Origin of the sequence: Psychrobacter sp., from assembly GCF_030454045.1 — a bacterium.
Taxonomy (GTDB): Bacteria; Pseudomonadota; Gammaproteobacteria; order Pseudomonadales; family Moraxellaceae; genus Psychrobacter.
Map to the genome: position 1 here is coordinate 1 of NZ_JAKDJE010000009.1, position 55,683 is coordinate 55,683.

69 protein-coding genes (1 of these 69 only partly in view) are annotated in these 55,683 nt (G+C 44.0%); 10 read left to right on the plus strand and 59 right to left on the minus strand.

From position 1 onward, the window contains the following. Positions 1–177 precede the first annotated feature (177 nt). The 30 genes from L0G63_RS02945 to L0G63_RS03090 form a co-directional block, all read right to left on the minus strand. Positions 178–723, minus strand: a complete 546-nt coding sequence (locus L0G63_RS02945) for an N-acetylmuramoyl-L-alanine amidase (RefSeq protein WP_301449320.1) — start codon at positions 721–723, stop codon at positions 178–180. Positions 724–784: 61 nt separating this feature from the next. After that, positions 785–946, minus strand: coding sequence for a hypothetical protein (locus tag L0G63_RS02950; protein ID WP_301449321.1), 162 nt, complete (start codon positions 944–946; stop codon positions 785–787). A 12-nt stretch (positions 947–958) separates the two neighbouring features. Continuing rightward, a complete protein-coding gene (locus tag L0G63_RS02955; RefSeq protein ID WP_240215394.1) occupies positions 959–1,351 on the minus strand; it encodes a hypothetical protein in 393 nt (130 codons plus the stop codon). Positions 1,352–1,398: 47 nt separating this feature from the next. Next, positions 1,399–2,271, minus strand: a complete 873-nt coding sequence (locus tag L0G63_RS02960; protein ID WP_301449322.1) for a hypothetical protein — start codon at positions 2,269–2,271, stop codon at positions 1,399–1,401. An 8-nt stretch (positions 2,272–2,279) separates the two neighbouring features. Beyond that, on the minus strand, positions 2,280–3,911 hold the full coding sequence (locus tag L0G63_RS02965) for a hypothetical protein (protein WP_301449323.1): 1,632 nt from the start codon (positions 3,909–3,911) through the stop codon (positions 2,280–2,282). Between the two features lie 50 nt (positions 3,912–3,961). After that, on the minus strand, positions 3,962–6,694 hold the full coding sequence (locus L0G63_RS02970; protein ID WP_301449324.1) for a host specificity factor TipJ family phage tail protein: 2,733 nt from the start codon (positions 6,692–6,694) through the stop codon (positions 3,962–3,964). Next, positions 6,684–7,034 carry a hypothetical protein gene (locus L0G63_RS02975; protein WP_301449325.1) on the minus strand — a complete coding sequence of 117 codons (351 nt, stop codon included), beginning with the start codon at positions 7,032–7,034 and terminating at the stop codon, positions 6,684–6,686. Before L0G63_RS02975 ends, L0G63_RS02970 begins: the two co-directional genes overlap by 11 nt. Further along, positions 7,034–7,540: a DUF1833 family protein gene (locus L0G63_RS02980; RefSeq protein WP_301449326.1), complete on the minus strand. Its 507-nt coding sequence runs from the start codon at positions 7,538–7,540 to the stop codon at positions 7,034–7,036. The genes L0G63_RS02975 and L0G63_RS02980 overlap by 1 nt, the downstream gene beginning before the upstream one ends. Then, entirely contained in the window at positions 7,540–8,022 is a 483-nt protein-coding gene (locus L0G63_RS02985; protein WP_301449327.1) for a hypothetical protein, read from the minus strand. Before L0G63_RS02985 ends, L0G63_RS02980 begins: the two co-directional genes overlap by 1 nt. A 3-nt stretch (positions 8,023–8,025) precedes the next feature. Further along, on the minus strand, positions 8,026–11,265 hold the full coding sequence (locus L0G63_RS02990; RefSeq protein WP_301449328.1) for a phage tail tape measure protein: 3,240 nt from the start codon (positions 11,263–11,265) through the stop codon (positions 8,026–8,028). Between the two features lie 9 nt (positions 11,266–11,274). Further along, on the minus strand, positions 11,275–11,565 hold the full coding sequence (locus L0G63_RS02995) for a hypothetical protein (protein WP_301449329.1): 291 nt from the start codon (positions 11,563–11,565) through the stop codon (positions 11,275–11,277). Positions 11,566–11,642: 77 nt separating this feature from the next. Then, positions 11,643–11,996 carry a hypothetical protein gene (locus tag L0G63_RS03000; RefSeq protein WP_192518887.1) on the minus strand — a complete coding sequence of 118 codons (354 nt, stop codon included), beginning with the start codon at positions 11,994–11,996 and terminating at the stop codon, positions 11,643–11,645. A 96-nt stretch (positions 11,997–12,092) separates the two neighbouring features. Further along, entirely contained in the window at positions 12,093–12,527 is a 435-nt protein-coding gene (locus tag L0G63_RS03005; RefSeq protein WP_192518888.1) for a hypothetical protein, read from the minus strand. A 37-nt stretch (positions 12,528–12,564) separates the two neighbouring features. Then, positions 12,565–12,915 (minus strand): hypothetical protein, encoded by a 351-nt coding sequence (locus L0G63_RS03010; RefSeq protein WP_192518889.1) that lies wholly within the window; start codon positions 12,913–12,915, stop codon positions 12,565–12,567. Positions 12,916–12,928: 13 nt separating this feature from the next. Beyond that, the gene (locus L0G63_RS03015; RefSeq protein WP_192518890.1) at positions 12,929–13,315 is read right to left on the minus strand and encodes an HK97-gp10 family putative phage morphogenesis protein; all 387 of its coding nucleotides are present in this window, start codon (positions 13,313–13,315) and stop codon (positions 12,929–12,931) included. A gap of 140 nt (positions 13,316–13,455) precedes the next feature. Beyond that, the gene (locus L0G63_RS03020) at positions 13,456–13,611 is read right to left on the minus strand and encodes a hypothetical protein (RefSeq protein WP_301449330.1); all 156 of its coding nucleotides are present in this window, start codon (positions 13,609–13,611) and stop codon (positions 13,456–13,458) included. A gap of 5 nt (positions 13,612–13,616) precedes the next feature. Continuing rightward, positions 13,617–13,979: a hypothetical protein gene (locus tag L0G63_RS03025; RefSeq protein WP_301449331.1), complete on the minus strand. Its 363-nt coding sequence runs from the start codon at positions 13,977–13,979 to the stop codon at positions 13,617–13,619. A 90-nt stretch (positions 13,980–14,069) separates the two neighbouring features. Then, positions 14,070–14,408, minus strand: coding sequence for a head-tail adaptor protein (locus tag L0G63_RS03030; protein ID WP_301449332.1), 339 nt, complete (start codon positions 14,406–14,408; stop codon positions 14,070–14,072). Between the two features lies 1 nt (position 14,409). Then, a complete protein-coding gene (locus tag L0G63_RS03035) occupies positions 14,410–14,718 on the minus strand; it encodes a head-tail connector protein (protein ID WP_301449333.1) in 309 nt (102 codons plus the stop codon). Positions 14,719–14,813: 95 nt separating this feature from the next. Next, a complete protein-coding gene (locus L0G63_RS03040; protein ID WP_192518894.1) occupies positions 14,814–16,058 on the minus strand; it encodes a phage major capsid protein in 1,245 nt (414 codons plus the stop codon). A 64-nt stretch (positions 16,059–16,122) separates the two neighbouring features. Further along, positions 16,123–16,869: an HK97 family phage prohead protease gene (locus L0G63_RS03045; protein WP_301449334.1), complete on the minus strand. Its 747-nt coding sequence runs from the start codon at positions 16,867–16,869 to the stop codon at positions 16,123–16,125. Continuing rightward, positions 16,862–18,097 carry a phage portal protein gene (locus tag L0G63_RS03050; protein ID WP_301449335.1) on the minus strand — a complete coding sequence of 412 codons (1,236 nt, stop codon included), beginning with the start codon at positions 18,095–18,097 and terminating at the stop codon, positions 16,862–16,864. Before L0G63_RS03050 ends, L0G63_RS03045 begins: the two co-directional genes overlap by 8 nt. A 1-nt stretch (position 18,098) precedes the next feature. Next, positions 18,099–19,844 carry a terminase large subunit gene (locus L0G63_RS03055; RefSeq protein WP_301449336.1) on the minus strand — a complete coding sequence of 582 codons (1,746 nt, stop codon included), beginning with the start codon at positions 19,842–19,844 and terminating at the stop codon, positions 18,099–18,101. Between the two features lie 6 nt (positions 19,845–19,850). Beyond that, on the minus strand, positions 19,851–20,324 hold the full coding sequence (locus tag L0G63_RS03060) for a phage terminase small subunit P27 family (RefSeq protein WP_301449337.1): 474 nt from the start codon (positions 20,322–20,324) through the stop codon (positions 19,851–19,853). Positions 20,325–20,428: 104 nt separating this feature from the next. Then, entirely contained in the window at positions 20,429–20,872 is a 444-nt protein-coding gene (locus tag L0G63_RS03065; RefSeq protein ID WP_301449338.1) for an HNH endonuclease, read from the minus strand. A 135-nt stretch (positions 20,873–21,007) separates the two neighbouring features. Then, positions 21,008–21,412 carry a hypothetical protein gene (locus L0G63_RS03070; RefSeq protein ID WP_301449339.1) on the minus strand — a complete coding sequence of 135 codons (405 nt, stop codon included), beginning with the start codon at positions 21,410–21,412 and terminating at the stop codon, positions 21,008–21,010. A gap of 351 nt (positions 21,413–21,763) precedes the next feature. Continuing rightward, a complete protein-coding gene (locus L0G63_RS03075; protein WP_301449340.1) occupies positions 21,764–23,464 on the minus strand; it encodes a primase-helicase family protein in 1,701 nt (566 codons plus the stop codon). After that, positions 23,464–24,480: a primase-helicase zinc-binding domain-containing protein gene (locus L0G63_RS03080; RefSeq protein ID WP_301449341.1), complete on the minus strand. Its 1,017-nt coding sequence runs from the start codon at positions 24,478–24,480 to the stop codon at positions 23,464–23,466. Before L0G63_RS03080 ends, L0G63_RS03075 begins: the two co-directional genes overlap by 1 nt. Then, a complete protein-coding gene (locus tag L0G63_RS03085) occupies positions 24,470–24,970 on the minus strand; it encodes a phage regulatory CII family protein (RefSeq protein WP_301449342.1) in 501 nt (166 codons plus the stop codon). The genes L0G63_RS03080 and L0G63_RS03085 overlap by 11 nt, the downstream gene beginning before the upstream one ends. 41 nt (positions 24,971–25,011) lie before the next feature. After that, positions 25,012–25,272, minus strand: coding sequence for a YdaS family helix-turn-helix protein (locus L0G63_RS03090; protein WP_301449343.1), 261 nt, complete (start codon positions 25,270–25,272; stop codon positions 25,012–25,014). 126 nt (positions 25,273–25,398) lie between these two features. Between L0G63_RS03090 and L0G63_RS03095 the strand changes: the two genes are divergently transcribed. The 10 genes from L0G63_RS03095 to L0G63_RS03140 all read left to right on the plus strand — a co-directional run bounded on the left by L0G63_RS03095 (position 25,399) and on the right by L0G63_RS03140 (position 30,833). Further along, complete coding sequence (locus L0G63_RS03095; protein WP_301449344.1) at positions 25,399–26,079, plus strand: LexA family transcriptional regulator; 681 nt, start codon at positions 25,399–25,401, stop codon at positions 26,077–26,079. A gap of 261 nt (positions 26,080–26,340) precedes the next feature. Next, positions 26,341–26,565 (plus strand): hypothetical protein, encoded by a 225-nt coding sequence (locus tag L0G63_RS03100; RefSeq protein ID WP_301449345.1) that lies wholly within the window; start codon positions 26,341–26,343, stop codon positions 26,563–26,565. Further along, positions 26,562–27,284: a hypothetical protein gene (locus L0G63_RS03105; RefSeq protein ID WP_301449346.1), complete on the plus strand. Its 723-nt coding sequence runs from the start codon at positions 26,562–26,564 to the stop codon at positions 27,282–27,284. Before L0G63_RS03100 ends, L0G63_RS03105 begins: the two co-directional genes overlap by 4 nt. After that, complete coding sequence (locus tag L0G63_RS03110; protein ID WP_301449347.1) at positions 27,277–27,630, plus strand: hypothetical protein; 354 nt, start codon at positions 27,277–27,279, stop codon at positions 27,628–27,630. The genes L0G63_RS03105 and L0G63_RS03110 overlap by 8 nt, the downstream gene beginning before the upstream one ends. Further along, the gene (locus tag L0G63_RS03115) at positions 27,630–28,142 is read left to right on the plus strand and encodes a hypothetical protein (protein ID WP_301449348.1); all 513 of its coding nucleotides are present in this window, start codon (positions 27,630–27,632) and stop codon (positions 28,140–28,142) included. Before L0G63_RS03110 ends, L0G63_RS03115 begins: the two co-directional genes overlap by 1 nt. Beyond that, on the plus strand, positions 28,139–28,351 hold the full coding sequence (locus tag L0G63_RS03120; protein WP_301449349.1) for a hypothetical protein: 213 nt from the start codon (positions 28,139–28,141) through the stop codon (positions 28,349–28,351). Before L0G63_RS03115 ends, L0G63_RS03120 begins: the two co-directional genes overlap by 4 nt. 205 nt (positions 28,352–28,556) lie before the next feature. Continuing rightward, complete coding sequence (locus L0G63_RS03125; RefSeq protein ID WP_301449350.1) at positions 28,557–28,757, plus strand: TraR/DksA family transcriptional regulator; 201 nt, start codon at positions 28,557–28,559, stop codon at positions 28,755–28,757. A gap of 115 nt (positions 28,758–28,872) precedes the next feature. After that, positions 28,873–29,508 carry a hypothetical protein gene (locus L0G63_RS03130; RefSeq protein ID WP_301449351.1) on the plus strand — a complete coding sequence of 212 codons (636 nt, stop codon included), beginning with the start codon at positions 28,873–28,875 and terminating at the stop codon, positions 29,506–29,508. Between the two features lie 3 nt (positions 29,509–29,511). After that, a complete protein-coding gene (locus L0G63_RS03135) occupies positions 29,512–29,853 on the plus strand; it encodes a hypothetical protein (RefSeq protein WP_301449352.1) in 342 nt (113 codons plus the stop codon). Beyond that, a complete protein-coding gene (locus tag L0G63_RS03140; protein ID WP_301449353.1) occupies positions 29,853–30,833 on the plus strand; it encodes a site-specific integrase in 981 nt (326 codons plus the stop codon). Before L0G63_RS03135 ends, L0G63_RS03140 begins: the two co-directional genes overlap by 1 nt. Positions 30,834–31,138: 305 nt before the next feature. On the opposite strand, the gene L0G63_RS03145 is transcribed toward L0G63_RS03140, so the two are convergent. From L0G63_RS03145 to L0G63_RS03285, 29 genes are all read right to left on the minus strand, one after another. Further along, positions 31,139–31,684 carry an N-acetylmuramoyl-L-alanine amidase gene (locus tag L0G63_RS03145; protein WP_301449320.1) on the minus strand — a complete coding sequence of 182 codons (546 nt, stop codon included), beginning with the start codon at positions 31,682–31,684 and terminating at the stop codon, positions 31,139–31,141. Positions 31,685–31,745: 61 nt separating this feature from the next. After that, positions 31,746–31,907 carry a hypothetical protein gene (locus L0G63_RS03150; RefSeq protein WP_301449321.1) on the minus strand — a complete coding sequence of 54 codons (162 nt, stop codon included), beginning with the start codon at positions 31,905–31,907 and terminating at the stop codon, positions 31,746–31,748. 12 nt (positions 31,908–31,919) lie between these two features. Continuing rightward, a complete protein-coding gene (locus L0G63_RS03155) occupies positions 31,920–32,312 on the minus strand; it encodes a hypothetical protein (RefSeq protein ID WP_240215394.1) in 393 nt (130 codons plus the stop codon). A 47-nt stretch (positions 32,313–32,359) separates the two neighbouring features. Then, positions 32,360–33,232: a hypothetical protein gene (locus L0G63_RS03160; RefSeq protein ID WP_301449322.1), complete on the minus strand. Its 873-nt coding sequence runs from the start codon at positions 33,230–33,232 to the stop codon at positions 32,360–32,362. An 8-nt stretch (positions 33,233–33,240) separates the two neighbouring features. Then, the gene (locus L0G63_RS03165) at positions 33,241–34,872 is read right to left on the minus strand and encodes a hypothetical protein (protein ID WP_301449323.1); all 1,632 of its coding nucleotides are present in this window, start codon (positions 34,870–34,872) and stop codon (positions 33,241–33,243) included. A gap of 50 nt (positions 34,873–34,922) precedes the next feature. After that, positions 34,923–37,655: a host specificity factor TipJ family phage tail protein gene (locus L0G63_RS03170; RefSeq protein WP_301449324.1), complete on the minus strand. Its 2,733-nt coding sequence runs from the start codon at positions 37,653–37,655 to the stop codon at positions 34,923–34,925. Then, positions 37,645–37,995, minus strand: a complete 351-nt coding sequence (locus tag L0G63_RS03175) for a hypothetical protein (RefSeq protein ID WP_301449325.1) — start codon at positions 37,993–37,995, stop codon at positions 37,645–37,647. The genes L0G63_RS03170 and L0G63_RS03175 overlap by 11 nt, the downstream gene beginning before the upstream one ends. After that, positions 37,995–38,501 (minus strand): DUF1833 family protein, encoded by a 507-nt coding sequence (locus L0G63_RS03180; protein ID WP_301449326.1) that lies wholly within the window; start codon positions 38,499–38,501, stop codon positions 37,995–37,997. Before L0G63_RS03180 ends, L0G63_RS03175 begins: the two co-directional genes overlap by 1 nt. Next, the gene (locus tag L0G63_RS03185; RefSeq protein WP_301449327.1) at positions 38,501–38,983 is read right to left on the minus strand and encodes a hypothetical protein; all 483 of its coding nucleotides are present in this window, start codon (positions 38,981–38,983) and stop codon (positions 38,501–38,503) included. Before L0G63_RS03185 ends, L0G63_RS03180 begins: the two co-directional genes overlap by 1 nt. A gap of 3 nt (positions 38,984–38,986) precedes the next feature. Beyond that, positions 38,987–42,226 carry a phage tail tape measure protein gene (locus L0G63_RS03190; RefSeq protein ID WP_301449328.1) on the minus strand — a complete coding sequence of 1,080 codons (3,240 nt, stop codon included), beginning with the start codon at positions 42,224–42,226 and terminating at the stop codon, positions 38,987–38,989. Positions 42,227–42,235: 9 nt separating this feature from the next. Further along, the gene (locus tag L0G63_RS03195; RefSeq protein WP_301449329.1) at positions 42,236–42,526 is read right to left on the minus strand and encodes a hypothetical protein; all 291 of its coding nucleotides are present in this window, start codon (positions 42,524–42,526) and stop codon (positions 42,236–42,238) included. 77 nt (positions 42,527–42,603) lie between these two features. Then, positions 42,604–42,957 (minus strand): hypothetical protein, encoded by a 354-nt coding sequence (locus tag L0G63_RS03200; protein ID WP_192518887.1) that lies wholly within the window; start codon positions 42,955–42,957, stop codon positions 42,604–42,606. 96 nt (positions 42,958–43,053) lie between these two features. After that, a complete protein-coding gene (locus L0G63_RS03205) occupies positions 43,054–43,488 on the minus strand; it encodes a hypothetical protein (RefSeq protein ID WP_192518888.1) in 435 nt (144 codons plus the stop codon). Positions 43,489–43,525: 37 nt separating this feature from the next. After that, positions 43,526–43,876 (minus strand): hypothetical protein, encoded by a 351-nt coding sequence (locus L0G63_RS03210; protein WP_192518889.1) that lies wholly within the window; start codon positions 43,874–43,876, stop codon positions 43,526–43,528. A 13-nt stretch (positions 43,877–43,889) separates the two neighbouring features. Then, positions 43,890–44,276 (minus strand): HK97-gp10 family putative phage morphogenesis protein, encoded by a 387-nt coding sequence (locus L0G63_RS03215; protein ID WP_192518890.1) that lies wholly within the window; start codon positions 44,274–44,276, stop codon positions 43,890–43,892. Between the two features lie 140 nt (positions 44,277–44,416). Beyond that, positions 44,417–44,572, minus strand: a complete 156-nt coding sequence (locus L0G63_RS03220) for a hypothetical protein (protein ID WP_301449330.1) — start codon at positions 44,570–44,572, stop codon at positions 44,417–44,419. Between the two features lie 5 nt (positions 44,573–44,577). Beyond that, positions 44,578–44,940, minus strand: a complete 363-nt coding sequence (locus L0G63_RS03225; RefSeq protein ID WP_301449331.1) for a hypothetical protein — start codon at positions 44,938–44,940, stop codon at positions 44,578–44,580. Between the two features lie 90 nt (positions 44,941–45,030). Further along, positions 45,031–45,369, minus strand: coding sequence for a head-tail adaptor protein (locus L0G63_RS03230; protein ID WP_301449332.1), 339 nt, complete (start codon positions 45,367–45,369; stop codon positions 45,031–45,033). 1 nt (position 45,370) lies between these two features. Beyond that, positions 45,371–45,679, minus strand: a complete 309-nt coding sequence (locus L0G63_RS03235; protein ID WP_301449333.1) for a head-tail connector protein — start codon at positions 45,677–45,679, stop codon at positions 45,371–45,373. A 95-nt stretch (positions 45,680–45,774) separates the two neighbouring features. Next, positions 45,775–47,019, minus strand: a complete 1,245-nt coding sequence (locus L0G63_RS03240) for a phage major capsid protein (RefSeq protein WP_192518894.1) — start codon at positions 47,017–47,019, stop codon at positions 45,775–45,777. A gap of 64 nt (positions 47,020–47,083) precedes the next feature. Beyond that, a complete protein-coding gene (locus L0G63_RS03245; RefSeq protein WP_301449334.1) occupies positions 47,084–47,830 on the minus strand; it encodes an HK97 family phage prohead protease in 747 nt (248 codons plus the stop codon). Then, positions 47,823–49,058, minus strand: a complete 1,236-nt coding sequence (locus L0G63_RS03250; protein WP_301449335.1) for a phage portal protein — start codon at positions 49,056–49,058, stop codon at positions 47,823–47,825. Before L0G63_RS03250 ends, L0G63_RS03245 begins: the two co-directional genes overlap by 8 nt. Before the next feature lies 1 nt (position 49,059). After that, positions 49,060–50,805 carry a terminase large subunit gene (locus tag L0G63_RS03255; RefSeq protein ID WP_301449336.1) on the minus strand — a complete coding sequence of 582 codons (1,746 nt, stop codon included), beginning with the start codon at positions 50,803–50,805 and terminating at the stop codon, positions 49,060–49,062. 6 nt (positions 50,806–50,811) lie between these two features. Beyond that, on the minus strand, positions 50,812–51,285 hold the full coding sequence (locus L0G63_RS03260; RefSeq protein ID WP_301449337.1) for a phage terminase small subunit P27 family: 474 nt from the start codon (positions 51,283–51,285) through the stop codon (positions 50,812–50,814). Positions 51,286–51,389: 104 nt separating this feature from the next. Beyond that, entirely contained in the window at positions 51,390–51,833 is a 444-nt protein-coding gene (locus L0G63_RS03265) for an HNH endonuclease (RefSeq protein WP_301449338.1), read from the minus strand. 135 nt (positions 51,834–51,968) lie between these two features. Further along, positions 51,969–52,373 carry a hypothetical protein gene (locus L0G63_RS03270; protein ID WP_301449339.1) on the minus strand — a complete coding sequence of 135 codons (405 nt, stop codon included), beginning with the start codon at positions 52,371–52,373 and terminating at the stop codon, positions 51,969–51,971. A 351-nt stretch (positions 52,374–52,724) separates the two neighbouring features. Continuing rightward, on the minus strand, positions 52,725–54,425 hold the full coding sequence (locus L0G63_RS03275; RefSeq protein ID WP_301449340.1) for a primase-helicase family protein: 1,701 nt from the start codon (positions 54,423–54,425) through the stop codon (positions 52,725–52,727). Beyond that, positions 54,425–55,441, minus strand: coding sequence for a primase-helicase zinc-binding domain-containing protein (locus tag L0G63_RS03280; protein ID WP_301449341.1), 1,017 nt, complete (start codon positions 55,439–55,441; stop codon positions 54,425–54,427). The genes L0G63_RS03275 and L0G63_RS03280 overlap by 1 nt, the downstream gene beginning before the upstream one ends. Next, positions 55,431–55,683: the 3' portion of a phage regulatory CII family protein gene (locus L0G63_RS03285; protein WP_301449342.1), read on the minus strand. Its footprint extends 248 nt past the window's final position; the window shows 253 of its 501 coding nt (coding positions 249–501); the start codon falls outside the window, past its right edge; it ends in the stop codon at positions 55,431–55,433. The genes L0G63_RS03280 and L0G63_RS03285 overlap by 11 nt, the downstream gene beginning before the upstream one ends.

A 55,683-nucleotide genomic window follows, 5' to 3' on the forward strand; every position in this document is an offset into this window, starting at 1 on the left:
ATTTGGTCTAAGATGTACTAACCGAAAATGGTGGGGCTGGAGAGACTCGAACTCTTTTTTGTATAATCTAATATAAACCAATAAAAAATTAATATAATCAAATCATATATTTATGTTTTTTCGTTTAAATTGATTTAAATAGTTTCTACGCTAACTGCGACAAAAACTGCGACATGATTAAGCTTTACAACCAACACCAATGTGGTCAGCAATGACGTCTGCAATCTCACGAGCAAGTGGCCATTTTTTAGCCTGATACGCAGCAAGCTCAGTTGGGTTGGAAATGAAGAATAACTCTAAAATAATACCACCTTCACGTACATAGCCAAGACGCGAATGTTGACCGCTATTTTCAGTCTTAAAACCACCTGCATTGCCGCGCACTGGAATACCTAACACGTCACTGACAGCTTCACAAAGTTTTTGGCAGATTGCCTTGTCTTTTGGTTGAGCAAGGGCTTCAACGCCACCAGCGGTTGGCAGATGAAATGCGTTGCAGTGAAACTCGATAGCAACTTCGCCTTGCTTGATGAGTTTAATTGCATTGCGCAACGTGTCGTTTTCGCTACCGTTGCCATCGGTGACTGCTTCAATACCCAAATCGCGTAGGCAATAAGCAACGATGTTGCGCATATCAGTAGTGATTTCTGCTTCAGTGACGTTGCCGGCAACCGCGCCAGGATCGGTATTAGAGTGACCGGCTGTAATAGTAACTTTTGACATGATTAGTCCTTTTTTAGACATTAAAAAAGCCCCAGATTGGGGCTGTAATTAACGTTGATTGTTATTTGGATTTATCTGAAATGCGTAGTGCGTAATGCAGAGCGTTGAGTGCGAGTAGACCGCGCCGGTAATGACTTGGTTTGACGTAAGGCTGGACAATCTCACTGTTTTTGATAGCTATATTTGTCAGCTGACGTGCTGTTTTGATGAAATTAAATTGCATGGTTTACTCCTATTATTTACCAAAGATTGCAAACGCCGCGTCTTTGATTTCTTTGATTACCTCAGCAATCGTTTTACCCTGCCACAATGCTACAGCTTGATAAACAATACCTATTGCTAACATGCCGAACACTGCCCAGACGAGCATGATTGCGCCTTGGGTCATGACGCTATAATCTTGATAACCCATAAATTCAATATGTGCTGCCCCGCCAAACAGCGAGATTGTGACAGCGATAGTAAACTTGATTATCACTGACATATTCACTTGTATCTTACCGTCTTTGCCAATGTCGCCTGATAGCATCAAACCAAATATTGCACCAATTACTGCCGCAAAAACTTTAGGTAGAAATACCATCAGCTTTAGTATGATTAGCTCTAAAAACGGTGTGTTCTGTGGCATAACGCCCCCTCAAATTTTTGACAAAAAAAAACCGCCTTAGTTAAAAATCAACCTATCTCTAATCCATTGCTTAATCCAAACTCTCTTGACAGCTTAACAATAGCTGCTTGTGCTTCTTCAAACGTAAAAGCCCGTGAGTATTGAGCAAAATAACCAATGTGCCCAAAAAACGTATCTCCTTTTTTTGTCATTGGACCGTAAGACCCTAGTCGCAGATGATCGTTAGCTGCGGGGGGCATATCTACATTATATTTTGTGCTTGCAGACTCGCCGAATACAGCAAAAGAATTTTCTCCGTCAAACACAAAAACCATGACTTGCGGTTCTTCGGATACCCTTCGGGTGTATTTTATAGTTGCAGCAGGCGTAGTATCTTGATTTCCTTCTCTAATATCCTTACCTACAGCCATTGTCATGTTATTAGTGCCAACATATGCTGAAACAGAATGATAGTTTCTGTCTGAGTACACACCCAGATCTGGGTGCGCTGTATCAGATGTATCACCTGAAAATATACGGTTATTTGCACCGTTTTGGGTATCAGACTGCACTAAACAGACGTAAGTTGCAGTAGTAACAACAGTGCCAGATTCCGGTATACTTGAGTCTTGAGCGATACCCTCGAATCCACTAAATTTAAGTGTTGGAAATCCCAACTCTTCGGTATATAAAGGAAAGTTTGGGTAGCCATCCACTGGCGAGCTGTAATTATAATTTAGGTTCTTATCAAATATTTTTTCAGATGGCGGTGCATAACCCAAGATACCTGCGTCGATATATGGCACTCTATCGCCATAGTTGTAAGTCTTACTTAGCTCTCTGACATCTATAACAAGTCTTAAATCAGATGACAAATCAGGTACTTTGCCGTAAATCGGATTAGCTATAGTGTCGCTGGCTCTAATAATTAATGTGTCCATTTTATCTCCTAGTACCATTCTTTGGTTTGAATAAACTCGATAAGTTTAGTGGTTATGTATTCGTCTGTTTCGTTATTAAAATGGCCATTATCCCTAGACAATGTTGGCGCTTTATTACCTAGAGCTTGGGCTGCTGCATCCGCTGAAATTTGCTCAGGAGTTCTAACAAAGCCGATTTCATCAAAAATGTTTGGGTCTAAAATGTACTGATTAACATCAAAAACAGCATCACCATACAATCTTTTGTATCGCTCATTACAGTCATTAACTCTATCTCTTATCTCACTGACGGCAGGCGTATCTCTATCATGGAAATGGGTCATCACAATGATGCGTTTTATCATGCTAGGGATATACTCAAACATAGAATTTGTCTTGCGTATGAGGCTACCCACACAGTCAACACTCGGTATGTTTTTAGTTAGGTTGTTTTTGCCGATCCAAGATATATGTACAGCATTTCTGAACTCATTGCCCTCATCGGGGATGATTTTCACTTCATCGCTAACAACTACCTCGTCACCTGCCACAGCTCTAGTAAATGTAAGCTCCTCGCCTGTATAGCCTATGCTTCCATACACACCGTCAACCCAACCGCTAATCTTGTTTAATGCTGATTGATATGGGAAATCATCAAGCATAGACACGTAAGAGACACCGCTTGCTAATATCTTGTTGCCTGCAAACGATAGTCGCAGCGGATTATTGCCAAAAAGCGCTTCCATTTGCTCAACCATTGCACCACCTGTTGCGGGAGAATAAAGCTCAATGTTGGCAGACAACGTCGGTAGTTTTGGCAAAAACTCAGCATACATACCAGCCGCGCTTGATGATCCGATAACTATCATTTTAGTCATATCAGGATAAACAGGGTTTAACGTGCCGTTTTTATAATAACTATCTCCTTTTTTTGTAGTTGAATCGCTGCCGTGTATTTTTGGCACCAAGTCAGGCATCGAGCCATCACTAGCGGTTGCATTATTATCAGAATTTCTTGTTGCCAATCGGCTATGCCAGTTATCCATAACCTTATCGTGTATTTGACCACTGCTATCTAGCCATATATCTGTTAAGTTGCCATCTCTGTCTGTAATAGCCATCAGTCCATTTAATGTGTCACTATCAAGCAGTCCGACACCTTTTTTTACCGCCGATACTGCGTCTTTAGTTAAACCACCGTCCTCATTGTTTGCTTGCAACCAAGTCTTGTTACCAACCTTATCGGTAATCGCAATTAAAACATTGTCGTCAAAGGACACGCTTTTTTCAACAAATAGGGTTTCAAAATTCTTCTTTGTGGTTTCAGCAACGGCCTCTGCTTGTGCAACTGGGTTGTATTTTGAGTAAACCCAAGCTCCATTAATCTTTTCATAAACTCCGTTTTTCGTTAGGTCAGTATCATTCGTAACAACAGCATAATCACCATCAACCAAAGCACTAGACGCTAGGGATATGTATGTACTGAATGGTGTTGCACCTAGTAGTCCGTTTTCAACTAATAATCGCGAAGCCATTGGTACTGACGCATACTCTTTGCCCAAGCGACTCACGATCACTTTATCTTCGTTTACTGCTTCTTCAAGCGTGTCAACATCAACATCAGCATTAACAAACTTTTGCATTGTAATCGGCTCTGCCATTTTTAAAGCTCCCACAAAAAAGCCTCCAATTAAGGAGGCGTATGTTTAATTTAGGCTATCAAGCCGTTAATAAAATCTTGATCGTTTGCGTAGTACTTATCCGTGTAGTTAATACACGACAGCTTGTGTGACATTGGATTGTCAGCAGGGTCTTTTGTTGTGATTATATAATTATCACGCTCAAGATCGTCATGTAGCACCAACTGATAAGTAGCACGTACTACGGCGTCCCAAGCTGTACTAAGGGGCTGTGAGGGCGCGCGGCTCAATATCACATCGTATTGATTGTCGCTTGGTGTACAGCGGATGTTATCGACGATACCGGCAACGGTTTGTACAAACACCGTCGCCTGAGTTTTATCACCAAAATTGGCTGTGCTTGATAATGTCAAAACGAACTGACCAGCGCTATTAACTTGCAAGGCCTCAACTGCGCCTTGCTGTGTATCAGCGCGATTTTGGTCAGCGACATTGATTTGGTTCGTTGGTATCACAAATCCTGACTCATCGGCTGCGGTAAAAGAACACGTCTTATAAGCGTGTTGATTTTTCCAGTGCCGGCGCATCATGTGCATATGCGCTTGAACTTTATTGCGCACACCGACCAAGTCCTTATTTTTGGTGTCAAAGTTGGTTGCAGATCCGTCATCGGGATAACGCAGTGTAACTTTCGCGTCGTCCACGGGGTCGGTATATGTCACTTCGACGCCGTCAAAGCCGTCACGTGGTCCAAATGTCTCACTATACTCAAAGCTGTCTGGCGTAATACTGTGACTGTTAAATGTCGCAACTGGGTAAGGCTCAGGACGCTCAAAGTGCAGACAGACTTTATTGTTAATGCGATAAGCGGTAAAAAATCCTGCCATCGCAACCGTCTGTATCATCTCTTCAGTTGTAATGTCCTTACTATCAAACGTTCCGCAGAACTGAGCACACAAATCAGTGCCAAAGTAAGCAATCTGCGCGTCAACTTCGGCCTTTATTTGCACCATATCCAAGTCATCAGCAGTCATATTGCTGGTTACTGGGTCAGTAGCAATGTCATATATGATGTCATCAATACGCTTTGATGGAATAAGTGCATCATTATTTTGCCAGTCACGCTCAAGACGCTGCGATAGCACAGTAAGCTTACGCTCTTTGAGCGACAGTGCGCCTTCAGTTGCGGCGGCTTTACTATATATTTTGGTAAACCCTGGTGCAGCATCGGCAGCAGTCATCAGCCTTGCGCCATAGAAGTCTGCTACGCGAATATCTTGCACAACACTGAAGCCTTTAGATGTTATAACCCGACCATGCTTGCGGCGTGAGCGCCAGCGCAGTCTTTTGCCTGTCGCCATGTTTGCATTTTCAATCTTGATTGTACTGGCGGCAGTCTGCGCAGCATCGGTGTTGCTGACATGAGCGCCTGACCACCAATGGTTGCCATCGCGCCAAACGCCTAATCCACCATTGTTTGCATAATCCGTGTATTTAGAGCCATATATAATATGCGTATCGATTTGCAGCGTTCCTGGCACTGGATTATTTGTGCTATCAATAATTTCTGACTCAATTTCGACCTCAATACCGATGGGTTCAAACGTCTGACCATCGGTGATATAAAGCCCGCCTGATGATAAAAAATTAACCATCACGAACTCATGATCTTTTTCGCTTGTGTAAAACCAGCCCTGCCACAAGCTGTCAGATTGCGTGCTAGCGGTTGTTTCTATCTCAGCCGTGTAATCTGCATTGTCAGCAAGCTTTTGCCAGTCTGGGTTGATGGTAGCTGGGTTTGATAATGTGATCTGCGCTTCTGTTAGGGCGCTGATGGTATAGACACCGCTTAAATTATAGGTAGTCACTGGACCGACAAGAGGTGGATTAGCCGGTGGGTCACCTTGATCTACTGGGTCAGTGATACCATTTGCGGAGTCAGCAGGATTTGTCTGTACAATGGTGATTGCATCTCCTACCTTAAACTGACTGACAAAGTTAAAGCCTGATTGCTCTATGATGCCACCGGCTCTAAAGACGGCTTTGTCTAATGTCAGATAGTTATCAGTAGGCGGCAGGAGTTGCCCGTTTACTGAGGTATAACGTTTGGTTGCGAAACGGGATAAAGCGGCCTCATCTGGCGTAAAGGCACTGCCAAACTGATACGCGGGTGTATCATCAAGGGTGCTGTTTGCATCAAAGACCAAAACACCGCTGCCAAATACTTGATCAAGAGGCGTTGTATCGTCCAATGCCTCTGTCACTAAGTACCAGCCGCGGCCAATCCACATATAAGACATCTCGATGGCACGGCCATCAATGTAGACAGTATAAGTCGTTGCAACTCGGTCAGGTACAGACCATACCTCACCGTAAATTTCTGCCACTCGGCCGCCCTGGCGCAGTCGATTCGTGCGCTGCGCTAAGGCATTGTTAGGGCTGGGCGGCGCATTGGTTGAGCCAGTCGGCACCACAGGCATGGGCATCAACAGAACAGCCGCGACTGTGATAAATGCCGATACTAATATCGGTATCCATGTCTCAGGCCCCGCAGGATAAGTGACGACATAGATAGTCCCGCCTTTATCATTTAATGCAATGATATCGTCAGGCGTGTTGGGTGTCACGTCAAAGTCAGTGTCCCATGTTTCGTGATACCAGTAGGTATTTGGTGGCTGTCCTTTTGGGTAAATGCCAGTAACAAGTTCAAATAAATCTTCACCGCGCACGATTTTACAGTCAGAGTTGTCGCAGGCATAAGACATGGGATTGCGGACAACAATCAGTTCGATATTAGAGTGCATAATATTTTATCCGTCCGTGTTTTAGCGCTGCAATATGTGGTGGTACACACTGCGGTCCCGATTCAGTCATATGTATAATTTTAGCCTGGTGGTAAATACCAGCGTGTAGCTCTTTGCCATGCATCAACACCAAGCACGGGTCGATAGGGTTATCGAGCGGGGCAAACTCTTTGAGCTTTGCAGTATTAACTTTGCGTTTGGTGCGTCCAGTCATCAGGTCGGCAACATAGACGCCCATATCCCGGCCAGTAATATCGCGATAAATATCAACGGCAAAATGTAGGCAGTTATAATTGTCATCGTCATACCGCTTATTGTCGTAGTCAGATAAAACAAGCATTAGCTAGCGCCTCGCAATGTCGGAACCAAGTCAATAGTAAATATGACGCCGGTGCTGGTTTTATTCAGCTGCTTTGCTTGGCACTTGAAGACAGCGCCACGCTTCTGCGGCTGATTGTCGGTTATTTCTAAGCCGCGCACGCTGGTCATTGGTTCGGTTAAGTCGCTCGTTAGATACACACGATAGTTAAGCGTTGGCCGTGTTGTTGAGTGTTGGCCACGGCGCAAACGATCAATCTCAAAAGGCATGATCTCACCGACATCACCGATACCAATGGTAAAGCTTTGTTGTAAATTGTCGGCTGACTGACCTGCCCGGATCGTTAATGGTAAAGGCTCATAATCACGGTAGACTTTGTCTTCGTAGCGCACGCGCACACCGTCGGCATGATTGCGTACAAAGCGATAGTCGCGGCTGAAAGATGGATGCTTAATTTCGATACACTCAAGGCGTATATCGTCATGGCGACCGCGTAACCAATACTCCATCTCTTTAATGGTTGCCATTACAGACCTCCTAGTGCATCTGGTAGATCTTCGTTGACAAGTTTTGCCAACTTTTGGAAGTAAAGTTCGATTTGGCCTTCTGTCATTTGATATAAGGTTGAGATTAAAATATCGTTGTCGATATCATATTTGATGGGCTTAGCAACCAGTGACAACTGAACGGTAAATATCTGGTCGCCAAGTGGTTGTACTGGCATAGAGTCACCAACAATGCGGCACTCATACCACTTGTGATCAACGTAATCTAATAGTAGATATGCTAAAAATGGCAGCCCTTCGTAAGCGCGTGTGAAAGCTAAGAAGTACTGCCACTGTGAACGGACACATTTATAAGTGACGTTAGCTCGATGCACTTTCCCCACACTATCTTTACGTTCACGTGGCAGGCCAACGATGGTTTCGGTGCTAGCAACATTACGCGAAAGACTGAAGGAGTAACCATCACGCAGCGGTTTTAGCATGAACTTTGGTATGTCTGCCATGATTTATCCTAATTTGCGCTGTAAGTGATAGTTGTTTTTGAGTGCCTGATTAGTTGCACTGTAGGGGTCGTTGATTTGTTGTGCCATCGCTTGTGGTAGACGCTGGTCTAGCCGTTTATCGATACGCATTTCGATACTGCCATCGTTATTGACATTGGTGGCCACATCTACTGGAGCATTATTTGTCATATAAATAATGACACCCTGATTGCGTTTATTGCTCTCATACGTACCGTTATTCATCGATTCAAGTTCTGATCGATATTTTGTAGTCGCGGCGGCATGTGCAACAAATTCTTTACCGTGGACGGGCCCAACTGGCATATTGGTAGGATAGTCGCCCGTATAACCGCCTTTCATAAAACCTTTCGGGTTTAGAGCTTGAATGGCGGCAGGTATGATACCTGTTTGCAACGTAGTAGTAGCAACGGCAGGTATATTGGCAGGGAATGGGGCTGATCCCCATGCTTTTGCGATAGCGGTAAAACTGGCAGATTGCGCACTGGCAAAATCAAAAGCTTTTTGAATCAAGAACATGCCTTTATAGCCTTTGCTAGTCTCTCCTAAAGCCATTCCAAATAGGGCGGTGATGCTGCCTAGATTAGCGGCTTGCCGTTGCAGTTCCAAATCTTTGGACGACTGATTGAAGTTCTCTGTCAAGGCTAAGCGTGCTTTTTCAGCCTGTGCTTTTTTGTCTGTATGCGTCTGCTCATACTTATCAACAATAGCCATCTTTTTATCGTATGCAGCGCGCAATTTTTCCGCTTCAGTCTGAGGGCCATTTACGTCTAAGCCGTCAAAATCCACACCGATAGATTTTTTATCAGCTTGGTACTGTGCGGCTCTACCAGATATTAAATCAGTCGCCTTACTACGCATTTTATCGCGTTCATCTTGCCATTTATCAAACCTTTCTTTTAGTGCATTAGTAGCTTTCAGCTGTGATTCTAGTTGTTGCAACGCCTCGGCTTGTTTAACCCATTCATTAATACGAGCCTGACTAGCGCCTTTAAATTTGCCAGCGTTGATATCGTACATTAGGGAAGATAGTTCACTAGTGTTGCCAAATAAAGCAATGCGTTTTCTAAAGCTATCAATACCGTCTTCAACAGCTTTGGCAGCTTGCTCGGCCATTCGCTGAGCTTCGGTGACGACCGCCTTAGCACCTTTTTTTATGCCAACGGCCATGCCTTCTGCAGTCTGTTCTCCAACTGTTTTCATGACACGAGATGGTGAACGGATGTTAAGAACGCTCTTAGCTTTAGCGACAGCACTTGATGCCATGTTACCGATTGCACTAGCGACACCACTTGCGCCTGCTTTTATGCCGTTAATTAAGCCATTTATAATTTGCTTGCCGATTGTCAGCATTTTGCTAGGTAATTGACTTAATGCAGTTGTGATACTTAAACGGATACTATTAAATGCTGTTACTGTGTTTGTCTTAATATTATTCCATGCATTGCTTACTGCTTGTTTTGCAGATTCAAGACTGGATTTTATCGAAGCTGTAATAGCAGCCCATTTAGTGTTAGCCCATGCGTTTATCTCATCCCAATTTTTGTACAGAGCAACGCCAATAGCTATCAAACCTGCAACAGCGACAACAAGAATACCAATAGGACTAGTGACAGCAGCAAGCGCAGCGCCAAATGCCCATGTTGCAGTGGCAGCCACAGTGCTGATCGCGCTCCATGTCACTGTGGCAGCTGTCATTACGGCCGTAGAAACGGAAGCAGCAGTCGCAGCAATAGAGCTGGCTATAAGCGCAGCATTGTGAATTAATAATATTGCAGATACACCGCCTACAACGCCGCCAAGTACCATAAATAAGGCTTTGTTTTCGCTAATAGTCTGCTTTATGGTTTCCCAATGTTGATAGACAAGCACACCAGCCGCAACTAAAGCACCTAATGCAATGATAGTTAGTCCCATTGGACCAGCTAGAGCGACATAAGCCAATTTCAAACCGTCAATTGTAGTCTTCGCCGCTGTAAAACCATCAACAGCAAGCTTTAAACCAACTGCTGTAGCAATTAAAGAACCGCCAATGAGTGTGATTTGTTGAATTAATTCAGGATTAGCAGATGCCCAGGTGCCTATGGTTGCGACCATAGGTGTCATGTTTAGTAGTAATTCATTTAAAGCTGGTATAAAGGCTTCACCAACACTGGCGACCACACCATCGATGTTGTTCTTAAATAAGACCATTTTATTAGCAGTTGTGTCGCTGATTTTTTTAAACTCAACATCCATTGAGCCAAAGTAATCCTTGGTTGAGTTGACCGTTTCACCAAGTAGTTCCCAGTTATTTTCTAGTACGCCCACACTGCCTGCGAGCATGGTAATATCATCGCCGAACTCCTTACCGATAATTAAGGCGTTCGTGCCGATGCGTTTAGATTCCTCCAGATCATTAATAGCATCAAGATAAGTAATAATTGCTTGCTTACCATCAGTTGCTACCAGTTTACTAAAATCATCAATATTTAATCCTAACTGCTCAAATCCGATCAACTGAGACTTAGTCGCATAGTCTAATGTAGAGAATGATGTTAGTAGTGAGTTGACTGCGGTAGAGGCAACTTCAGCTGGTTTACCCATTGCAATCAATGCACCTGTTAAGCCTAATGTTGCATCCTCTGACAGTCCATAGACTTTGGCGACACCGCCAACACGTAGCAGTGAATCAATGAGCTGGGCAGCGGTAGCAGGAGTGTTATTGGATAGCGTATTAATCGCATCGCCAAGCCGGTCAATATTTGCAATTGGTATCTGAAATACATTAGCGATCTTTGCCATACTATCTGCAACTTGCTGAGCTGGCAGATCAAAAGCGACACCCATTTTTGCCATCACTTCGGTAAAGTGAACTAGGTCTTTTTCTGCGATGCCCAGCTGACCGCCAGTAGCCGTGACGGCCGCTAATTCTTCAAAAGTCTGCGGAATCTGCGTGGTCAATGCTTGCAACTCTTTACGCATATTTGCCAAGCCGTTGCTAGTTGCAAATTCTACGGTCTTATCAATCTCAGCCATTGAGCTTTCAAACGACATGGCTGTTTTGATTGATAATGCGCCCATACCAGCAAGCGCGGCGCCAACTCCCAGCGCCATTTTGGCGGCATTGGTGCTGATATCATTGAACGCTGACTTGCTGTTTTTTCGTGCTTTGCGTAGCTCGTTATTATAGTTGGCAGTATTTGCCTCCATGATTACTTGGATTCTACTCAGCACCGAAGCCATGACACCCTCCTATGATTTACTTGCAGTTTTTTGTTCGTTGACTTTCGATGCTAAGAAATCTCTTAACGCAGAGACTTGTTTATGTGCTTGTAGCCTTTTTTCACGCTGTCTTTCTTGTTCTTTTTGCTCAGGTGTTAACAATCGGTGGTCATATAACATAAAATCTTTTATGGTTTTCTTGTCTTTACCTGCGTAATTTTGCATACGCAGAGAGGCAAAATGCATGTCTAATAATTCCCCACCAAATGGCTCTACGTACAAGTTAAAAGCTTGCCACTCAGTCAGCTCACGCGCGGTCATATTGTTTTCTATCCACTCGACCGTTTTGCCCAAATGAGCGGCTAGCCTGAACTTAAATATACGTAAAGGGTGGGCTATTAGTTTTTTGTGACTTCTTCTTGATTTTCAGGTTTTAGGGCATTGAGCTCGCTTGAGAAGTCATAGACTTTTGAGACAATGGCTGCGGGGAAGCCTTTGACCATTTCGATATCGTCATCATTAAACTCTAAGACACCATCGGCATCACAGACTGAATAGACAAAGATAGTGGCTCGAACACCATTTGTTTCTACTTCTTTTTGCATCAGCCCTTCCAATCCCTCACGCTCAGCAGCACTCATCACTTTGATGTATACGTCACCAAGTTCAGGGATAGGCAATATTTTTACGCTGGTTTTTAATTGCATGAAATCCGCTTTACTTAGTACTTTTTTAGAGGCTTGTTTGGTCATTTGATTGCTCACTTATGATTTAAAAATAAAGAAAAAGCGCAGAGCTGGTTAATGCTCTACGCTTTTGATTAATGTTGACGCTGGTTTATTTGATTACTAAGGTGTTTGGGTGATTTCTGAACTGATGACTAGGACACCCTCAACTTTGAGCATGTCTTTTTGTTCTGCCATAAGATTAAATTCTTTAACCATACCGTCAAACACGTAACCTTCACTGGCGGCGGCAGGATCAATAAATTCAATTTTATTTTTAATGACCGTGGAATTTTTGTAGGCGGCTTTCAATTCCATGTGCTGCGGATCGGTCGGTACATAATACAAGGTGAACGGTATTTCTGATGTCTCTCTAAAGTTGGGCACTGCGTTTACAGTAGAGGTGGCATCAGTCGGCGTGACATCGACGACGACTTTAGTCAGCTTGGGCATCTCCATTTCATTTAAAAACTCTACTTGGTTGAACGTAGGGACATCATCAGTCGCGATGCTCCATTTAAACTGCACATTTACTAATTCATCAGCGGATATAGCCATAATCATCACTCTCTTATTGGTGGTAGGGTAGGGTTGCTTAATTGGTTTGCCAGATATGACACTCGATGCTTTGTCTGTATAACCCAGACTTCTCATCGTGGAGGTATTTACGGCTGTCGTAGTAAAACGGCTTTACGTTATCTTTCAGGATATTGATCATTTGATTGGTGGTGTCTTCACAGTCGTCATAGTCGTTGTGATACACATCTAGCTGCATATAAGCCAATTCTCGACCTGTATATCCTGCTACGACATTGGTTGCATTGGTATTGAGTACGGTATAGACCAGATACGGTGTGCCTGTTTCGCCCTCTGGTCGGACCAATGGATAGACTTTATCGTCAAAAAATGCGCCTAGGACGCTATAGATAACCTCGCTTGCTTTCATTTATTACGCCTTTTTATCCAATCATGACTTTATCAATTTCAGCTTTGAGCACTTCTTTAAACCTTTCAACGCCTTCTTCGTGTTTACTGTCTGCGGCAGGTCTGATAAATGGGGTAGGTGCGATGCTGCTGGTCCCTGTCTCTAAAAAATACCAATAAAAGCCTTTGGCTGAGACAAACAGACCAACTGAAGGTTTTGCGGTGTATCGCATTTGCTTGGATCGGATTTGTTTTTTTAGCACGCCTTTATCGACGGGAGCGAGGCGTTTGGCTTCTTTTTTAATGGGTGCGATACCAGCGTTCAGTGCTTTTCGCATGACCTTGTTTTTGGAAGTGTCGATCAACCTATCAAACTGTCTGTCTAGCTGGTCCAGTCCATCTATTCTGATCGATGCGCTCACGATGAATCCTTATTTTGGACAATAAAAAGCCCCATCGGATGATAGGGCTATTGTTACGGTCGATTAGTCGTAGTTAGCGACGGTTCAGGGGTGAGAACTGCGTCATGTTATAAGCACGTGAGGCTTATATTTGAATGGTTTTATTTATTGTTAAATATATTATAAAGCAATCTATTCCATGCTAAACCTAAGTCAATAAAAGCATAGGCAGTCGTTGCGGTATGTGTTTCTAAAGCTAATTGCTCAAGCTCATCAATCCGGCTGTCGATACCACATCTTATGGTTTTTAACATCATAGTTCTCACTCATACTTAGAACTTAATAGCTTACCATCTTCGTCAAACTCACACATTGCAGTGTGTTTTGACTCAGCATTGAATTGATTTTTTGCGTAAAACTGGAACCATAATTCGTGATTAGTTTCTTTTTTATATTTTAGGTTGCTGTGGATAATATCCATTGATCGCGGATTATTTAGTTTAGCTTGTATATCAACCTGACAGTCGGTAAGCAACTCGGCCTCAGATCTATCACCTAGATTAGGTATACCGCTAAGTGTATTTACTTTCTTTTCTTCTGGCTCGGTTTCAGTATTCTTTACTTCGCTTGAGCCGCAGGCTGTTAGAAATAAAGCTATTGATAATGCTGCGATAGTCTGCTTCATTGTTATTACCTGACTAATAGTAAAATAATGTCTGAGTATATTACGAGTAACAACATTAATCTATCAATCACAGAAACAAACTAGAAATAACTAGCTATTTGTTTTTGTACGACACACTACGATTTTTTTATTGTCTTTTGGCACGGGCATTATCCCTAGTACTTCATAAACGAAGCCACTACCATCTAAAACCTGTATCTCATCACTTGCTTTAATGTCCGTTGCCGTATCGACAAGTATTTTTGCATCTACTGACGATCCAGCGGCATGACCTTCTACAAAGTCCCGAGTGCTGATGGGTAGTAGCTCACACCACGTCTGTGGCATGACGCTATTAGTAGACTTAACGGCGCCAGTGGTGGTTCTCGTTGTGATTTTTCGCACGACACCAATTGGTGTACTAAGCCGACCTCGGCTAACCTTTGCCATTTTAGACTCCCCATTTACGATATTTATTCAACAACCGGTCAAGCGCACGGTTCATATGTAACTGTTCTGTTTGCTGTGCTTCACGATTTTGGTATAAGTCGCCAATGATGAGTAGGGCAGCATGTTGTAAGGATTCTGACAATTCACCAGTCGATGTTAAGCAAATGTCTTCTGTCAGCTCACGATCCAGTTCGTCAGCTATCAAGCGAAATGACGTTGGTATAAGACCGGCAATATACGCATCATCTATCTCATGTGTGACATGCAAGTGTGACTTGGCTTGCTCAAGCGTGATGGATGCAGTGATCATAGGTGATGCCTATATTGAGTTAGGATAAAAAAGACCGCTGGTAGACTTGCCACCAGCGGCTGGTAATAACGGTTTCAACTAATAGTTATCTAATCTTATGGCCCGACGTTAACTAGGTCGCCCGTCACAGCTGCATCAGGCATGACGACGCCAAAGGCGGCGCGCATTTCAGCACGTACCGTCACTAAGTTTTTGCGGAAGTTGTCACCATCTTCAGTAGACAGCTCAACGGTCGCATCTTGGCGAATATAGCCTTCAGTTGCCATGGTGATGTTGCCGACCCAGTATTTGCCAACTGGCATCGATGGTGACTGGCTAACCGCCAAGCCCCAAACGAAAGGTTGAACGGCCGCGCCTGGTGAACCAAATAAGTAATGGCCATCGGTGCCTTTAGCCTGTTCAATCTCTGCCCAGTCTTGCGGGTTCAGAATAACCGTCTCAGGAGGTAAGAAGTTAGCATAAGCTTTTGCTTTTGCAGAACTGATGGTATCGATAGCATTGTCGTTGGCAACGATGGTCAAGCTGTTGCCAGCTTTCATCAGGCCTTTGAAGCTTTTGGTGTCGCCATTGATGACCAGATATTCAAGCTTTAGACGCAAGCCGTAAGACATGCGACCTTCGATATAAGCAGCCAGTGCCGGCGCATCATCTAACACCTGATTGCTAACACGTACCCAATGAGCAATAACGTCAATTTCTAATGAATCAGGACCAAACGTAAGGCTTGATTCAGGCTTAAGCTCACCTTCAGCCACGATATCAGCCATGAAGGTGACAGCACTTTCACGTACATAAGGAATAAGTGGTACTGACGTTGGTATCCAATTGATCATGTTGACCAGCGTCAGCGGATTACTAGCGGGGTTAATTATTCTGGCATCGTTGATGTTGCCAGCCGTGTTGATTGTGCCAAGCATGACGGTGTTACGTGCAGAGACACCATCAATCTGTACTTTGCCACGTGAATGCTTAATTGCTTTAATTTCTTGGCTGATACCTTCATTGCGAGAGAGTAGGCCACCAATGCTGTTTGCGTCTAGCTCACCGTCTTGGACACCGCGTACCATCTTTTGCTCAAACTCTTCAAAGCGGGCTGATAGGTCACCGACTTCTTTTACACTGTTCTGTAGCTCAGTGATAGCATCACGAGTTTCTTTGTCATCTTTGTTTTCAGCAAGTAGCTTTTGCTTTTCTTCGATAAGCTTGTCGAGTGTGGTTAAGCGACTTTTGAGCTGAGTCGCAAGTTTTTCGTACTCATCTTTGGAGCCACCAGCATCACGAGTCATGACACCCGCACTAGGCATAGCGCCAGCAATAGTAGTAGTTTTAAAATCGCGCATAATATTTTCCTTTAGGCAAAAAAATAGCTACCAAATGGCAGCTTTATTGAGGGTTTGGTTTGGGTTACTTATCTAAAAATGCAAACGGATCATCATCTTTGCTAGTATCATCAGCGCGAGTGCCCATGATGCTATCGAGTTTGGTAATAAAGTGCCTTGCATCAGCTTGGTCAAGTCCGAGCTGGGTCAGCATGTCACACGCATCATGTTCATCAGCTAAGTTATTGATTGTCTCTACTTGGCGATTGATACGAGCACTACGGTCACTAGGCTCATCAACGACGCTGATTTCGAATAAATCTGCGCGTTTAATCAGAATATGGTTGTCTTGTTCTTCATAATCCATTTCAGTCGGATTATAAAAACAGATAGATAAGCCATCAACTGTTTCATGGCGTAGCATTGCCTCAACATCGGTTGCTAATCGAAGGCCTTGGGTCAGCTCTCCTTTTACTAATAGGCCAACGTCATCTTCTTCAAAACCAGTCCATTTGCCGATTCGCATCGCTGATGTAGTATCAAACATATTACGCCAGCCATGGTTATAATACATATGTACTTTTTTAGCTTGTGATTCAAATAGTGCAATCATATCTGCAAAAGCGCCACGCGCAAATTTCTCGCCATGCAAGTTGATGCTATCCCATTTAACTGCGTAACCATCGAAAGTATGTGTAGTAACCCCGTCTTTGTCAGGTTCAGCAAACCGTATCTTTGTATCGACAATAGGCATGCGTCGCGTACTAACTGATTGCAGCAACTCACTGCGACCATCGCGACAGTGCAGCGTTTGCAGTGAGTGTTTATTCATTGCTTGTATCCTTTGTTTGGTCTAGTGAAGATTGTTTAGCGACAACACTAAGTGGTGCAAACCCTAATTGCATATAAAGATCATCGCCACCTTCTTGTGGCTTCCAACCTTCAGCTCTGCGTATTTCATTTGGCGTACGCTGACCAGATGTAATCTCAGTGTTATACATCTCGACGCGTTCTTTGCGACTTGATCTCAAAATTGCGTCAGCATCAATTTCAAATTGGTATTTGTCCCAGTCTTTACGGGGAATTAGTGTAGTCAACATTGATAACTCAAGGCGCTCAAGGTAGGGCCGCAAGTTAAATTTGTGAAATGCTTCAATGATTGCTGAGATACCAGTGCCCCAGTTGCTCGATTGCGTACTGTCATTAATCAAAATACTAGGCACGCCGAACATACGAGCGATTTCTTCTAAGCTAAAACGGCGCGTGGCCAAAAGCTCAATGTCTGAGGGTGTTAGGCTAATAGCCTCAAACTTCATATCAAGTGGTAACACTGGCATAAAGGTTTCATCGCCGCTGGTTAATTCGCCCATTTCATCGCGAAGTGCCTTGCGTTGTTCGGCAGTTGGTGAGCCCTTTGTCATCAATGCGCCGGTTGGCTTGGCACCATTACGCATGAGTGACGTTATTTTATCGTCTGATGCATCTGCTACAGCGACGGCTTTTGCAGCGTGTTGCAGCGGTGATAAGCCTTTTATGCCGTTACCAAACAACTTAACATGCCAAATATCAGACTCTATGTAGTCGCGGCTAAATGCAGATGTAACTTGATGACGATAAGTAAGCTCATCATTCTTTAAAATGACAGTCATGTTAGAAGAGTTAATGATATCTAAACTGAGAATACGAGAGTTTTTATCACCTATCCTGGTGATCCTGACGTATGCATTGCCATCGCTGACCAAGTTGAGCATCAGTTGTTCCATGAACTCGATGCGGTTTTGCCGTTTATTGGGTTTATATCTCAGCAATTTCATGACGTCATGATCTGCTTTGGTATCTAAATACCCATCTTTGTCCTTTGTATATAAATCAATGGGCATACTAGCGATGGTTTCAGCTAGCAATCTGATCGATGCAAAGACCGCTGTGACTGTCATAGCACTATCAAAGGTGACAGGTTTGGCAGTTTTAGTGACAGTGCGAGTAGCGTTTTGGTTGCCGTCAATGGGGTCACGCGGCGCGTAACCAAACCATGCAGCGACGGTTTGTATGAGTGCCATGTTATCCCCTAAAGCTTACAAAGTCGTTTAAGTAGTCGCCAAGCTGTGTCTCAAAATCTTGGCTAGGCAAGTCGCCCGTTTCATCATAGTATTGGGCGCGATTAGTCGCGATAATTGCAGCAACTGCGCCATCAATTTTGCTAGCGTCTGATTCTTTACGCGGGAATATGTTGTCGTTAGCGTCTTTTTTGACAGTGACGTTGCCCATACACCAGCGCAGGATTGGATTGCCATCATGATGAATACGTTTAGCTGCTAATAGAGCCCCAATATGTTTCATTGGTTCGCTCAAATAAGCGACGCGCTGTGGCACTTCAACCATATTTAAACTCTGCTCATTAAGTCGCATTGCTAGATATGTTGCATTAAAAGGGTCATACCCTGTTTCTTGCATGTCGAAGCATGCTGCATCTGCAATAATGTCACGCTCAATACGTTCAAAGTCTGTGATATTGCCATCAGTGACCGTTAGCCAGCCTTGACGTTCCCATTCGATAAATCGTTTTTGATTAGGGTTATTAGCGTTGTCTAGCTGTGCACGATTGATATAAAAATCTGCAAAGAAATAATAATGCGATTCATCGTCTATTTTTTTGACAAATAATTTAATACGCGCCGCTAAATCAACTTTAGATGCTAGATCAAGGCCGCCAAAGCATGGATATTTATCAAACATACTTGGCTGAAAAGCCTTGTTTGCCGCGTCATCCCAATCTTGAATGTTGAGCCAACCGCTGCGAGCAGCTACCCAAACGCATAAATGCTTGGTCAAGAAGTCAGCTTGTGAGTCAGGGCTGATAGCAGCACGTTGATATTCCGCTTGCAGCGCTTCTTTGTGTACTGATACGCCGTAGTTGGGATTGGCTTTGCGCCAGCTTGCAGGGTCACGCCAATCATCAGCGTCATCTATCGTGTAAATAATGCCGAAGTAGCGGTCATGGGACTCAAGTCCTGATAAAACCTTAGTGACCAACGTGCGCTGCTCATAGCAAACGCCATCTAAGATAAAGCCAGCTGTCGTAATAGCAAATAGCAAGGGCTGTTCACGCGCTCCCATACCCGTTGCCATGACCTCGTAAGTATCGTTTGATTTGTGCGCGTGCAGCTCATCAATGATAGCGCCATGAACGTTGAGTCCGTCCAAGTTGCCACCGTAGTCGCGGCTTAACGCTTTGAACGTGGATTCAGTCGAGACAGAGCTGACTGCATGAGCTGCGACGCTTATACCCATTGCTTTTTGCATATCTGGGCGTTTTCGCACCATGCCCTGTGCGACTTCAAAGACGACACGCGCCTGGTCGCGAGTAGTAGCGGCTGAGTAAACTTCAGCACCCATCTCCCCGTCAGCGAAGCACAAGTAAAGCCCAATACCAGCAGCGAGTGTAGACTTAGCATTTTTACGAGGTATTTCAACGTATGCATAGCGAAAGCGGCGTTTGCCGTCAAAATCTACCCAGCCAAATAAGTTGGCCACAATGAATATTTGCCAAGGCTCAAGTAGTATCAATTCACGCTTGTTTGCCAGCTCACCTTTGACGTGTGGCAGCAGCTCTATGAATCGGCAAGCCTTCGCAGCCAGCTGACTATCAAATTCAAACTCAAATGCAGATTCATTCTTTGCGCGTTTAAGATCCGTTAGGTGACGTTGACACGCCTGACGCACATAGACACACGCATCGATAGTGCCGTCGATTACATCCGTTGCGTATTGCGCCGCGATATTAGCGTAGGCAATAACATCGGACATAGTTTTTTAACCTTGTTTAAACTCCCCAAATTCACTATCGCCAAATAAGTTACCTTGAGCGACATCGACTTTGATACTGGAGCGTGCAGCAGGAGATAGACCAAATTCGCGGCCCAATGATATAAGCTGTTTTTGTAATGTGTTACGAATGCTGACCAAAGCAGTCTGTACTTGAAAACCGTTAGGCGTTGTGCCAATCCAAGTATCAACATTCTCAAGCTTGGTACAGACGTCACCATAACGGGCCGACGTCTCGGCATACGCGCCAAATAAATCACCATCAATAACTGATAGCAATCCGAGGGCGACTAATTGAGGCGCTATCTTGTCCCACTGTTTGCGTGATTTGGCGTCTAGCCAATCAGGGCAGGGTGGTATAGCCAGTGTTGGTTGAGCAGCGTTGTTGGCAGCTTCACGGTCGCTACGGACACGGCTGCCTTGCAACACTTTGAGCTGCGTTGGTTTGCGTGGACGAGACATAGTGTCACCTGAGAACAGTTATTTTTTGAGGGGGTATACCCCCTATAGGGTTTTGACCATGCGAAAATTCTCTTGGGGGCGGTGGTCGTGGAGGACAATCGTGTTTACTTTTTACCCCACCCTGCCTTGAGCTGGGCGACATCATAATCAGATAATTTATTATCGATGGTCGTTGTTTTGATTGAGTGACATGAGTAGCAAAGAGGCTGCCAGTTTGTCTGATCCCAAAACAATTCCTGATTGCCGCGATGCGGTAGGATGTGATCGACTACGTCAGCGGCTCTAATAATTTCGTTGGCTTTGCAATGTTTGCACAGCGGATTATCATTCAGAAATAGTAAGCGAGCTGAGCGCCATCGGGCATCGTATCCGCGCTGAGCAGATGACGGTCTGTTGTCTATACGCTTAAGCTTGGCAGGTTCGGCTTGCTTGATTTGCGTGGCTTTTTGATGTTTTGGCTTGGGCTTATGTAGCTTACAAACACCATTGGTACCAGTACTGGCGTTGCAACCTGCATGGCTGCAAAGCGTAGTAGGCATCGATGGCATAAGGATTGCTCATAAAGAAAGCCCACTGCGGGGGCAATGGGCTTAACTGGTAATGTTTGGTTGATGCTGCCGTGTGCTTTACGATTAGGCAGGAACTTCGAATATGAGAAATCTTAAGGTAATCTGTCCGAAAACTCAAGTAGCCTCCGAGTAGCCGACGACTTGTAATTTTGTTGCAGACCATACAGCGCGTGAGTTTGCGTTGATATCTTTTAATATAAAATTAATATGATCAGATAGTTTATTGTCAGACCAAGTTTGTTTTGCAATACCAGCAAATGCAGCTCGCTCGCTGTCTGTCCAAGCTGAACCAAGTGCAGTATTAATCGGATACTGACATTCTGCCAACGCGGTGCAGACTACTTTATCAATATATCTTTTTCTTATTGCTTGCCTTGATAGCTTGTCTGAGTAGGATGCTGATAGTCGTGCTTGGATAGCCGTATCAAAGCCGTCGTTCAGATAATGATAGCAGTCAGACTCAATAGGTGTGATGTTTGCAAACGCTTCAGCAGCTGCTCGTAAGTACTCTTGACGCATGATAAATATCCCCCGTTATTTAGATTCAATATAGGATCGTGTGCATAGTTACGTCAAGATGTGCATAGTTGATTTTAAACTATGCACGTCTGAACCCTTTGGTATTACTGGCTTGTAAGACTGATGTTCATAGTGTGCATAGTGTGCATAGTTATATTTACGCACGAGGATAAAAATATTTTGTTGTTATCATAGGTTGATAATAAAAATAAATTATTTCCCGCGCGCGCATACGAAAAACCCTGCACACTATGCACAGGGTCGCTATAAGCTATATACGGTAAGGGCTGTAGACGTGCATAGTTGTATTTTAAACTATGCACATGGGGTGCACACTATGCACATGGTTGGCTATTTGGGGTCAAGTTTATGACCGATAGCGTTCTTCATGACCTGTATTTCTTTGCCAAGCCACAGTTGTTGGTTGGCTGCGTCAGCTGTGGGGAACATTGTTGGCATCTTGACGGCAATAACAGTCGCTTGAACTACTCGATTGACAGCAGGCAGTTGGTATCTTAGCCGCTCTTTGTGTTCACGTCTACCAATATATGTCATTAATTTGGTTTTAGTAGTGCCACGTTCACCACCTTTACGGCACCAGTACTGGTAGTAGTCATACAGATCGTCAGTTAAGCAGCTGCAATAAGGTATACCGGCTTCGCCTATCACCCAATCATCGTAGAATACTTCCCAGTTTGGTTGGCTTAATCGAATGAGCTGACGTTTGCTGTTGGTCATAAGCGCAGGTGTATGCGCTGTCTGGTCTTTTAAGTCTGTCATCATGAGTAGCGTATAAAAAGCACGTAGCATCTTGTCATCGGTATCAGATAGAGCTGATGCGACTTCATTTAGGATGGGTGCGGGAATCTTTTGTTGTGGATAGCAGACTACATGACGTCTATCGTTTTGCTCAAGTGATAGAGGCATCATGTTATTGGATAAGAATATCGCATTAACGAAGTTGTCTTGCTGCCAGCCACTCATGAATTTCTTGCTGATATAGATTGTGTTGCCCGTGATGAGCTGCTTGACCATACCCATCTGTGAGTAGCGGTCGCTGCCACTGAATATCTCTTCAAAAAGTGCATAGAGCTTATTAGACACCCAGTCGTTGTACTGAGATTCAAGCTGACCTTGTCCAAGCGTGACAGCATAGTCGCCATAGATACGTGACATGATGCGGTCAAAGAATAACGACTTACCAGCACCTTGTACTTCGCCATGAAATATCAATGCGGTATCGAGCTTGGTACCAGGTTGCTGTAAGGGTATGGCCAACCATCTAAGCACCCATTCGTAAACTTCTTGTTTGCCTTCACACAAATGTAGTAGTAGGTCCGTGATCGGCTTGCACATAGTGGCTGCATCACTTAACTCAGTCTCGATAGGCTTAAGCGGTAAGCCGTCAAACGTGTTGATAGCGATATCATTAGGGTTTTTGGGTTGTTTGGAGTGAGTTGGGTCGAACCAGATATTGTCAGCTTTTACTGTTGTGCGTGATTCGCTTTTTAGCCAAATCTCATACTCATTGGGCCATGCTAGCTTGATAGTGTCCACTGGTAGTCTTATGTGCTCAACGTCGTCCCACACTTCTTTTGTGCCATATATGAGAAAGTAGCGGTCAAACATTGATTTTGCTTCAACCGCTAATAGCTCGTCTCGGTCTTTGCTAACGTCTGCTTTACTAATCTTTTCGTGCTTAGACTCCCACCAACGCACCGCTAGTTTTTTATTGCCGATCTCATTGGCGAACTGAGTTTTTGTATACTCAATCTTATTTACGATGTCATAGACTTTATTGGTTACTTTGCCGATATCGGTAATTTGAGCGTATTGCTTGAGCATGTCAGCCAAGCGCATATCTTGTTCAACATCAGCGGGTACGTTGCCATTATGTGAGACAGTAGGCGCATCAACAACACTATGATCATCATTGGCAGCTTGAGTGACGATTGATTTGTTAGCTACTGCATGTTTGATTTGCCGCGCCACTTCGTTGAGTCCAGCGGTTGCTGCGAGGTCGTTAAAATCTGAGTGTTGTTTGTCTTGCATTACGCTGCGTCCTTATCTATATCTACTACATCAAAACTGGGTATAACCAATTCGCCATTAACTGCTATTGCTGCCAGTTTGCCATCACGTATGCCTGCATTGTACTCAACAAGTGGCTTTGGCTCTTTGCCGTCTACTATGTCCTTATCACGCATCTTGAGTGCAGTTGCACTATCGTCATCAGCGCAGATGATAATGCGATGATCAGGATGTTGAGCGCGGATTGCTTTGGCTACTGGTATCAAATTATGGGCGTTGAAAGCTACAACTACAGGTAGGCTATAGCTCATTGCATCAAACACAGTTGCACCAGTTGCATAGCCTTCGCAAATTAGTATCACACCCGCGCCAAACATAGGGCTATTGCCAATCGTAAAGTAAGCGCCACTCACTAAGCCGCCTTTTAGGAAAAGCTTTTCGCTGTCAGGTGCGATGGTTTGTACATTGACCAACGTAGTCCCTTCGGTTGTTATGTTGTAGTACTGCATGGGTATGATTAGATTGTCGCTGTCATCTTTACGTAAGCCGATAGCTGCGACATTTTTGCGTAATAGATAAGGATGGTCATCGGTTGCGGGTTTTGCATTATCCCAAATACTTTGAGCACGGCTAGCAGCATCAAGACGGGCTTGTCGCTTCTCAGCTTTCTCAGCTGCTTCACGCTCGACTTGTTGTGATTGCCACTGTGCGCGCTGCTCATCTGTCACTTCACTAGTCGCATCAAGTCCGATAGCGCCTGCTATCAGCTTATTGGTCTCATAAACATCAAGACCAGTGAATTGCTGCACGAGCATAAAGCCATTACCAGCACCACATTGTGAGCATATCCAAGTACCCTCACCACGTTTGTCATCACAACGGAATCTATCAGAGCCGCCACACATTGGACATGCTTGATGCTGATGTGCAGGTTTAGTGAAGCTAATGCCAGCAGCAGGGAATATATTTGAGACATAATTACCGACAGCTGCTGCGCGAATGGCGTCAAAATCAAGCGGGGTGCGTTTATCTGTCATTGTGTCTCTCCATGTTCCGTTCAGCATTTTTTAAGATGGTTTGAATATGACTAATCAATGCGTGACCGTCTTTTTTCATACTTGCATATTCGTCAGGTTCGATGACCTTGTCAGCATAAGCGTCCAATGAGGTGCTATTAAGATCCGCGAACTTTTGACCAAGTAATGCAATATCAACCATCTCGTCGCATTGGTTGTTGTCATCAGGCAGCAAGAACCATCCAGCGTTACCATGCGCGCAGCAGATAGCATCCATTATTAGAGATGATTGAGTGCTGCTTAATAGTTGCTCAATAAGCACAGGTGAGCAGGTATGAGATGTGCGCTTGGGATTTACTTGTAGCGCGGTAGTATTGTAATTAAGCCCAAACGTCTCACAGATACCGCCAAGTGTACCGCGTGGTTTCATTGCAGCTTGATAGATTGCGGCTTCCAGATCTAATACGCATTTCTCGGCACGCTGTGCGGCTGTGTATTTTTGTTTCGACATATTGCCCCCGTTATTGTCGTTCTTTTATTTCGGCTGTAGCGTTAAGCTAGTTGTTGTTGATTACTTGGATCGTTTGCTGGTTCGGGAGTGGGGAATATATCTGGACGTAACTCGTGACATGGGACGCCAGTAGCTTCGCTAATTTTTGCAACATACTTAGCAGATGCTCTACCGTCTCTATTCAGCCATTGCCAAACGTTTTGTTGTTTTGCGTCGATTAGCTTTGCAAGCTCGGTTTGACCTCCAGCCTTATGAACGGCTCCCATAAGAGCTTCTTTTGGAGTAATTGGATCAATAATCATGATGTAAATCCTTTGTTGTTAATTTTAGTGTATTTAATCATTTGTTGTTAATTATGTCAAATCTTTTGTTGTTAGCTTTGCAACATCATTTGTTTTAAATTAAGAGAAATTACAGAGGATATAATTATGGCACTTGGACAGCGAGTTAAAGAAGCTAGAGAGTTTAGAGGTCTTAAACAAGGAGAGCTTGCTGATCTAATCGGATGGACACAGCAAGCATTATCTACATTAGAAAAAAGAGACAGTAAGAAGAGTTCTTATTCTGCTCAAATAGCGAAAGCACTGGATATCGACATTGATTGGTTGATGAGCGGTACGGGCGAAATGATTAAAAAGGAAAAAGAGAAGGGAAACGGTATAGTTAAGAGCCCTATTAAGTACGTTCCAGTTAAAGGTTCAGCTCAGATGGGTGATAACGGATATTGGCTGGAGCTGGATTACATGGGGAATGGCGGGGATGGATACTTAGAGGTAAATAATGCTAGTGATTCAGCGTATGTCATACGTGCCGTAGGTGACAGCATGTTCCCTGCATTGCGTTCAGGATGGTACATAGTGTTCGATCCTAAAAGAGATCCGTGCGCTGGCGAATATGTGCATATTGTATTAGCAGATGGTCGCAACATGATTAAAGAGTTTGTTAGCTGTCAACATGGCATTATTACTGTTATATCTGTTAATGGAATGGAACGAATGTCTTTCAACTGTGAAGAGGTAAATGTTCTAAACCCATTTGTAGAAATACAACCGCCAAGCAGACTGCGTGATGAGCTGCACTTATTGGATAATGAATGTACGGGGATATAACAATGCCTAGCAGACCATGGATAGAGTATTGGGTTGAGCATTACTTTGCACATGCTAAACCAGTCTCAGAAGACAACCCTTTAGTTAGGGGCTGGTGTGTTTATATTGAAGTCTACGAGTTGGACTAACTAAAGCACTTAATTTCTTAACATGTTTTGTTGTTAATATTTAATTATTTTTAATATAAACAACAAAAGATTTGACATTATTAACAACAAATGATTAATATATACCCGTAATCAACAAAACGGGTATAACGTCATGTCTCAATATCAAAACAATGGAACTGTCACACCAAATCGCGCTCAGCTAGAGATTGAGCGCCTACAAACAATCCTAGCCGAACGTAACCAACAGCTACAAGCTGCTGAGCAGACAATCACTCACACACAGATTAACTATAAGCAAGCGCATAAAACTATGCGTTTGCTTATGGTTTTTTGCGTTTTGTTGATTGTTGTTTTGTCGTTGGGAGGTGCAGCATGAGCACTCAAAACAAGCTAGGCAAGCTAATCACACGCTTTGAAATCGGATTTGATAACGAAACCAAAGCTGATATTGATGCTTTAAAAGCGAAAATCGACGAATTGACGCGCGCGCTGTCAGTTAAAAATGACAGTCACGGTGACCGCTTACTTGCTGCGATGCAAGCTGAAGCAGCTAATGATGCGCCTATAACGCACACTCCGTGGGAAAATGATCTTAAGCGCGCGTCCGTCAACGATGTCGATTATCTAAGCGGTAACGACTTAGACGAATGCGTCCCACATATCGATGATGTATTAGACCAACGTAATTGGCTATCTGAGTCAGTACCACAAATCACCCAAGCTGATATGCAGCTTATCTTTATCAAAAATCTATCGGAATGCCTAATTCAGCGCATGCATAGCATGGACCGCTTTAGTGAAGACGACTATGCGATTGGTGGCGATAAGTTGATAGCGTGGGACATCGTGATTGGTAAAAATTCCTTTAATGATAAGCGTCCTAATTTTGCGATTGTCATAGCAACATCAAATATAGAGCATAGTGATAAATCAAGCTTTGGCATAGCCGATCTTACCAGCCGTTTTTCACTGAATCAGTTTATTCATACAGGTCAGTACGTAAAGATATCGGTTTGGCACAACGAAACTTATCGCACCATCACCGAAGCCGAGCTGCCAGCATTCCGCGCGGCATTGGAGGCGTGCTATGCGTAACATCGCCAACATCAAGCCATCGGCAGTCCTAGCCTCTCTTATCCAAAGCGCAAAGCTCACAAACACTGTCAGCCGTACAGCGTTGCGTGACGCTAATATCCAGTGGTCGGCTCATATCGCCAAACCAAGATGCAACCGTGATCAGCAGACACTTATCGATGTTGCAGACCAGCTGCGGCTGGTCATCGTGCAAGTGTCTCAACGCCAATGTCGTATCAATCCAACCCAGTGGCCAATATTGGTACGTCTAGAGGCTGACTTGCGTACTGCATATTTAGCCAATATCAACCTTGAGCCGCTACTTGACACCGTAGCCGTCAATAGTGACCACAGCGAGGTAGCGTAATGTCAAAGCAATCAAAAAAACCGTTGATGATTAGCGTATGTGGCGCGCCGCATATTGGTGTAACTACGGCTTGTGACCGTGTGCAGCGATGTCTCAATGCACAGGGCATCATCACAGATGTTATTACGCTTGAGCGTGGCATTGATGTGATCAATTTTAATGATGACTTTTTGCTTGGTAACTATATGCACCTAGACGTCATCTTGTTTGATAAACATCGCAATGCGGATTCAGCAGTTAAGCGGCGCTTAATACATCCGCTTTGGGACAGTGAAGGAGTCGTCCCTGACATGAGTGTACTGCTTAGCTCATCAATAGATGGTTACAACAAAGCAATCCGTAATCGCACTGATAAGCGCAAAAAAGCTGCGCATCATGAAGCCTATCTATCGATAGAAAGATCGCATTACGGTACTAAAAATCATCATGTCGTCAACATCGATGGTAAAAACGGGCAGTTATACGCAGCCGGTACGATTAAAAGTCTGATATTACGGGAGCTAAAGCGATGAGTAAAACATTATCACTTAGCCGTCGTGCTCATCTATTTGTCAAAGACGGACAGTTTTTTATCAAGCTGCAACGTCAAAATCAGCGTGATCCAAAACGCGACGATTATTACATCATGAAAAAGTTTGAGCTGGAACGCCTAAAAGAGATCCATGAGTGGTTAAGCAAAATGATCAAAGAAAGTGAGAGCAGTAATGTCAAAGCAGATTAAGCGAGTTACGTTTGCACGTAATAATTACGGATTGCGGTGGCTTGATGTAAATATGCACAGCTGGGAGATTGTCGGCGCGTGCGGGGAAGGGCGTCACCTGGTGGGCCGAGCATGTCGCTTGGCTGACCGTGGCAATAAAATTGAATATCGCACTGGGTCAACCTACACGGCCATCAATGCGACTGTTGAGAAGATGGGGTAGATAATGGCTGATGATGCAGATCGCGCAAATGACTATGTTGATTTAACGATGACTCAGTATCTGAGTCGAGCGCCAAAATTTGACAAGCCGTCACTGGCTGAGTGCTTGGAATGTGGCGAGGATATCCCCGCTAAACGTCAATCAATGGGCGGGGTAACGCTCTGTGTAGACTGCCAAAGCGTATTTGAGAAAAGGGGACGGTGATGTTGACTGATAATGAACAACTTTTAGTAATCACCGGCACTGCTATCTTACTGGGCATGCTCATTGTCGCAGTGATTTGGCTATTATCGATTGAGTTGAATAACGGAGAATGACTGTGATTAATGCAAAAGAACGTCCAATAATCTTAACCGCACAAGAAGTTAATGCAGTGTTAGCAGGCGATAAGACGCAGCACAGATTGCCTGTATTGACTGCGAAAGAGATTGACGAAGGTTTTGAATGGGATTTTAGTGCAGAGGGTGATAGTGCGGTCTGTATAAAAGAAATAGATGACGAACGGCAGGAGGTTTTACTTAAACCTTGTCCTTTCGGGGAGATGGGTGAGCGGCTGTGGGTGCAGGAGCCGTCATTAATTCATTGTGATTGGGATTGGTTTTACGCTGACAATACGCTGGTCGAATGCAAAGAGCCTTTCACACCAGGTGATTTGCATTTACCTTGGGACGACGAGCATCAAGAATACATAGGGCCTATCGGTGCTGAGCACATGCCACGTTGGGCAAGTCGCTTGCTTTTAGAAATAATCGATATTCGCATTGAGAGTGTACGAGATATTAACGCAGCTAGTGCGGAGGCAGAAGGTTGTTTTAATTTTGCTGGTTATGAAAAATTGAAACCAAAACCTTTATCTGCGTTTATTACCTACTGGATGGCGAAGTATGGCGATGACGCATGGTGGGACAATCCTTGGGTTTGGGTTATTGAGTTTAAAGTAATAAGTGAGGACTGAAAAATGGACGTTATTGAAATTATCAAATCAAATGTTCCGTTGGACTGGGTAACGCTCCCTCAATTTGGTAAACTTATTGGTCTACCGCACGAACGCTTATACATGGCAAAAGATAAATGGCCAGAAGGTGAAGTGTGGAAAAGGGTTGATAATAAGATTTACTTTAGTCTGAATGGGTGGAATGAATGGCTGGATCAACAGGGTATCCAAAAGGCGTTAGAGTGCGAAGCGGCAGCGTCGAAATTAATATCCCAATCAAAGGAGAAGGGCGCAGGTACTTCGTCCTCCCGTACACGGCGACGCCGAAAAACATTGCCCAAGCGGGAAAGCTACGAGCTAGTTTGATGGCTCGTAGAAAATGGGAGAATCTGACAGTAACAGATATTGAATTGGCTTGTAATATTATCGATGAAACGAAAGCAGATGATAGACCAATTTTTGCAGACTATGCGCAGCTTTATCTTGATAGCTTAGATAGTGGTAATACAGGCACTAGACGTAAATACAAAGGCATCCTCAAAAATAAATGGATGCCTTTTTTTGCATCTATAGCAATTGCAGACATAACACCGGCAATGGTGCGCACTGCACTCGCACAGAATGACTTTAGCAGCACTAAAACTGCTAACGACGCACTCACGCCACTGCGCGGAGTGTTTGATTTAGCATTTATTGACGAAATTATTGAAGAGTTGCCCACTAAACGTATCCGTAATAAGAAAACTCAAAAGGATGAGCCAGATCCTTTTTTGCCTAATGAGCGTTTGGCCATACTTGATTATATGCAAAGCCATTGGACAGATGGTAAAGAGATTTGGTATCTATATTTTGTATGGCAGTTTTGGACCGGTTGTCGCCCTGGCGAATCATTGGCCATAGACTGGGCTGACATAGATATACCCAATCGACTAGCAAAAATAAGTAAGACGTTGAGCAGTGGCAAGGTGCAGCTATCAACTAAGACCAATGAAATACGTAATATCTATCTCAACGATAAGATATTGGTTGTATTGGATAGACTCAAGGTACTCACTGGCCACCAGTCACGTCTGTTTATCAGCTTACACACCGATGAGCCATGGACACGACCAGATAAGTTGTCCGAAAAGTTTCAAGAAGTCCTACCAGTGATCGGCGTAAGAGCTCGACCTGCTTATAATTGCCGTCATACTTATGCGACGACGATGCTCAATAGTATGATCGATGTTTCTGCAGCGGCTTATCAGATGGGCCATGACATCATCACGTTCACTAAAATCTATGCAAAGTGGATTAATACCGAGCGCATGCAGACTGAGATGATGAAGCTGGATTATGGGGACTAACTGCCGAGGGTTACTCGGTAGTTGAATTATAGAAACTGCGACAAAACTGCGACAACAGCACCTTTAATAAATACTTATCAAATTTTAGGCAATAAAAAAACCTGCCCGAAGGCAGGTTTAGTATAGGTTTGAGACAATTTATTCACTATCCGAAAATGGTGGGGCTGGAGAGACTCGAACTCTTTTTTGTATAATCTAATATAAACCAATAAAAAATTAATATAATCAAATCATATATTTATGTTTTTTCGTTTAAATTGATTTAAATAGTTTCTACGCTAACTGCGACAAAAACTGCGACATGATTAAGCTTTACAACCAACACCAATGTGGTCAGCAATGACGTCTGCAATCTCACGAGCAAGTGGCCATTTTTTAGCCTGATACGCAGCAAGCTCAGTTGGGTTGGAAATGAAGAATAACTCTAAAATAATACCACCTTCACGTACATAGCCAAGACGCGAATGTTGACCGCTATTTTCAGTCTTAAAACCACCTGCATTGCCGCGCACTGGAATACCTAACACGTCACTGACAGCTTCACAAAGTTTTTGGCAGATTGCCTTGTCTTTTGGTTGAGCAAGGGCTTCAACGCCACCAGCGGTTGGCAGATGAAATGCGTTGCAGTGAAACTCGATAGCAACTTCGCCTTGCTTGATGAGTTTAATTGCATTGCGCAACGTGTCGTTTTCGCTACCGTTGCCATCGGTGACTGCTTCAATACCCAAATCGCGTAGGCAATAAGCAACGATGTTGCGCATATCAGTAGTGATTTCTGCTTCAGTGACGTTGCCGGCAACCGCGCCAGGATCGGTATTAGAGTGACCGGCTGTAATAGTAACTTTTGACATGATTAGTCCTTTTTTAGACATTAAAAAAGCCCCAGATTGGGGCTGTAATTAACGTTGATTGTTATTTGGATTTATCTGAAATGCGTAGTGCGTAATGCAGAGCGTTGAGTGCGAGTAGACCGCGCCGGTAATGACTTGGTTTGACGTAAGGCTGGACAATCTCACTGTTTTTGATAGCTATATTTGTCAGCTGACGTGCTGTTTTGATGAAATTAAATTGCATGGTTTACTCCTATTATTTACCAAAGATTGCAAACGCCGCGTCTTTGATTTCTTTGATTACCTCAGCAATCGTTTTACCCTGCCACAATGCTACAGCTTGATAAACAATACCTATTGCTAACATGCCGAACACTGCCCAGACGAGCATGATTGCGCCTTGGGTCATGACGCTATAATCTTGATAACCCATAAATTCAATATGTGCTGCCCCGCCAAACAGCGAGATTGTGACAGCGATAGTAAACTTGATTATCACTGACATATTCACTTGTATCTTACCGTCTTTGCCAATGTCGCCTGATAGCATCAAACCAAATATTGCACCAATTACTGCCGCAAAAACTTTAGGTAGAAATACCATCAGCTTTAGTATGATTAGCTCTAAAAACGGTGTGTTCTGTGGCATAACGCCCCCTCAAATTTTTGACAAAAAAAAACCGCCTTAGTTAAAAATCAACCTATCTCTAATCCATTGCTTAATCCAAACTCTCTTGACAGCTTAACAATAGCTGCTTGTGCTTCTTCAAACGTAAAAGCCCGTGAGTATTGAGCAAAATAACCAATGTGCCCAAAAAACGTATCTCCTTTTTTTGTCATTGGACCGTAAGACCCTAGTCGCAGATGATCGTTAGCTGCGGGGGGCATATCTACATTATATTTTGTGCTTGCAGACTCGCCGAATACAGCAAAAGAATTTTCTCCGTCAAACACAAAAACCATGACTTGCGGTTCTTCGGATACCCTTCGGGTGTATTTTATAGTTGCAGCAGGCGTAGTATCTTGATTTCCTTCTCTAATATCCTTACCTACAGCCATTGTCATGTTATTAGTGCCAACATATGCTGAAACAGAATGATAGTTTCTGTCTGAGTACACACCCAGATCTGGGTGCGCTGTATCAGATGTATCACCTGAAAATATACGGTTATTTGCACCGTTTTGGGTATCAGACTGCACTAAACAGACGTAAGTTGCAGTAGTAACAACAGTGCCAGATTCCGGTATACTTGAGTCTTGAGCGATACCCTCGAATCCACTAAATTTAAGTGTTGGAAATCCCAACTCTTCGGTATATAAAGGAAAGTTTGGGTAGCCATCCACTGGCGAGCTGTAATTATAATTTAGGTTCTTATCAAATATTTTTTCAGATGGCGGTGCATAACCCAAGATACCTGCGTCGATATATGGCACTCTATCGCCATAGTTGTAAGTCTTACTTAGCTCTCTGACATCTATAACAAGTCTTAAATCAGATGACAAATCAGGTACTTTGCCGTAAATCGGATTAGCTATAGTGTCGCTGGCTCTAATAATTAATGTGTCCATTTTATCTCCTAGTACCATTCTTTGGTTTGAATAAACTCGATAAGTTTAGTGGTTATGTATTCGTCTGTTTCGTTATTAAAATGGCCATTATCCCTAGACAATGTTGGCGCTTTATTACCTAGAGCTTGGGCTGCTGCATCCGCTGAAATTTGCTCAGGAGTTCTAACAAAGCCGATTTCATCAAAAATGTTTGGGTCTAAAATGTACTGATTAACATCAAAAACAGCATCACCATACAATCTTTTGTATCGCTCATTACAGTCATTAACTCTATCTCTTATCTCACTGACGGCAGGCGTATCTCTATCATGGAAATGGGTCATCACAATGATGCGTTTTATCATGCTAGGGATATACTCAAACATAGAATTTGTCTTGCGTATGAGGCTACCCACACAGTCAACACTCGGTATGTTTTTAGTTAGGTTGTTTTTGCCGATCCAAGATATATGTACAGCATTTCTGAACTCATTGCCCTCATCGGGGATGATTTTCACTTCATCGCTAACAACTACCTCGTCACCTGCCACAGCTCTAGTAAATGTAAGCTCCTCGCCTGTATAGCCTATGCTTCCATACACACCGTCAACCCAACCGCTAATCTTGTTTAATGCTGATTGATATGGGAAATCATCAAGCATAGACACGTAAGAGACACCGCTTGCTAATATCTTGTTGCCTGCAAACGATAGTCGCAGCGGATTATTGCCAAAAAGCGCTTCCATTTGCTCAACCATTGCACCACCTGTTGCGGGAGAATAAAGCTCAATGTTGGCAGACAACGTCGGTAGTTTTGGCAAAAACTCAGCATACATACCAGCCGCGCTTGATGATCCGATAACTATCATTTTAGTCATATCAGGATAAACAGGGTTTAACGTGCCGTTTTTATAATAACTATCTCCTTTTTTTGTAGTTGAATCGCTGCCGTGTATTTTTGGCACCAAGTCAGGCATCGAGCCATCACTAGCGGTTGCATTATTATCAGAATTTCTTGTTGCCAATCGGCTATGCCAGTTATCCATAACCTTATCGTGTATTTGACCACTGCTATCTAGCCATATATCTGTTAAGTTGCCATCTCTGTCTGTAATAGCCATCAGTCCATTTAATGTGTCACTATCAAGCAGTCCGACACCTTTTTTTACCGCCGATACTGCGTCTTTAGTTAAACCACCGTCCTCATTGTTTGCTTGCAACCAAGTCTTGTTACCAACCTTATCGGTAATCGCAATTAAAACATTGTCGTCAAAGGACACGCTTTTTTCAACAAATAGGGTTTCAAAATTCTTCTTTGTGGTTTCAGCAACGGCCTCTGCTTGTGCAACTGGGTTGTATTTTGAGTAAACCCAAGCTCCATTAATCTTTTCATAAACTCCGTTTTTCGTTAGGTCAGTATCATTCGTAACAACAGCATAATCACCATCAACCAAAGCACTAGACGCTAGGGATATGTATGTACTGAATGGTGTTGCACCTAGTAGTCCGTTTTCAACTAATAATCGCGAAGCCATTGGTACTGACGCATACTCTTTGCCCAAGCGACTCACGATCACTTTATCTTCGTTTACTGCTTCTTCAAGCGTGTCAACATCAACATCAGCATTAACAAACTTTTGCATTGTAATCGGCTCTGCCATTTTTAAAGCTCCCACAAAAAAGCCTCCAATTAAGGAGGCGTATGTTTAATTTAGGCTATCAAGCCGTTAATAAAATCTTGATCGTTTGCGTAGTACTTATCCGTGTAGTTAATACACGACAGCTTGTGTGACATTGGATTGTCAGCAGGGTCTTTTGTTGTGATTATATAATTATCACGCTCAAGATCGTCATGTAGCACCAACTGATAAGTAGCACGTACTACGGCGTCCCAAGCTGTACTAAGGGGCTGTGAGGGCGCGCGGCTCAATATCACATCGTATTGATTGTCGCTTGGTGTACAGCGGATGTTATCGACGATACCGGCAACGGTTTGTACAAACACCGTCGCCTGAGTTTTATCACCAAAATTGGCTGTGCTTGATAATGTCAAAACGAACTGACCAGCGCTATTAACTTGCAAGGCCTCAACTGCGCCTTGCTGTGTATCAGCGCGATTTTGGTCAGCGACATTGATTTGGTTCGTTGGTATCACAAATCCTGACTCATCGGCTGCGGTAAAAGAACACGTCTTATAAGCGTGTTGATTTTTCCAGTGCCGGCGCATCATGTGCATATGCGCTTGAACTTTATTGCGCACACCGACCAAGTCCTTATTTTTGGTGTCAAAGTTGGTTGCAGATCCGTCATCGGGATAACGCAGTGTAACTTTCGCGTCGTCCACGGGGTCGGTATATGTCACTTCGACGCCGTCAAAGCCGTCACGTGGTCCAAATGTCTCACTATACTCAAAGCTGTCTGGCGTAATACTGTGACTGTTAAATGTCGCAACTGGGTAAGGCTCAGGACGCTCAAAGTGCAGACAGACTTTATTGTTAATGCGATAAGCGGTAAAAAATCCTGCCATCGCAACCGTCTGTATCATCTCTTCAGTTGTAATGTCCTTACTATCAAACGTTCCGCAGAACTGAGCACACAAATCAGTGCCAAAGTAAGCAATCTGCGCGTCAACTTCGGCCTTTATTTGCACCATATCCAAGTCATCAGCAGTCATATTGCTGGTTACTGGGTCAGTAGCAATGTCATATATGATGTCATCAATACGCTTTGATGGAATAAGTGCATCATTATTTTGCCAGTCACGCTCAAGACGCTGCGATAGCACAGTAAGCTTACGCTCTTTGAGCGACAGTGCGCCTTCAGTTGCGGCGGCTTTACTATATATTTTGGTAAACCCTGGTGCAGCATCGGCAGCAGTCATCAGCCTTGCGCCATAGAAGTCTGCTACGCGAATATCTTGCACAACACTGAAGCCTTTAGATGTTATAACCCGACCATGCTTGCGGCGTGAGCGCCAGCGCAGTCTTTTGCCTGTCGCCATGTTTGCATTTTCAATCTTGATTGTACTGGCGGCAGTCTGCGCAGCATCGGTGTTGCTGACATGAGCGCCTGACCACCAATGGTTGCCATCGCGCCAAACGCCTAATCCACCATTGTTTGCATAATCCGTGTATTTAGAGCCATATATAATATGCGTATCGATTTGCAGCGTTCCTGGCACTGGATTATTTGTGCTATCAATAATTTCTGACTCAATTTCGACCTCAATACCGATGGGTTCAAACGTCTGACCATCGGTGATATAAAGCCCGCCTGATGATAAAAAATTAACCATCACGAACTCATGATCTTTTTCGCTTGTGTAAAACCAGCCCTGCCACAAGCTGTCAGATTGCGTGCTAGCGGTTGTTTCTATCTCAGCCGTGTAATCTGCATTGTCAGCAAGCTTTTGCCAGTCTGGGTTGATGGTAGCTGGGTTTGATAATGTGATCTGCGCTTCTGTTAGGGCGCTGATGGTATAGACACCGCTTAAATTATAGGTAGTCACTGGACCGACAAGAGGTGGATTAGCCGGTGGGTCACCTTGATCTACTGGGTCAGTGATACCATTTGCGGAGTCAGCAGGATTTGTCTGTACAATGGTGATTGCATCTCCTACCTTAAACTGACTGACAAAGTTAAAGCCTGATTGCTCTATGATGCCACCGGCTCTAAAGACGGCTTTGTCTAATGTCAGATAGTTATCAGTAGGCGGCAGGAGTTGCCCGTTTACTGAGGTATAACGTTTGGTTGCGAAACGGGATAAAGCGGCCTCATCTGGCGTAAAGGCACTGCCAAACTGATACGCGGGTGTATCATCAAGGGTGCTGTTTGCATCAAAGACCAAAACACCGCTGCCAAATACTTGATCAAGAGGCGTTGTATCGTCCAATGCCTCTGTCACTAAGTACCAGCCGCGGCCAATCCACATATAAGACATCTCGATGGCACGGCCATCAATGTAGACAGTATAAGTCGTTGCAACTCGGTCAGGTACAGACCATACCTCACCGTAAATTTCTGCCACTCGGCCGCCCTGGCGCAGTCGATTCGTGCGCTGCGCTAAGGCATTGTTAGGGCTGGGCGGCGCATTGGTTGAGCCAGTCGGCACCACAGGCATGGGCATCAACAGAACAGCCGCGACTGTGATAAATGCCGATACTAATATCGGTATCCATGTCTCAGGCCCCGCAGGATAAGTGACGACATAGATAGTCCCGCCTTTATCATTTAATGCAATGATATCGTCAGGCGTGTTGGGTGTCACGTCAAAGTCAGTGTCCCATGTTTCGTGATACCAGTAGGTATTTGGTGGCTGTCCTTTTGGGTAAATGCCAGTAACAAGTTCAAATAAATCTTCACCGCGCACGATTTTACAGTCAGAGTTGTCGCAGGCATAAGACATGGGATTGCGGACAACAATCAGTTCGATATTAGAGTGCATAATATTTTATCCGTCCGTGTTTTAGCGCTGCAATATGTGGTGGTACACACTGCGGTCCCGATTCAGTCATATGTATAATTTTAGCCTGGTGGTAAATACCAGCGTGTAGCTCTTTGCCATGCATCAACACCAAGCACGGGTCGATAGGGTTATCGAGCGGGGCAAACTCTTTGAGCTTTGCAGTATTAACTTTGCGTTTGGTGCGTCCAGTCATCAGGTCGGCAACATAGACGCCCATATCCCGGCCAGTAATATCGCGATAAATATCAACGGCAAAATGTAGGCAGTTATAATTGTCATCGTCATACCGCTTATTGTCGTAGTCAGATAAAACAAGCATTAGCTAGCGCCTCGCAATGTCGGAACCAAGTCAATAGTAAATATGACGCCGGTGCTGGTTTTATTCAGCTGCTTTGCTTGGCACTTGAAGACAGCGCCACGCTTCTGCGGCTGATTGTCGGTTATTTCTAAGCCGCGCACGCTGGTCATTGGTTCGGTTAAGTCGCTCGTTAGATACACACGATAGTTAAGCGTTGGCCGTGTTGTTGAGTGTTGGCCACGGCGCAAACGATCAATCTCAAAAGGCATGATCTCACCGACATCACCGATACCAATGGTAAAGCTTTGTTGTAAATTGTCGGCTGACTGACCTGCCCGGATCGTTAATGGTAAAGGCTCATAATCACGGTAGACTTTGTCTTCGTAGCGCACGCGCACACCGTCGGCATGATTGCGTACAAAGCGATAGTCGCGGCTGAAAGATGGATGCTTAATTTCGATACACTCAAGGCGTATATCGTCATGGCGACCGCGTAACCAATACTCCATCTCTTTAATGGTTGCCATTACAGACCTCCTAGTGCATCTGGTAGATCTTCGTTGACAAGTTTTGCCAACTTTTGGAAGTAAAGTTCGATTTGGCCTTCTGTCATTTGATATAAGGTTGAGATTAAAATATCGTTGTCGATATCATATTTGATGGGCTTAGCAACCAGTGACAACTGAACGGTAAATATCTGGTCGCCAAGTGGTTGTACTGGCATAGAGTCACCAACAATGCGGCACTCATACCACTTGTGATCAACGTAATCTAATAGTAGATATGCTAAAAATGGCAGCCCTTCGTAAGCGCGTGTGAAAGCTAAGAAGTACTGCCACTGTGAACGGACACATTTATAAGTGACGTTAGCTCGATGCACTTTCCCCACACTATCTTTACGTTCACGTGGCAGGCCAACGATGGTTTCGGTGCTAGCAACATTACGCGAAAGACTGAAGGAGTAACCATCACGCAGCGGTTTTAGCATGAACTTTGGTATGTCTGCCATGATTTATCCTAATTTGCGCTGTAAGTGATAGTTGTTTTTGAGTGCCTGATTAGTTGCACTGTAGGGGTCGTTGATTTGTTGTGCCATCGCTTGTGGTAGACGCTGGTCTAGCCGTTTATCGATACGCATTTCGATACTGCCATCGTTATTGACATTGGTGGCCACATCTACTGGAGCATTATTTGTCATATAAATAATGACACCCTGATTGCGTTTATTGCTCTCATACGTACCGTTATTCATCGATTCAAGTTCTGATCGATATTTTGTAGTCGCGGCGGCATGTGCAACAAATTCTTTACCGTGGACGGGCCCAACTGGCATATTGGTAGGATAGTCGCCCGTATAACCGCCTTTCATAAAACCTTTCGGGTTTAGAGCTTGAATGGCGGCAGGTATGATACCTGTTTGCAACGTAGTAGTAGCAACGGCAGGTATATTGGCAGGGAATGGGGCTGATCCCCATGCTTTTGCGATAGCGGTAAAACTGGCAGATTGCGCACTGGCAAAATCAAAAGCTTTTTGAATCAAGAACATGCCTTTATAGCCTTTGCTAGTCTCTCCTAAAGCCATTCCAAATAGGGCGGTGATGCTGCCTAGATTAGCGGCTTGCCGTTGCAGTTCCAAATCTTTGGACGACTGATTGAAGTTCTCTGTCAAGGCTAAGCGTGCTTTTTCAGCCTGTGCTTTTTTGTCTGTATGCGTCTGCTCATACTTATCAACAATAGCCATCTTTTTATCGTATGCAGCGCGCAATTTTTCCGCTTCAGTCTGAGGGCCATTTACGTCTAAGCCGTCAAAATCCACACCGATAGATTTTTTATCAGCTTGGTACTGTGCGGCTCTACCAGATATTAAATCAGTCGCCTTACTACGCATTTTATCGCGTTCATCTTGCCATTTATCAAACCTTTCTTTTAGTGCATTAGTAGCTTTCAGCTGTGATTCTAGTTGTTGCAACGCCTCGGCTTGTTTAACCCATTCATTAATACGAGCCTGACTAGCGCCTTTAAATTTGCCAGCGTTGATATCGTACATTAGGGAAGATAGTTCACTAGTGTTGCCAAATAAAGCAATGCGTTTTCTAAAGCTATCAATACCGTCTTCAACAGCTTTGGCAGCTTGCTCGGCCATTCGCTGAGCTTCGGTGACGACCGCCTTAGCACCTTTTTTTATGCCAACGGCCATGCCTTCTGCAGTCTGTTCTCCAACTGTTTTCATGACACGAGATGGTGAACGGATGTTAAGAACGCTCTTAGCTTTAGCGACAGCACTTGATGCCATGTTACCGATTGCACTAGCGACACCACTTGCGCCTGCTTTTATGCCGTTAATTAAGCCATTTATAATTTGCTTGCCGATTGTCAGCATTTTGCTAGGTAATTGACTTAATGCAGTTGTGATACTTAAACGGATACTATTAAATGCTGTTACTGTGTTTGTCTTAATATTATTCCATGCATTGCTTACTGCTTGTTTTGCAGATTCAAGACTGGATTTTATCGAAGCTGTAATAGCAGCCCATTTAGTGTTAGCCCATGCGTTTATCTCATCCCAATTTTTGTACAGAGCAACGCCAATAGCTATCAAACCTGCAACAGCGACAACAAGAATACCAATAGGACTAGTGACAGCAGCAAGCGCAGCGCCAAATGCCCATGTTGCAGTGGCAGCCACAGTGCTGATCGCGCTCCATGTCACTGTGGCAGCTGTCATTACGGCCGTAGAAACGGAAGCAGCAGTCGCAGCAATAGAGCTGGCTATAAGCGCAGCATTGTGAATTAATAATATTGCAGATACACCGCCTACAACGCCGCCAAGTACCATAAATAAGGCTTTGTTTTCGCTAATAGTCTGCTTTATGGTTTCCCAATGTTGATAGACAAGCACACCAGCCGCAACTAAAGCACCTAATGCAATGATAGTTAGTCCCATTGGACCAGCTAGAGCGACATAAGCCAATTTCAAACCGTCAATTGTAGTCTTCGCCGCTGTAAAACCATCAACAGCAAGCTTTAAACCAACTGCTGTAGCAATTAAAGAACCGCCAATGAGTGTGATTTGTTGAATTAATTCAGGATTAGCAGATGCCCAGGTGCCTATGGTTGCGACCATAGGTGTCATGTTTAGTAGTAATTCATTTAAAGCTGGTATAAAGGCTTCACCAACACTGGCGACCACACCATCGATGTTGTTCTTAAATAAGACCATTTTATTAGCAGTTGTGTCGCTGATTTTTTTAAACTCAACATCCATTGAGCCAAAGTAATCCTTGGTTGAGTTGACCGTTTCACCAAGTAGTTCCCAGTTATTTTCTAGTACGCCCACACTGCCTGCGAGCATGGTAATATCATCGCCGAACTCCTTACCGATAATTAAGGCGTTCGTGCCGATGCGTTTAGATTCCTCCAGATCATTAATAGCATCAAGATAAGTAATAATTGCTTGCTTACCATCAGTTGCTACCAGTTTACTAAAATCATCAATATTTAATCCTAACTGCTCAAATCCGATCAACTGAGACTTAGTCGCATAGTCTAATGTAGAGAATGATGTTAGTAGTGAGTTGACTGCGGTAGAGGCAACTTCAGCTGGTTTACCCATTGCAATCAATGCACCTGTTAAGCCTAATGTTGCATCCTCTGACAGTCCATAGACTTTGGCGACACCGCCAACACGTAGCAGTGAATCAATGAGCTGGGCAGCGGTAGCAGGAGTGTTATTGGATAGCGTATTAATCGCATCGCCAAGCCGGTCAATATTTGCAATTGGTATCTGAAATACATTAGCGATCTTTGCCATACTATCTGCAACTTGCTGAGCTGGCAGATCAAAAGCGACACCCATTTTTGCCATCACTTCGGTAAAGTGAACTAGGTCTTTTTCTGCGATGCCCAGCTGACCGCCAGTAGCCGTGACGGCCGCTAATTCTTCAAAAGTCTGCGGAATCTGCGTGGTCAATGCTTGCAACTCTTTACGCATATTTGCCAAGCCGTTGCTAGTTGCAAATTCTACGGTCTTATCAATCTCAGCCATTGAGCTTTCAAACGACATGGCTGTTTTGATTGATAATGCGCCCATACCAGCAAGCGCGGCGCCAACTCCCAGCGCCATTTTGGCGGCATTGGTGCTGATATCATTGAACGCTGACTTGCTGTTTTTTCGTGCTTTGCGTAGCTCGTTATTATAGTTGGCAGTATTTGCCTCCATGATTACTTGGATTCTACTCAGCACCGAAGCCATGACACCCTCCTATGATTTACTTGCAGTTTTTTGTTCGTTGACTTTCGATGCTAAGAAATCTCTTAACGCAGAGACTTGTTTATGTGCTTGTAGCCTTTTTTCACGCTGTCTTTCTTGTTCTTTTTGCTCAGGTGTTAACAATCGGTGGTCATATAACATAAAATCTTTTATGGTTTTCTTGTCTTTACCTGCGTAATTTTGCATACGCAGAGAGGCAAAATGCATGTCTAATAATTCCCCACCAAATGGCTCTACGTACAAGTTAAAAGCTTGCCACTCAGTCAGCTCACGCGCGGTCATATTGTTTTCTATCCACTCGACCGTTTTGCCCAAATGAGCGGCTAGCCTGAACTTAAATATACGTAAAGGGTGGGCTATTAGTTTTTTGTGACTTCTTCTTGATTTTCAGGTTTTAGGGCATTGAGCTCGCTTGAGAAGTCATAGACTTTTGAGACAATGGCTGCGGGGAAGCCTTTGACCATTTCGATATCGTCATCATTAAACTCTAAGACACCATCGGCATCACAGACTGAATAGACAAAGATAGTGGCTCGAACACCATTTGTTTCTACTTCTTTTTGCATCAGCCCTTCCAATCCCTCACGCTCAGCAGCACTCATCACTTTGATGTATACGTCACCAAGTTCAGGGATAGGCAATATTTTTACGCTGGTTTTTAATTGCATGAAATCCGCTTTACTTAGTACTTTTTTAGAGGCTTGTTTGGTCATTTGATTGCTCACTTATGATTTAAAAATAAAGAAAAAGCGCAGAGCTGGTTAATGCTCTACGCTTTTGATTAATGTTGACGCTGGTTTATTTGATTACTAAGGTGTTTGGGTGATTTCTGAACTGATGACTAGGACACCCTCAACTTTGAGCATGTCTTTTTGTTCTGCCATAAGATTAAATTCTTTAACCATACCGTCAAACACGTAACCTTCACTGGCGGCGGCAGGATCAATAAATTCAATTTTATTTTTAATGACCGTGGAATTTTTGTAGGCGGCTTTCAATTCCATGTGCTGCGGATCGGTCGGTACATAATACAAGGTGAACGGTATTTCTGATGTCTCTCTAAAGTTGGGCACTGCGTTTACAGTAGAGGTGGCATCAGTCGGCGTGACATCGACGACGACTTTAGTCAGCTTGGGCATCTCCATTTCATTTAAAAACTCTACTTGGTTGAACGTAGGGACATCATCAGTCGCGATGCTCCATTTAAACTGCACATTTACTAATTCATCAGCGGATATAGCCATAATCATCACTCTCTTATTGGTGGTAGGGTAGGGTTGCTTAATTGGTTTGCCAGATATGACACTCGATGCTTTGTCTGTATAACCCAGACTTCTCATCGTGGAGGTATTTACGGCTGTCGTAGTAAAACGGCTTTACGTTATCTTTCAGGATATTGATCATTTGATTGGTGGTGTCTTCACAGTCGTCATAGTCGTTGTGATACACATCTAGCTGCATATAAGCCAATTCTCGACCTGTATATCCTGCTACGACATTGGTTGCATTGGTATTGAGTACGGTATAGACCAGATACGGTGTGCCTGTTTCGCCCTCTGGTCGGACCAATGGATAGACTTTATCGTCAAAAAATGCGCCTAGGACGCTATAGATAACCTCGCTTGCTTTCATTTATTACGCCTTTTTATCCAATCATGACTTTATCAATTTCAGCTTTGAGCACTTCTTTAAACCTTTCAACGCCTTCTTCGTGTTTACTGTCTGCGGCAGGTCTGATAAATGGGGTAGGTGCGATGCTGCTGGTCCCTGTCTCTAAAAAATACCAATAAAAGCCTTTGGCTGAGACAAACAGACCAACTGAAGGTTTTGCGGTGTATCGCATTTGCTTGGATCGGATTTGTTTTTTTAGCACGCCTTTATCGACGGGAGCGAGGCGTTTGGCTTCTTTTTTAATGGGTGCGATACCAGCGTTCAGTGCTTTTCGCATGACCTTGTTTTTGGAAGTGTCGATCAACCTATCAAACTGTCTGTCTAGCTGGTCCAGTCCATCTATTCTGATCGATGCGCTCACGATGAATCCTTATTTTGGACAATAAAAAGCCCCATCGGATGATAGGGCTATTGTTACGGTCGATTAGTCGTAGTTAGCGACGGTTCAGGGGTGAGAACTGCGTCATGTTATAAGCACGTGAGGCTTATATTTGAATGGTTTTATTTATTGTTAAATATATTATAAAGCAATCTATTCCATGCTAAACCTAAGTCAATAAAAGCATAGGCAGTCGTTGCGGTATGTGTTTCTAAAGCTAATTGCTCAAGCTCATCAATCCGGCTGTCGATACCACATCTTATGGTTTTTAACATCATAGTTCTCACTCATACTTAGAACTTAATAGCTTACCATCTTCGTCAAACTCACACATTGCAGTGTGTTTTGACTCAGCATTGAATTGATTTTTTGCGTAAAACTGGAACCATAATTCGTGATTAGTTTCTTTTTTATATTTTAGGTTGCTGTGGATAATATCCATTGATCGCGGATTATTTAGTTTAGCTTGTATATCAACCTGACAGTCGGTAAGCAACTCGGCCTCAGATCTATCACCTAGATTAGGTATACCGCTAAGTGTATTTACTTTCTTTTCTTCTGGCTCGGTTTCAGTATTCTTTACTTCGCTTGAGCCGCAGGCTGTTAGAAATAAAGCTATTGATAATGCTGCGATAGTCTGCTTCATTGTTATTACCTGACTAATAGTAAAATAATGTCTGAGTATATTACGAGTAACAACATTAATCTATCAATCACAGAAACAAACTAGAAATAACTAGCTATTTGTTTTTGTACGACACACTACGATTTTTTTATTGTCTTTTGGCACGGGCATTATCCCTAGTACTTCATAAACGAAGCCACTACCATCTAAAACCTGTATCTCATCACTTGCTTTAATGTCCGTTGCCGTATCGACAAGTATTTTTGCATCTACTGACGATCCAGCGGCATGACCTTCTACAAAGTCCCGAGTGCTGATGGGTAGTAGCTCACACCACGTCTGTGGCATGACGCTATTAGTAGACTTAACGGCGCCAGTGGTGGTTCTCGTTGTGATTTTTCGCACGACACCAATTGGTGTACTAAGCCGACCTCGGCTAACCTTTGCCATTTTAGACTCCCCATTTACGATATTTATTCAACAACCGGTCAAGCGCACGGTTCATATGTAACTGTTCTGTTTGCTGTGCTTCACGATTTTGGTATAAGTCGCCAATGATGAGTAGGGCAGCATGTTGTAAGGATTCTGACAATTCACCAGTCGATGTTAAGCAAATGTCTTCTGTCAGCTCACGATCCAGTTCGTCAGCTATCAAGCGAAATGACGTTGGTATAAGACCGGCAATATACGCATCATCTATCTCATGTGTGACATGCAAGTGTGACTTGGCTTGCTCAAGCGTGATGGATGCAGTGATCATAGGTGATGCCTATATTGAGTTAGGATAAAAAAGACCGCTGGTAGACTTGCCACCAGCGGCTGGTAATAACGGTTTCAACTAATAGTTATCTAATCTTATGGCCCGACGTTAACTAGGTCGCCCGTCACAGCTGCATCAGGCATGACGACGCCAAAGGCGGCGCGCATTTCAGCACGTACCGTCACTAAGTTTTTGCGGAAGTTGTCACCATCTTCAGTAGACAGCTCAACGGTCGCATCTTGGCGAATATAGCCTTCAGTTGCCATGGTGATGTTGCCGACCCAGTATTTGCCAACTGGCATCGATGGTGACTGGCTAACCGCCAAGCCCCAAACGAAAGGTTGAACGGCCGCGCCTGGTGAACCAAATAAGTAATGGCCATCGGTGCCTTTAGCCTGTTCAATCTCTGCCCAGTCTTGCGGGTTCAGAATAACCGTCTCAGGAGGTAAGAAGTTAGCATAAGCTTTTGCTTTTGCAGAACTGATGGTATCGATAGCATTGTCGTTGGCAACGATGGTCAAGCTGTTGCCAGCTTTCATCAGGCCTTTGAAGCTTTTGGTGTCGCCATTGATGACCAGATATTCAAGCTTTAGACGCAAGCCGTAAGACATGCGACCTTCGATATAAGCAGCCAGTGCCGGCGCATCATCTAACACCTGATTGCTAACACGTACCCAATGAGCAATAACGTCAATTTCTAATGAATCAGGACCAAACGTAAGGCTTGATTCAGGCTTAAGCTCACCTTCAGCCACGATATCAGCCATGAAGGTGACAGCACTTTCACGTACATAAGGAATAAGTGGTACTGACGTTGGTATCCAATTGATCATGTTGACCAGCGTCAGCGGATTACTAGCGGGGTTAATTATTCTGGCATCGTTGATGTTGCCAGCCGTGTTGATTGTGCCAAGCATGACGGTGTTACGTGCAGAGACACCATCAATCTGTACTTTGCCACGTGAATGCTTAATTGCTTTAATTTCTTGGCTGATACCTTCATTGCGAGAGAGTAGGCCACCAATGCTGTTTGCGTCTAGCTCACCGTCTTGGACACCGCGTACCATCTTTTGCTCAAACTCTTCAAAGCGGGCTGATAGGTCACCGACTTCTTTTACACTGTTCTGTAGCTCAGTGATAGCATCACGAGTTTCTTTGTCATCTTTGTTTTCAGCAAGTAGCTTTTGCTTTTCTTCGATAAGCTTGTCGAGTGTGGTTAAGCGACTTTTGAGCTGAGTCGCAAGTTTTTCGTACTCATCTTTGGAGCCACCAGCATCACGAGTCATGACACCCGCACTAGGCATAGCGCCAGCAATAGTAGTAGTTTTAAAATCGCGCATAATATTTTCCTTTAGGCAAAAAAATAGCTACCAAATGGCAGCTTTATTGAGGGTTTGGTTTGGGTTACTTATCTAAAAATGCAAACGGATCATCATCTTTGCTAGTATCATCAGCGCGAGTGCCCATGATGCTATCGAGTTTGGTAATAAAGTGCCTTGCATCAGCTTGGTCAAGTCCGAGCTGGGTCAGCATGTCACACGCATCATGTTCATCAGCTAAGTTATTGATTGTCTCTACTTGGCGATTGATACGAGCACTACGGTCACTAGGCTCATCAACGACGCTGATTTCGAATAAATCTGCGCGTTTAATCAGAATATGGTTGTCTTGTTCTTCATAATCCATTTCAGTCGGATTATAAAAACAGATAGATAAGCCATCAACTGTTTCATGGCGTAGCATTGCCTCAACATCGGTTGCTAATCGAAGGCCTTGGGTCAGCTCTCCTTTTACTAATAGGCCAACGTCATCTTCTTCAAAACCAGTCCATTTGCCGATTCGCATCGCTGATGTAGTATCAAACATATTACGCCAGCCATGGTTATAATACATATGTACTTTTTTAGCTTGTGATTCAAATAGTGCAATCATATCTGCAAAAGCGCCACGCGCAAATTTCTCGCCATGCAAGTTGATGCTATCCCATTTAACTGCGTAACCATCGAAAGTATGTGTAGTAACCCCGTCTTTGTCAGGTTCAGCAAACCGTATCTTTGTATCGACAATAGGCATGCGTCGCGTACTAACTGATTGCAGCAACTCACTGCGACCATCGCGACAGTGCAGCGTTTGCAGTGAGTGTTTATTCATTGCTTGTATCCTTTGTTTGGTCTAGTGAAGATTGTTTAGCGACAACACTAAGTGGTGCAAACCCTAATTGCATATAAAGATCATCGCCACCTTCTTGTGGCTTCCAACCTTCAGCTCTGCGTATTTCATTTGGCGTACGCTGACCAGATGTAATCTCAGTGTTATACATCTCGACGCGTTCTTTGCGACTTGATCTCAAAATTGCGTCAGCATCAATTTCAAATTGGTATTTGTCCCAGTCTTTACGGGGAATTAGTGTAGTCAACATTGATAACTCAAGGCGCTCAAGGTAGGGCCGCAAGTTAAATTTGTGAAATGCTTCAATGATTGCTGAGATACCAGTGCCCCAGTTGCTCGATTGCGTACTGTCATTAATCAAAATACTAGGCACGCCGAACATACGAGCGATTTCTTCTAAGCTAAAACGGCGCGTGGCCAAAAGCTCAATGTCTGAGGGTGTTAGGCTAATAGCCTCAAACTTCATATCAAGTGGTAACACTGGCATAAAGGTTTCATCGCCGCTGGTTAATTCGCCCATTTCATCGCGAAGTGCCTTGCGTTGTTCGGCAGTTGGTGAGCCCTTTGTCATCAATGCGCCGGTTGGCTTGGCACCATTACGCATGAGTGACGTTATTTTATCGTCTGATGCATCTGCTACAGCGACGGCTTTTGCAGCGTGTTGCAGCGGTGATAAGCCTTTTATGCCGTTACCAAACAACTTAACATGCCAAATATCAGACTCTATGTAGTCGCGGCTAAATGCAGATGTAACTTGATGACGATAAGTAAGCTCATCATTCTTTAAAATGACAGTCATGTTAGAAGAGTTAATGATATCTAAACTGAGAATACGAGAGTTTTTATCACCTATCCTGGTGATCCTGACGTATGCATTGCCATCGCTGACCAAGTTGAGCATCAGTTGTTCCATGAACTCGATGCGGTTTTGCCGTTTATTGGGTTTATATCTCAGCAATTTCATGACGTCATGATCTGCTTTGGTATCTAAATACCCATCTTTGTCCTTTGTATATAAATCAATGGGCATACTAGCGATGGTTTCAGCTAGCAATCTGATCGATGCAAAGACCGCTGTGACTGTCATAGCACTATCAAAGGTGACAGGTTTGGCAGTTTTAGTGACAGTGCGAGTAGCGTTTTGGTTGCCGTCAATGGGGTCACGCGGCGCGTAACCAAACCATGCAGCGACGGTTTGTATGAGTGCCATGTTATCCCCTAAAGCTTACAAAGTCGTTTAAGTAGTCGCCAAGCTGTGTCTCAAAATCTTGGCTAGGCAAGTCGCCCGTTTCATCATAGTATTGGGCGCGATTAGTCGCGATAATTGCAGCAACTGCGCCATCAATTTTGCTAGCGTCTGATTCTTTACGCGGGAATATGTTGTCGTTAGCGTCTTTTTTGACAGTGACGTTGCCCATACACCAGCGCAGGATTGGATTGCCATCATGATGAATACGTTTAGCTGCTAATAGAGCCCCAATATGTTTCATTGGTTCGCTCAAATAAGCGACGCGCTGTGGCACTTCAACCATATTTAAACTCTGCTCATTAAGTCGCATTGCTAGATATGTTGCATTAAAAGGGTCATACCCTGTTTCTTGCATGTCGAAGCATGCTGCATCTGCAATAATGTCACGCTCAATACGTTCAAAGTCTGTGATATTGCCATCAGTGACCGTTAGCCAGCCTTGACGTTCCCATTCGATAAATCGTTTTTGATTAGGGTTATTAGCGTTGTCTAGCTGTGCACGATTGATATAAAAATCTGCAAAGAAATAATAATGCGATTCATCGTCTATTTTTTTGACAAATAATTTAATACGCGCCGCTAAATCAACTTTAGATGCTAGATCAAGGCCGCCAAAGCATGGATATTTATCAAACATACTTGGCTGAAAAGCCTTGTTTGCCGCGTCATCCCAATCTTGAATGTTGAGCCAACCGCTGCGAGCAGCTACCCAAACGCATAAATGCTTGGTCAAGAAGTCAGCTTGTGAGTCAGGGCTGATAGCAGCACGTTGATATTCCGCTTGCAGCGCTTCTTTGTGTACTGATACGCCGTAGTTGGGATTGGCTTTGCGCCAGCTTGCAGGGTCACGCCAATCATCAGCGTCATCTATCGTGTAAATAATGCCGAAGTAGCGGTCATGGGACTCAAGTCCTGATAAAACCTTAGTGACCAACGTGCGCTGCTCATAGCAAACGCCATCTAAGATAAAGCCAGCTGTCGTAATAGCAAATAGCAAGGGCTGTTCACGCGCTCCCATACCCGTTGCCATGACCTCGTAAGTATCGTTTGATTTGTGCGCGTGCAGCTCATCAATGATAGCGCCATGAACGTTGAGTCCGTCCAAGTTGCCACCGTAGTCGCGGCTTAACGCTTTGAACGTGGATTCAGTCGAGACAGAGCTGACTGCATGAGCTGCGACGCTTATACCCATTGCTTTTTGCATATCTGGGCGTTTTCGCACCATGCCCTGTGCGACTTCAAAGACGACACGCGCCTGGTCGCGAGTAGTAGCGGCTGAGTAAACTTCAGCACCCATCTCCCCGTCAGCGAAGCACAAGTAAAGCCCAATACCAGCAGCGAGTGTAGACTTAGCATTTTTACGAGGTATTTCAACGTATGCATAGCGAAAGCGGCGTTTGCCGTCAAAATCTACCCAGCCAAATAAGTTGGCCACAATGAATATTTGCCAAGGCTCAAGTAGTATCAATTCACGCTTGTTTGCCAGCTCACCTTTGACGTGTGGCAGCAGCTCTATGAATCGGCAAGCCTTCGCAGCCAGCTGACTATCAAATTCAAACTCAAATGCAGATTCATTCTTTGCGCGTTTAAGATCCGTTAGGTGACGTTGACACGCCTGACGCACATAGACACACGCATCGATAGTGCCGTCGATTACATCCGTTGCGTATTGCGCCGCGATATTAGCGTAGGCAATAACATCGGACATAGTTTTTTAACCTTGTTTAAACTCCCCAAATTCACTATCGCCAAATAAGTTACCTTGAGCGACATCGACTTTGATACTGGAGCGTGCAGCAGGAGATAGACCAAATTCGCGGCCCAATGATATAAGCTGTTTTTGTAATGTGTTACGAATGCTGACCAAAGCAGTCTGTACTTGAAAACCGTTAGGCGTTGTGCCAATCCAAGTATCAACATTCTCAAGCTTGGTACAGACGTCACCATAACGGGCCGACGTCTCGGCATACGCGCCAAATAAATCACCATCAATAACTGATAGCAATCCGAGGGCGACTAATTGAGGCGCTATCTTGTCCCACTGTTTGCGTGATTTGGCGTCTAGCCAATCAGGGCAGGGTGGTATAGCCAGTGTTGGTTGAGCAGCGTTGTTGGCAGCTTCACGGTCGCTACGGACACGGCTGCCTTGCAACACTTTGAGCTGCGTTGGTTTGCGTGGACGAGACATAGTGTCACCTGAGAACAGTTATTTTTTGAGGGGGTATACCCCCTATAGGGTTTTGACCATGCGAAAATTCTCTTGGGGGCGGTGGTCGTGGAGGACAATCGTGTTTACTTTTTACCCCACCCTGCCTTGAGCTGGGCGACATCATAATCAGATAATTTATTATCGATGGTCGTTGTTTTGATTGAGTGACATGAGTAGCAAAGAGGCTGCCAGTTTGTCTGATCCCAAAACAATTCCTGATTGCCGCGATGCGGTAGGATGTGATCGACTACGTCAGCGGCTCTAATAATTTCGTTGGCTTTGCAATGTTTGCACAGCGGATTATCATTCAGAAATAGTAAGCGAGCTGAGCGCCATCGGGCATCGTATCCGCGCTGAGCAGATGACGGTCTGTTGTCTATACGCTTAAGCTTGGCAGGTTCGGCTTGCTTGATTTGCGTGGCTTTTTGATGTTTTGGCTTGGGCTTATGTAGCTTACAAACACCATTGGTACCAGTACTGGCGTTGCAACCTGCATGGCTGCAAAGCGTAGTAGGCATCGATGGCATAAGGATTGCTCATAAAGAAAGCCCACTGCGGGGGCAATGGGCTTAACTGGTAATGTTTGGTTGATGCTGCCGTGTGCTTTACGATTAGGCAGGAACTTCGAATATGAGAAATCTTAAGGTAATCTGTCCGAAAACTCAAGTAGCCTCCGAGTAGCCGACGACTTGTAATTTTGTTGCAGACCATACAGCGCGTGAGTTTGCGTTGATATCTTTTAATATAAAATTAATATGATCAGATAGTTTATTGTCAGACCAAGTTTGTTTTGCAATACCAGCAAATGCAGCTCGCTCGCTGTCTGTCCAAGCTGAACCAAGTGCAGTATTAATCGGATACTGACATTCTGCCAACGCGGTGCAGACTACTTTATCAATATATCTTTTTCTTATTGCTTGCCTTGATAGCTTGTCTGAGTAGGATGCTGATAGTCGTGCTTGGATAGCCGTATCAAAGCCGTCGTTCAGATAATGATAGCAGTCAGACTCAATAGGTGTGATGTTTGCAAACGCTTCAGCAGCTGCTCGTAAGTACTCTTGACGCATGATAAATATCCCCCGTTATTTAGATTCAATATAGGATCGTGTGCATAGTTACGTCAAGATGTGCATAGTTGATTTTAAACTATGCACGTCTGAACCCTTTGGTATTACTGGCTTGTAAGACTGATGTTCATAGTGTGCATAGTGTGCATAGTTATATTTACGCACGAGGATAAAAATATTTTGTTGTTATCATAGGTTGATAATAAAAATAAATTATTTCCCGCGCGCGCATACGAAAAACCCTGCACACTATGCACAGGGTCGCTATAAGCTATATACGGTAAGGGCTGTAGACGTGCATAGTTGTATTTTAAACTATGCACATGGGGTGCACACTATGCACATGGTTGGCTATTTGGGGTCAAGTTTATGACCGATAGCGTTCTTCATGACCTGTATTTCTTTGCCAAGCCACAGTTGTTGGTTGGCTGCGTCAGCTGTGGGGAACATTGTTGGCATCTTGACGGCAATAACAGTCGCTTGAACTACTCGATTGACAGCAGGCAGTTGGTATCTTAGCCGCTCTTTGTGTTCACGTCTACCAATATATGTCATTAATTTGGTTTTAGTAGTGCCACGTTCACCACCTTTACGGCACCAGTACTGGTAGTAGTCATACAGATCGTCAGTTAAGCAGCTGCAATAAGGTATACCGGCTTCGCCTATCACCCAATCATCGTAGAATACTTCCCAGTTTGGTTGGCTTAATCGAATGAGCTGACGTTTGCTGTTGGTCATAAGCGCAGGTGTATGCGCTGTCTGGTCTTTTAAGTCTGTCATCATGAGTAGCGTATAAAAAGCACGTAGCATCTTGTCATCGGTATCAGATAGAGCTGATGCGACTTCATTTAGGATGGGTGCGGGAATCTTTTGTTGTGGATAGCAGACTACATGACGTCTATCGTTTTGCTCAAGTGATAGAGGCATCATGTTATTGGATAAGAATATCGCATTAACGAAGTTGTCTTGCTGCCAGCCACTCATGAATTTCTTGCTGATATAGATTGTGTTGCCCGTGATGAGCTGCTTGACCATACCCATCTGTGAGTAGCGGTCGCTGCCACTGAATATCTCTTCAAAAAGTGCATAGAGCTTATTAGACACCCAGTCGTTGTACTGAGATTCAAGCTGACCTTGTCCAAGCGTGACAGCATAGTCGCCATAGATACGTGACATGATGCGGTCAAAGAATAACGACTTACCAGCACCTTGTACTTCGCCATGAAATATCAATGCGGTATCGAGCTTGGTACCAGGTTGCTGTAAGGGTATGGCCAACCATCTAAGCACCCATTCGTAAACTTCTTGTTTGCCTTCACACAAATGTAGTAGTAGGTCCGTGATCGGCTTGCACATAGTGGCTGCATCACTTAACTCAGTCTCGATAGGCTTAAGCGGTAAGCCGTCAAACGTGTTGATAGCGATATCATTAGGGTTTTTGGGTTGTTTGGAGTGAGTTGGGTCGAACCAGATATTGTCAGCTTTTACTGTTGTGCGTGATTCGCTTTTTAGCCAAATCTCATACTCATTGGGCCATGCTAGCTTGATAGTGTCCACTGGTAGTCTTATGTGCTCAACGTCGTCCCACACTTCTTTTGTGCCATATATGAGAAAGTAGCGGTCAAACATTGATTTTGCTTCAACCGCTAATAGCTCGTCTCGGTCTTTGCTAACGTCTGCTTTACTAATCTTTTCGTGCTTAGACTCCCACCAACGCACCGCTAGTTTTTTATTGCCGATCTCATTGGCGAACTGAGTTTTTGTATACTCAATCTTATTTACGATGTCATAGACTTTATTGGTTACTTTGCCGATATCGGTAATTTGAGCGTATTGCTTGAGCATGTCAGCCAAGCGCATATCTTGTTCAACATCAGCGGGTACGTTGCCATTATGTGAGACAGTAGGCGCATCAACAACACTATGATCATCATTGGCAGCTTGAGTGACGATTGATTTGTTAGCTACTGCATGTTTGATTTGCCGCGCCACTTCGTTGAGTCCAGCGGTTGCTGCGAGGTCGTTAAAATCTGAGTGTTGTTTGTCTTGCATTACGCTGCGTCCTTATCTATATCTACTACATCAAAACTGGGTATAACCAATTCGCCATTAACTGCTATTGCTGCCAGTTTGCCATCACGTATGCCTGCATTGTACTCAACAAGTGGCTTTGGCTCTTTGCCGTCTACTATGTCCTTATCACGCATCTTGAGTGCAGTTGCACTATCGTCATCAGCGCAGATGATAATGCGATGATCAGGATGTTGAGCGCGGATTGCTTTGGCTACTGGTATCAAATTATGGGCGTTGAAAGCTACAACTACAGGTAGGCTATAGCTCATTGCATCAAACACAGTTGCACCAGTTGCATAGCCTTCGCAAATTAGTATCACACCCGCGCCAAACATAGGGCTATTGCCAATCGTAAAGTAAGCGCCACTCACTAAGCCGCCTTTTAGGAAAAGCTTTTCGCTGTCAGGTGCGATGGTTTGTACATTGACCAACGTAGTCCCTTCGGTTGTTATGTTGTAGTACTGCATGGGTATGATTAGATTGTCGCTGTCATCTTTACGTAAGCCGATAGCTGCGACATTTTTGCGTAATAGATAAGGATGGTCATCGGTTGCGGGTTTTGCATTATCCCAAATACTTTGAGCACGGCTAGCAGCATCAAGACGGGCTTGTCGCTTCTCAGCTTTCTCAGCTGCTTCACGCTCGACTTGTTGTGATTGCCACTGTGCGCGCTGCTCATCTGTCACTTCACTAGTCGCATCAAGTCCGATAGCGCCTGCTATCAGCTTATTGGTCTCATAAACATCAAGACCAGTGAATTGCTGCACGAGCATAAAGCCATTACCAGCACCACATTGTGAGCATATCCAAGTACCCTCACCACGTTTGTCATCACAACGGAATCTATCAGAGCCGCCACACATTGGACATGCTTGATGCTGATGTGCAGGTTTAGTGAAGCTAATGCCAGCAGCAGGGAATATATTTGAGACATAATTACCGACAGCTGCTGCGCGAATGGCGTCAAAATCAAGCGGGGTGCGTTTATCTGTCATTGTGTCTCTCCATGTTCCGTTCAGCATTTTTTAAGATGGTTTGAATATGACTAATCAATGCGTGACCGTCTTTTTTCATACTTGCATATTCGTCAGGTTCGATGACCTTGTCAGCATAAGCGTCCAATGAGGTGCTATTAAGATCCGCGAACTTTTGACCAAGTAATGCAATATCAACCATCTCGTCGCATTGGTTGTTGTCATCAGGCAGCAAGAACCATCCAGCGTTACCATGCGCGCAG

Bases quoted from the DNA above. Each gene is read 5' to 3' on its own strand.
- L0G63_RS02945 (WP_301449320.1), bottom strand. From the start codon at position 723: ATGTCAAAAGTTACTATTACAGCCGGTCACTCTAATACCGATCCTGGC.
- L0G63_RS02950 (WP_301449321.1), bottom strand. From the start codon at position 946: ATGCAATTTAATTTCATCAAAACAGCACGTCAGCTGACAAATATAGCT.
- L0G63_RS02955 (WP_240215394.1), bottom strand. From the start codon at position 1,351: ATGCCACAGAACACACCGTTTTTAGAGCTAATCATACTAAAGCTGATG.
- L0G63_RS02960 (WP_301449322.1), bottom strand. From the start codon at position 2,271: ATGGACACATTAATTATTAGAGCCAGCGACACTATAGCTAATCCGATT.
- L0G63_RS02965 (WP_301449323.1), bottom strand. From the start codon at position 3,911: ATGGCAGAGCCGATTACAATGCAAAAGTTTGTTAATGCTGATGTTGAT.
- L0G63_RS02970 (WP_301449324.1), bottom strand. From the start codon at position 6,694: ATGCACTCTAATATCGAACTGATTGTTGTCCGCAATCCCATGTCTTAT.
- L0G63_RS02975 (WP_301449325.1), bottom strand. From the start codon at position 7,034: ATGCTTGTTTTATCTGACTACGACAATAAGCGGTATGACGATGACAAT.
- L0G63_RS02980 (WP_301449326.1), bottom strand. From the start codon at position 7,540: ATGGCAACCATTAAAGAGATGGAGTATTGGTTACGCGGTCGCCATGAC.
- L0G63_RS02985 (WP_301449327.1), bottom strand. From the start codon at position 8,022: ATGGCAGACATACCAAAGTTCATGCTAAAACCGCTGCGTGATGGTTAC.
- L0G63_RS02990 (WP_301449328.1), bottom strand. From the start codon at position 11,265: ATGGCTTCGGTGCTGAGTAGAATCCAAGTAATCATGGAGGCAAATACT.
- L0G63_RS02995 (WP_301449329.1), bottom strand. From the start codon at position 11,565: ATGACCGCGCGTGAGCTGACTGAGTGGCAAGCTTTTAACTTGTACGTA.
- L0G63_RS03000 (WP_192518887.1), bottom strand. From the start codon at position 11,996: ATGACCAAACAAGCCTCTAAAAAAGTACTAAGTAAAGCGGATTTCATG.
- L0G63_RS03005 (WP_192518888.1), bottom strand. From the start codon at position 12,527: ATGGCTATATCCGCTGATGAATTAGTAAATGTGCAGTTTAAATGGAGC.
- L0G63_RS03010 (WP_192518889.1), bottom strand. From the start codon at position 12,915: ATGAAAGCAAGCGAGGTTATCTATAGCGTCCTAGGCGCATTTTTTGAC.
- L0G63_RS03020 (WP_301449330.1), bottom strand. From the start codon at position 13,611: ATGATGTTAAAAACCATAAGATGTGGTATCGACAGCCGGATTGATGAG.
- L0G63_RS03025 (WP_301449331.1), bottom strand. From the start codon at position 13,979: ATGAAGCAGACTATCGCAGCATTATCAATAGCTTTATTTCTAACAGCC.
- L0G63_RS03030 (WP_301449332.1), bottom strand. From the start codon at position 14,408: ATGGCAAAGGTTAGCCGAGGTCGGCTTAGTACACCAATTGGTGTCGTG.
- L0G63_RS03035 (WP_301449333.1), bottom strand. From the start codon at position 14,718: ATGATCACTGCATCCATCACGCTTGAGCAAGCCAAGTCACACTTGCAT.
- L0G63_RS03040 (WP_192518894.1), bottom strand. From the start codon at position 16,058: ATGCGCGATTTTAAAACTACTACTATTGCTGGCGCTATGCCTAGTGCG.
- L0G63_RS03045 (WP_301449334.1), bottom strand. From the start codon at position 16,869: ATGAATAAACACTCACTGCAAACGCTGCACTGTCGCGATGGTCGCAGT.
- L0G63_RS03050 (WP_301449335.1), bottom strand. From the start codon at position 18,097: ATGGCACTCATACAAACCGTCGCTGCATGGTTTGGTTACGCGCCGCGT.
- L0G63_RS03055 (WP_301449336.1), bottom strand. From the start codon at position 19,844: ATGTCCGATGTTATTGCCTACGCTAATATCGCGGCGCAATACGCAACG.
- L0G63_RS03060 (WP_301449337.1), bottom strand. From the start codon at position 20,324: ATGTCTCGTCCACGCAAACCAACGCAGCTCAAAGTGTTGCAAGGCAGC.
- L0G63_RS03065 (WP_301449338.1), bottom strand. From the start codon at position 20,872: ATGCCATCGATGCCTACTACGCTTTGCAGCCATGCAGGTTGCAACGCC.
- L0G63_RS03070 (WP_301449339.1), bottom strand. From the start codon at position 21,412: ATGCGTCAAGAGTACTTACGAGCAGCTGCTGAAGCGTTTGCAAACATC.
- L0G63_RS03075 (WP_301449340.1), bottom strand. From the start codon at position 23,464: ATGCAAGACAAACAACACTCAGATTTTAACGACCTCGCAGCAACCGCT.
- L0G63_RS03080 (WP_301449341.1), bottom strand. From the start codon at position 24,480: ATGACAGATAAACGCACCCCGCTTGATTTTGACGCCATTCGCGCAGCA.
- L0G63_RS03085 (WP_301449342.1), bottom strand. From the start codon at position 24,970: ATGTCGAAACAAAAATACACAGCCGCACAGCGTGCCGAGAAATGCGTA.
- L0G63_RS03090 (WP_301449343.1), bottom strand. From the start codon at position 25,272: ATGATTATTGATCCAATTACTCCAAAAGAAGCTCTTATGGGAGCCGTT.
- L0G63_RS03095 (WP_301449344.1), top strand. From the start codon at position 25,399: ATGGCACTTGGACAGCGAGTTAAAGAAGCTAGAGAGTTTAGAGGTCTT.
- L0G63_RS03100 (WP_301449345.1), top strand. From the start codon at position 26,341: ATGTCTCAATATCAAAACAATGGAACTGTCACACCAAATCGCGCTCAG.
- L0G63_RS03105 (WP_301449346.1), top strand. From the start codon at position 26,562: ATGAGCACTCAAAACAAGCTAGGCAAGCTAATCACACGCTTTGAAATC.
- L0G63_RS03110 (WP_301449347.1), top strand. From the start codon at position 27,277: ATGCGTAACATCGCCAACATCAAGCCATCGGCAGTCCTAGCCTCTCTT.
- L0G63_RS03115 (WP_301449348.1), top strand. From the start codon at position 27,630: ATGTCAAAGCAATCAAAAAAACCGTTGATGATTAGCGTATGTGGCGCG.
- L0G63_RS03120 (WP_301449349.1), top strand. From the start codon at position 28,139: ATGAGTAAAACATTATCACTTAGCCGTCGTGCTCATCTATTTGTCAAA.
- L0G63_RS03125 (WP_301449350.1), top strand. From the start codon at position 28,557: ATGGCTGATGATGCAGATCGCGCAAATGACTATGTTGATTTAACGATG.
- L0G63_RS03135 (WP_301449352.1), top strand. From the start codon at position 29,512: ATGGACGTTATTGAAATTATCAAATCAAATGTTCCGTTGGACTGGGTA.
- L0G63_RS03140 (WP_301449353.1), top strand. From the start codon at position 29,853: ATGGCTCGTAGAAAATGGGAGAATCTGACAGTAACAGATATTGAATTG.
- L0G63_RS03145 (WP_301449320.1), bottom strand. From the start codon at position 31,684: ATGTCAAAAGTTACTATTACAGCCGGTCACTCTAATACCGATCCTGGC.
- L0G63_RS03150 (WP_301449321.1), bottom strand. From the start codon at position 31,907: ATGCAATTTAATTTCATCAAAACAGCACGTCAGCTGACAAATATAGCT.
- L0G63_RS03155 (WP_240215394.1), bottom strand. From the start codon at position 32,312: ATGCCACAGAACACACCGTTTTTAGAGCTAATCATACTAAAGCTGATG.
- L0G63_RS03160 (WP_301449322.1), bottom strand. From the start codon at position 33,232: ATGGACACATTAATTATTAGAGCCAGCGACACTATAGCTAATCCGATT.
- L0G63_RS03165 (WP_301449323.1), bottom strand. From the start codon at position 34,872: ATGGCAGAGCCGATTACAATGCAAAAGTTTGTTAATGCTGATGTTGAT.
- L0G63_RS03170 (WP_301449324.1), bottom strand. From the start codon at position 37,655: ATGCACTCTAATATCGAACTGATTGTTGTCCGCAATCCCATGTCTTAT.
- L0G63_RS03175 (WP_301449325.1), bottom strand. From the start codon at position 37,995: ATGCTTGTTTTATCTGACTACGACAATAAGCGGTATGACGATGACAAT.
- L0G63_RS03180 (WP_301449326.1), bottom strand. From the start codon at position 38,501: ATGGCAACCATTAAAGAGATGGAGTATTGGTTACGCGGTCGCCATGAC.
- L0G63_RS03185 (WP_301449327.1), bottom strand. From the start codon at position 38,983: ATGGCAGACATACCAAAGTTCATGCTAAAACCGCTGCGTGATGGTTAC.
- L0G63_RS03190 (WP_301449328.1), bottom strand. From the start codon at position 42,226: ATGGCTTCGGTGCTGAGTAGAATCCAAGTAATCATGGAGGCAAATACT.
- L0G63_RS03195 (WP_301449329.1), bottom strand. From the start codon at position 42,526: ATGACCGCGCGTGAGCTGACTGAGTGGCAAGCTTTTAACTTGTACGTA.
- L0G63_RS03200 (WP_192518887.1), bottom strand. From the start codon at position 42,957: ATGACCAAACAAGCCTCTAAAAAAGTACTAAGTAAAGCGGATTTCATG.
- L0G63_RS03205 (WP_192518888.1), bottom strand. From the start codon at position 43,488: ATGGCTATATCCGCTGATGAATTAGTAAATGTGCAGTTTAAATGGAGC.
- L0G63_RS03210 (WP_192518889.1), bottom strand. From the start codon at position 43,876: ATGAAAGCAAGCGAGGTTATCTATAGCGTCCTAGGCGCATTTTTTGAC.
- L0G63_RS03220 (WP_301449330.1), bottom strand. From the start codon at position 44,572: ATGATGTTAAAAACCATAAGATGTGGTATCGACAGCCGGATTGATGAG.
- L0G63_RS03225 (WP_301449331.1), bottom strand. From the start codon at position 44,940: ATGAAGCAGACTATCGCAGCATTATCAATAGCTTTATTTCTAACAGCC.
- L0G63_RS03230 (WP_301449332.1), bottom strand. From the start codon at position 45,369: ATGGCAAAGGTTAGCCGAGGTCGGCTTAGTACACCAATTGGTGTCGTG.
- L0G63_RS03235 (WP_301449333.1), bottom strand. From the start codon at position 45,679: ATGATCACTGCATCCATCACGCTTGAGCAAGCCAAGTCACACTTGCAT.
- L0G63_RS03240 (WP_192518894.1), bottom strand. From the start codon at position 47,019: ATGCGCGATTTTAAAACTACTACTATTGCTGGCGCTATGCCTAGTGCG.
- L0G63_RS03245 (WP_301449334.1), bottom strand. From the start codon at position 47,830: ATGAATAAACACTCACTGCAAACGCTGCACTGTCGCGATGGTCGCAGT.
- L0G63_RS03250 (WP_301449335.1), bottom strand. From the start codon at position 49,058: ATGGCACTCATACAAACCGTCGCTGCATGGTTTGGTTACGCGCCGCGT.
- L0G63_RS03255 (WP_301449336.1), bottom strand. From the start codon at position 50,805: ATGTCCGATGTTATTGCCTACGCTAATATCGCGGCGCAATACGCAACG.
- L0G63_RS03260 (WP_301449337.1), bottom strand. From the start codon at position 51,285: ATGTCTCGTCCACGCAAACCAACGCAGCTCAAAGTGTTGCAAGGCAGC.
- L0G63_RS03265 (WP_301449338.1), bottom strand. From the start codon at position 51,833: ATGCCATCGATGCCTACTACGCTTTGCAGCCATGCAGGTTGCAACGCC.
- L0G63_RS03270 (WP_301449339.1), bottom strand. From the start codon at position 52,373: ATGCGTCAAGAGTACTTACGAGCAGCTGCTGAAGCGTTTGCAAACATC.
- L0G63_RS03275 (WP_301449340.1), bottom strand. From the start codon at position 54,425: ATGCAAGACAAACAACACTCAGATTTTAACGACCTCGCAGCAACCGCT.
- L0G63_RS03280 (WP_301449341.1), bottom strand. From the start codon at position 55,441: ATGACAGATAAACGCACCCCGCTTGATTTTGACGCCATTCGCGCAGCA.